Origin of the sequence: Sphingobacterium detergens (genome assembly GCF_003610355.1) — a bacterium.
Taxonomy (GTDB): Bacteria; Bacteroidota; Bacteroidia; order Sphingobacteriales; family Sphingobacteriaceae; genus Sphingobacterium; species Sphingobacterium detergens.
In genome coordinates this window covers 1,845,491-1,903,161 of record NZ_RAPY01000001.1, presented here as the reverse complement: position 1 = coordinate 1,903,161, position 57,671 = coordinate 1,845,491, and the positions used below count along the sequence as shown (strand labels likewise).

General features: G+C 40.5%; 61 protein-coding genes, 3 tRNA genes and 1 riboswitch (2 of these 65 running past the window's edge). Of the genes, 32 read left to right on the top strand and 32 right to left on the bottom strand.

The annotated features are described in order from the left end of the window. The 12 genes from DFQ12_RS08410 to DFQ12_RS08355 all read left to right on the top strand — a co-directional run. On the top strand, positions 1-1,950 hold the 3' portion of the coding sequence (locus DFQ12_RS08410; RefSeq protein ID WP_208642466.1) for a TonB-dependent receptor. Its footprint begins 489 nt before the window's first position; only the last 1,950 of its 2,439 coding nucleotides appear in the window; its start codon lies beyond the left edge, outside the window; its stop codon occupies positions 1,948-1,950. 114 nt (positions 1,951-2,064) lie between these two features. Next, positions 2,065-2,475, top strand: a complete 411-nt coding sequence (locus DFQ12_RS08405) for a hypothetical protein (RefSeq protein WP_147420357.1) — start codon at positions 2,065-2,067, stop codon at positions 2,473-2,475. Positions 2,476-2,634: 159 nt separating this feature from the next. Beyond that, positions 2,635-2,937: an urease subunit gamma gene (ureA, locus tag DFQ12_RS28375; RefSeq protein ID WP_077435612.1), complete on the top strand. Its 303-nt coding sequence runs from the start codon at positions 2,635-2,637 to the stop codon at positions 2,935-2,937. A gap of 18 nt (positions 2,938-2,955) precedes the next feature. Further along, the gene (locus DFQ12_RS28370) at positions 2,956-3,330 is read left to right on the top strand and encodes an urease subunit beta (RefSeq protein ID WP_120258494.1); all 375 of its coding nucleotides are present in this window, start codon (positions 2,956-2,958) and stop codon (positions 3,328-3,330) included. Then, positions 3,327-5,048, top strand: coding sequence for an urease subunit alpha (ureC, locus tag DFQ12_RS08390; protein ID WP_120258493.1), 1,722 nt, complete (start codon positions 3,327-3,329; stop codon positions 5,046-5,048). The genes DFQ12_RS28370 and ureC overlap by 4 nt, the downstream gene beginning before the upstream one ends. A gap of 156 nt (positions 5,049-5,204) precedes the next feature. Then, positions 5,205-5,789, top strand: coding sequence for a hypothetical protein (locus DFQ12_RS08385; protein WP_147420356.1), 585 nt, complete (start codon positions 5,205-5,207; stop codon positions 5,787-5,789). A 9-nt stretch (positions 5,790-5,798) separates the two neighbouring features. Next, positions 5,799-6,344, top strand: a complete 546-nt coding sequence (locus DFQ12_RS08380) for an urease accessory protein UreE (RefSeq protein WP_120258491.1) — start codon at positions 5,799-5,801, stop codon at positions 6,342-6,344. 13 nt (positions 6,345-6,357) lie between these two features. After that, on the top strand, positions 6,358-7,047 hold the full coding sequence (locus DFQ12_RS08375) for an urease accessory protein UreF (protein ID WP_120258490.1): 690 nt from the start codon (positions 6,358-6,360) through the stop codon (positions 7,045-7,047). Between the two features lie 11 nt (positions 7,048-7,058). Continuing rightward, entirely contained in the window at positions 7,059-7,697 is a 639-nt protein-coding gene (gene ureG / locus DFQ12_RS08370; RefSeq protein ID WP_077435600.1) for an urease accessory protein UreG, read from the top strand. Positions 7,698-7,699: 2 nt separating this feature from the next. Then, positions 7,700-8,491, top strand: coding sequence for an urease accessory protein UreD (locus DFQ12_RS08365; RefSeq protein ID WP_120258489.1), 792 nt, complete (start codon positions 7,700-7,702; stop codon positions 8,489-8,491). 43 nt (positions 8,492-8,534) lie between these two features. Beyond that, on the top strand, positions 8,535-9,425 hold the full coding sequence (locus tag DFQ12_RS08360; protein ID WP_120258488.1) for an urea transporter: 891 nt from the start codon (positions 8,535-8,537) through the stop codon (positions 9,423-9,425). 25 nt (positions 9,426-9,450) lie between these two features. Beyond that, positions 9,451-10,251, top strand: a complete 801-nt coding sequence (locus DFQ12_RS08355) for a DUF2490 domain-containing protein (protein ID WP_120258487.1) — start codon at positions 9,451-9,453, stop codon at positions 10,249-10,251. Here the strand turns inward: DFQ12_RS08355 and DFQ12_RS08350 are convergent. The 12 genes from DFQ12_RS08350 to DFQ12_RS08295 all read right to left on the bottom strand — a co-directional run bounded on the left by DFQ12_RS08350 (position 10,248) and on the right by DFQ12_RS08295 (position 21,156). Next, a complete protein-coding gene (locus DFQ12_RS08350; protein ID WP_120258486.1) occupies positions 10,248-11,135 on the bottom strand; it encodes a helix-turn-helix domain-containing protein in 888 nt (295 codons plus the stop codon). The genes DFQ12_RS08355 and DFQ12_RS08350 overlap by 4 nt on opposite strands. A gap of 373 nt (positions 11,136-11,508) precedes the next feature. Further along, positions 11,509-12,039, bottom strand: coding sequence for a DUF1572 family protein (locus DFQ12_RS08345; RefSeq protein WP_120258485.1), 531 nt, complete (start codon positions 12,037-12,039; stop codon positions 11,509-11,511). A 234-nt stretch (positions 12,040-12,273) separates the two neighbouring features. Next, positions 12,274-13,017 carry a GIN domain-containing protein gene (locus tag DFQ12_RS08340; protein ID WP_120258484.1) on the bottom strand — a complete coding sequence of 248 codons (744 nt, stop codon included), beginning with the start codon at positions 13,015-13,017 and terminating at the stop codon, positions 12,274-12,276. Between the two features lie 225 nt (positions 13,018-13,242). Continuing rightward, on the bottom strand, positions 13,243-13,896 hold the full coding sequence (gene tenA, locus DFQ12_RS08335; RefSeq protein WP_120258483.1) for a thiaminase II: 654 nt from the start codon (positions 13,894-13,896) through the stop codon (positions 13,243-13,245). Next, positions 13,880-14,722: a bifunctional hydroxymethylpyrimidine kinase/phosphomethylpyrimidine kinase gene (gene thiD / locus DFQ12_RS08330; protein ID WP_120258482.1), complete on the bottom strand. Its 843-nt coding sequence runs from the start codon at positions 14,720-14,722 to the stop codon at positions 13,880-13,882. The genes tenA and thiD overlap by 17 nt, the downstream gene beginning before the upstream one ends. Then, positions 14,719-15,351 (bottom strand): thiamine phosphate synthase, encoded by a 633-nt coding sequence (gene thiE / locus DFQ12_RS08325; RefSeq protein WP_120258481.1) that lies wholly within the window; start codon positions 15,349-15,351, stop codon positions 14,719-14,721. Before thiE ends, thiD begins: the two co-directional genes overlap by 4 nt. Beyond that, positions 15,341-16,144, bottom strand: a complete 804-nt coding sequence (gene thiM / locus DFQ12_RS08320; protein ID WP_120258480.1) for a hydroxyethylthiazole kinase — start codon at positions 16,142-16,144, stop codon at positions 15,341-15,343. Before thiM ends, thiE begins: the two co-directional genes overlap by 11 nt. A 79-nt stretch (positions 16,145-16,223) precedes the next feature. Next, a riboswitch (TPP riboswitch) is annotated at positions 16,224-16,316 on the bottom strand. 173 nt (positions 16,317-16,489) lie between these two features. Beyond that, positions 16,490-17,332, bottom strand: coding sequence for a VanW family protein (locus DFQ12_RS08315; RefSeq protein WP_120258479.1), 843 nt, complete (start codon positions 17,330-17,332; stop codon positions 16,490-16,492). 53 nt (positions 17,333-17,385) lie between these two features. Next, positions 17,386-18,549, bottom strand: a complete 1,164-nt coding sequence (locus DFQ12_RS08310) for a hypothetical protein (RefSeq protein WP_120258478.1) — start codon at positions 18,547-18,549, stop codon at positions 17,386-17,388. A gap of 133 nt (positions 18,550-18,682) precedes the next feature. Further along, positions 18,683-19,426 carry a dienelactone hydrolase family protein gene (locus tag DFQ12_RS08305; protein ID WP_120258477.1) on the bottom strand — a complete coding sequence of 248 codons (744 nt, stop codon included), beginning with the start codon at positions 19,424-19,426 and terminating at the stop codon, positions 18,683-18,685. Positions 19,427-19,527: 101 nt separating this feature from the next. Then, positions 19,528-20,376 carry an NAD(P)-dependent oxidoreductase gene (locus DFQ12_RS08300; RefSeq protein WP_120259274.1) on the bottom strand — a complete coding sequence of 283 codons (849 nt, stop codon included), beginning with the start codon at positions 20,374-20,376 and terminating at the stop codon, positions 19,528-19,530. A gap of 153 nt (positions 20,377-20,529) precedes the next feature. Further along, entirely contained in the window at positions 20,530-21,156 is a 627-nt protein-coding gene (locus DFQ12_RS08295) for a Crp/Fnr family transcriptional regulator (protein ID WP_120258476.1), read from the bottom strand. 408 nt (positions 21,157-21,564) lie between these two features. Between DFQ12_RS08295 and DFQ12_RS08290 the strand changes: the two genes are divergently transcribed. From DFQ12_RS08290 to DFQ12_RS08280, 3 genes are all read left to right on the top strand, one after another. Next, entirely contained in the window at positions 21,565-24,165 is a 2,601-nt protein-coding gene (locus tag DFQ12_RS08290; protein ID WP_120258475.1) for a TonB-dependent receptor, read from the top strand. A gap of 102 nt (positions 24,166-24,267) precedes the next feature. Beyond that, the gene (locus DFQ12_RS08285; RefSeq protein WP_120258474.1) at positions 24,268-24,651 is read left to right on the top strand and encodes a hypothetical protein; all 384 of its coding nucleotides are present in this window, start codon (positions 24,268-24,270) and stop codon (positions 24,649-24,651) included. 72 nt (positions 24,652-24,723) lie between these two features. Then, positions 24,724-25,920, top strand: a complete 1,197-nt coding sequence (locus DFQ12_RS08280) for a tetratricopeptide repeat protein (protein ID WP_120258473.1) — start codon at positions 24,724-24,726, stop codon at positions 25,918-25,920. Between the two features lie 166 nt (positions 25,921-26,086). Here the strand turns inward: DFQ12_RS08280 and DFQ12_RS08275 are convergent, their stop codons facing one another. Together DFQ12_RS08275 and DFQ12_RS08270 are read right to left on the bottom strand one after the other, a co-directional pair. After that, on the bottom strand, positions 26,087-26,968 hold the full coding sequence (locus DFQ12_RS08275; protein ID WP_120258472.1) for a prephenate dehydrogenase: 882 nt from the start codon (positions 26,966-26,968) through the stop codon (positions 26,087-26,089). Positions 26,969-27,051: 83 nt separating this feature from the next. After that, positions 27,052-28,212: a pyridoxal phosphate-dependent aminotransferase gene (locus tag DFQ12_RS08270; RefSeq protein WP_120258471.1), complete on the bottom strand. Its 1,161-nt coding sequence runs from the start codon at positions 28,210-28,212 to the stop codon at positions 27,052-27,054. A gap of 270 nt (positions 28,213-28,482) precedes the next feature. Here DFQ12_RS08270 and DFQ12_RS08265 point away from each other — a divergent pair, with 270 nt between their 5' ends. From DFQ12_RS08265 to DFQ12_RS08250, 4 genes are all read left to right on the top strand, one after another. Next, on the top strand, positions 28,483-30,306 hold the full coding sequence (locus tag DFQ12_RS08265) for an ABC transporter ATP-binding protein (protein ID WP_120258470.1): 1,824 nt from the start codon (positions 28,483-28,485) through the stop codon (positions 30,304-30,306). Between the two features lie 133 nt (positions 30,307-30,439). Then, a complete protein-coding gene (mqnE, locus tag DFQ12_RS08260; RefSeq protein WP_120258469.1) occupies positions 30,440-31,639 on the top strand; it encodes an aminofutalosine synthase MqnE in 1,200 nt (399 codons plus the stop codon). A gap of 17 nt (positions 31,640-31,656) precedes the next feature. Continuing rightward, a complete protein-coding gene (locus tag DFQ12_RS08255; RefSeq protein WP_120258468.1) occupies positions 31,657-32,283 on the top strand; it encodes a histidine phosphatase family protein in 627 nt (208 codons plus the stop codon). Continuing rightward, entirely contained in the window at positions 32,276-33,004 is a 729-nt protein-coding gene (locus tag DFQ12_RS08250) for a menaquinone biosynthetic enzyme MqnA/MqnD family protein (RefSeq protein ID WP_120258467.1), read from the top strand. The genes DFQ12_RS08255 and DFQ12_RS08250 overlap by 8 nt, the downstream gene beginning before the upstream one ends. 85 nt (positions 33,005-33,089) lie before the next feature. Here the strand turns inward: DFQ12_RS08250 and DFQ12_RS08245 are convergent, their stop codons facing one another. From DFQ12_RS08245 to DFQ12_RS08220, 6 genes are all read right to left on the bottom strand, one after another. Next, a complete protein-coding gene (locus tag DFQ12_RS08245; protein WP_120258466.1) occupies positions 33,090-34,394 on the bottom strand; it encodes a DEAD/DEAH box helicase in 1,305 nt (434 codons plus the stop codon). Positions 34,395-34,531: 137 nt separating this feature from the next. Beyond that, on the bottom strand, positions 34,532-35,539 hold the full coding sequence (gene asnA, locus DFQ12_RS08240) for an aspartate--ammonia ligase (protein ID WP_120259273.1): 1,008 nt from the start codon (positions 35,537-35,539) through the stop codon (positions 34,532-34,534). A gap of 291 nt (positions 35,540-35,830) precedes the next feature. After that, entirely contained in the window at positions 35,831-36,157 is a 327-nt protein-coding gene (locus DFQ12_RS08235) for a HesB/IscA family protein (protein WP_120258465.1), read from the bottom strand. 80 nt (positions 36,158-36,237) lie between these two features. After that, entirely contained in the window at positions 36,238-37,416 is a 1,179-nt protein-coding gene (locus DFQ12_RS08230; protein ID WP_120258464.1) for a cysteine desulfurase family protein, read from the bottom strand. Between the two features lie 26 nt (positions 37,417-37,442). Continuing rightward, entirely contained in the window at positions 37,443-37,868 is a 426-nt protein-coding gene (locus DFQ12_RS08225) for a DUF983 domain-containing protein (RefSeq protein ID WP_120258463.1), read from the bottom strand. Positions 37,869-37,870: 2 nt separating this feature from the next. Further along, positions 37,871-38,737, bottom strand: a complete 867-nt coding sequence (locus DFQ12_RS08220; RefSeq protein WP_120258462.1) for a helix-turn-helix domain-containing protein — start codon at positions 38,735-38,737, stop codon at positions 37,871-37,873. 147 nt (positions 38,738-38,884) lie between these two features. On the opposite strand from DFQ12_RS08220, the gene DFQ12_RS08215 reads away from it, so the two are divergent. After that, a complete protein-coding gene (locus DFQ12_RS08215) occupies positions 38,885-39,751 on the top strand; it encodes a mechanosensitive ion channel family protein (protein ID WP_120258461.1) in 867 nt (288 codons plus the stop codon). Here the strand turns inward: DFQ12_RS08215 and DFQ12_RS28080 are convergent. The 6 genes from DFQ12_RS28080 to DFQ12_RS08190 all read right to left on the bottom strand — a co-directional run bounded on the left by DFQ12_RS28080 (position 39,748) and on the right by DFQ12_RS08190 (position 45,325). Continuing rightward, entirely contained in the window at positions 39,748-39,900 is a 153-nt protein-coding gene (locus DFQ12_RS28080; RefSeq protein WP_167457211.1) for a hypothetical protein, read from the bottom strand. The genes DFQ12_RS08215 and DFQ12_RS28080 overlap by 4 nt on opposite strands. Beyond that, positions 39,897-40,871, bottom strand: a complete 975-nt coding sequence (locus tag DFQ12_RS08210) for a 2-hydroxyacid dehydrogenase (protein WP_120258460.1) — start codon at positions 40,869-40,871, stop codon at positions 39,897-39,899. The genes DFQ12_RS28080 and DFQ12_RS08210 overlap by 4 nt, the downstream gene beginning before the upstream one ends. A gap of 315 nt (positions 40,872-41,186) precedes the next feature. Beyond that, positions 41,187-42,629, bottom strand: a complete 1,443-nt coding sequence (locus DFQ12_RS08205) for a serine hydrolase domain-containing protein (protein ID WP_167457210.1) — start codon at positions 42,627-42,629, stop codon at positions 41,187-41,189. 31 nt (positions 42,630-42,660) lie between these two features. Beyond that, positions 42,661-43,401: a LytR/AlgR family response regulator transcription factor gene (locus DFQ12_RS08200; RefSeq protein ID WP_120258458.1), complete on the bottom strand. Its 741-nt coding sequence runs from the start codon at positions 43,399-43,401 to the stop codon at positions 42,661-42,663. Beyond that, entirely contained in the window at positions 43,394-44,440 is a 1,047-nt protein-coding gene (locus tag DFQ12_RS08195; RefSeq protein ID WP_120258457.1) for a sensor histidine kinase, read from the bottom strand. The genes DFQ12_RS08200 and DFQ12_RS08195 overlap by 8 nt, the downstream gene beginning before the upstream one ends. A gap of 3 nt (positions 44,441-44,443) precedes the next feature. After that, positions 44,444-45,325: a LiaF transmembrane domain-containing protein gene (locus tag DFQ12_RS08190; RefSeq protein ID WP_244211696.1), complete on the bottom strand. Its 882-nt coding sequence runs from the start codon at positions 45,323-45,325 to the stop codon at positions 44,444-44,446. A gap of 264 nt (positions 45,326-45,589) precedes the next feature. Here DFQ12_RS08190 and DFQ12_RS08185 point away from each other — a divergent pair, with 264 nt between their 5' ends. Continuing rightward, positions 45,590-45,925 (top strand): DUF3276 family protein, encoded by a 336-nt coding sequence (locus tag DFQ12_RS08185; protein ID WP_104382695.1) that lies wholly within the window; start codon positions 45,590-45,592, stop codon positions 45,923-45,925. Between the two features lie 116 nt (positions 45,926-46,041). Here the strand turns inward: DFQ12_RS08185 and DFQ12_RS08180 are convergent, their stop codons facing one another. Further along, on the bottom strand, positions 46,042-46,869 hold the full coding sequence (locus DFQ12_RS08180; protein WP_120258456.1) for an alpha/beta fold hydrolase: 828 nt from the start codon (positions 46,867-46,869) through the stop codon (positions 46,042-46,044). Positions 46,870-47,055: 186 nt separating this feature from the next. On the opposite strand from DFQ12_RS08180, the gene DFQ12_RS08175 reads away from it, so the two are divergent. The 5 genes from DFQ12_RS08175 to obgE all read left to right on the top strand — a co-directional run bounded on the left by DFQ12_RS08175 (position 47,056) and on the right by obgE (position 49,161). Beyond that, positions 47,056-47,129, top strand: a tRNA-Arg gene (locus DFQ12_RS08175). A gap of 31 nt (positions 47,130-47,160) precedes the next feature. Further along, positions 47,161-47,234, top strand: a tRNA-Arg gene (locus tag DFQ12_RS08170). Between the two features lie 172 nt (positions 47,235-47,406). Then, positions 47,407-47,480: transfer RNA gene (locus tag DFQ12_RS08165), tRNA-Arg, on the top strand. A gap of 74 nt (positions 47,481-47,554) precedes the next feature. Continuing rightward, complete coding sequence (locus tag DFQ12_RS08160) at positions 47,555-48,124, top strand: adenylate kinase (RefSeq protein ID WP_120258455.1); 570 nt, start codon at positions 47,555-47,557, stop codon at positions 48,122-48,124. 38 nt (positions 48,125-48,162) lie between these two features. Continuing rightward, positions 48,163-49,161 (top strand): GTPase ObgE, encoded by a 999-nt coding sequence (obgE, locus tag DFQ12_RS08155; RefSeq protein ID WP_120258454.1) that lies wholly within the window; start codon positions 48,163-48,165, stop codon positions 49,159-49,161. A gap of 77 nt (positions 49,162-49,238) precedes the next feature. Here the strand turns inward: obgE and DFQ12_RS27920 are convergent, their stop codons facing one another. Then, a complete protein-coding gene (locus tag DFQ12_RS27920; protein WP_147420355.1) occupies positions 49,239-49,481 on the bottom strand; it encodes a hypothetical protein in 243 nt (80 codons plus the stop codon). A 17-nt stretch (positions 49,482-49,498) separates the two neighbouring features. Here DFQ12_RS27920 and DFQ12_RS08150 point away from each other — a divergent pair, with 17 nt between their 5' ends. The 4 genes from DFQ12_RS08150 (at position 49,499) to eno (ending at position 53,001) form a co-directional block, all read left to right on the top strand. Then, positions 49,499-49,852, top strand: a complete 354-nt coding sequence (locus DFQ12_RS08150; RefSeq protein WP_120258453.1) for a TM2 domain-containing protein — start codon at positions 49,499-49,501, stop codon at positions 49,850-49,852. Beyond that, on the top strand, positions 49,852-50,163 hold the full coding sequence (locus tag DFQ12_RS08145; RefSeq protein ID WP_120258452.1) for a DUF2752 domain-containing protein: 312 nt from the start codon (positions 49,852-49,854) through the stop codon (positions 50,161-50,163). The genes DFQ12_RS08150 and DFQ12_RS08145 overlap by 1 nt, the downstream gene beginning before the upstream one ends. Before the next feature lie 229 nt (positions 50,164-50,392). Beyond that, a complete protein-coding gene (gene carA / locus DFQ12_RS08140) occupies positions 50,393-51,493 on the top strand; it encodes a glutamine-hydrolyzing carbamoyl-phosphate synthase small subunit (RefSeq protein WP_077435518.1) in 1,101 nt (366 codons plus the stop codon). A gap of 212 nt (positions 51,494-51,705) precedes the next feature. Further along, entirely contained in the window at positions 51,706-53,001 is a 1,296-nt protein-coding gene (gene eno, locus DFQ12_RS08135; protein WP_120258451.1) for a phosphopyruvate hydratase, read from the top strand. A 98-nt stretch (positions 53,002-53,099) separates the two neighbouring features. Here eno and DFQ12_RS08130 read toward each other — a convergent pair whose 3' ends face one another. From DFQ12_RS08130 to DFQ12_RS08115, 4 genes are all read right to left on the bottom strand, one after another. Continuing rightward, positions 53,100-53,339, bottom strand: a complete 240-nt coding sequence (locus tag DFQ12_RS08130) for a hypothetical protein (RefSeq protein ID WP_147420354.1) — start codon at positions 53,337-53,339, stop codon at positions 53,100-53,102. A 103-nt stretch (positions 53,340-53,442) separates the two neighbouring features. Next, entirely contained in the window at positions 53,443-54,330 is an 888-nt protein-coding gene (locus tag DFQ12_RS08125) for a DUF72 domain-containing protein (protein ID WP_120258449.1), read from the bottom strand. 1 nt (position 54,331) lies between these two features. Beyond that, a complete protein-coding gene (locus DFQ12_RS08120) occupies positions 54,332-55,522 on the bottom strand; it encodes an MFS transporter (RefSeq protein WP_120258448.1) in 1,191 nt (396 codons plus the stop codon). A 3-nt stretch (positions 55,523-55,525) separates the two neighbouring features. Further along, on the bottom strand, positions 55,526-56,167 hold the full coding sequence (locus DFQ12_RS08115) for a YceH family protein (protein WP_120259271.1): 642 nt from the start codon (positions 56,165-56,167) through the stop codon (positions 55,526-55,528). A gap of 174 nt (positions 56,168-56,341) precedes the next feature. Here DFQ12_RS08115 and DFQ12_RS08110 point away from each other — a divergent pair, with 174 nt between their 5' ends. Both DFQ12_RS08110 and DFQ12_RS08105 read left to right on the top strand, forming a co-directional pair. Then, on the top strand, positions 56,342-57,268 hold the full coding sequence (locus DFQ12_RS08110) for a histone deacetylase family protein (RefSeq protein WP_120258447.1): 927 nt from the start codon (positions 56,342-56,344) through the stop codon (positions 57,266-57,268). Between the two features lie 9 nt (positions 57,269-57,277). Then, positions 57,278-57,671, top strand: the 5' end (the start) of a protein-coding gene (locus DFQ12_RS08105) for a nucleoid-associated protein (protein WP_120258446.1). 665 nt of this gene lie beyond the right edge of the window; 394 of the gene's 1,059 nt are visible here — the first part of the coding sequence; it begins with the start codon at positions 57,278-57,280; its stop codon lies off the right edge, out of view.

Below are 57,671 nucleotides of genomic sequence, written 5' to 3'. Positions count from 1 at the left end.
GGTGCACTGGTGCAGGACCTTGCAGGTGTCACTGAGGCTTCATCTTATGATGATGTGGTGATCCGTGGTTTTAAAAGCGGTTATGAAACTGGAGTCCGTTTGGTGAACGGTCTACGTTCGGGCTATGGTTACGGCAATAGTTATTATAATTCCCCATTAACAATCAATCTCGAAAACCTTGAGGTGCTGAAAGGCCCTGGAGCTTCTCTATTTGGCGACATTGTACCCGGTGGTACCATCAATATGACGACGAAAAAGCCTTTGGAAGATTTTAAAGGTCATGTCAGTTTTGCTGCCGGAAGTTTTGAAACGATGCGCACCACAGTAGATCTGGGTGGTCCATTGGATAGTGCAAAACGAATTCTCTATCGCTTTAATGCAGGCTATGAAGATACCAAAACCTTTCGCGATGTGAATCGTCAAAAACGGATGATGCTGGCACCTTCATTTACATTTAAGCCCGCTGCAGGGACAACCGTGGACATCGATGTGGTATACAATCAATTCAACGGTTATCTGGATCGGGGAATGGGGATAAAGGAGAATAACTTTTATGCTCTGCCACGTTCGTTTACGTTAAGTCAGCCTTCTGATTTCTATAATTCCAAGACTTTTTCATTTAGTGGACGATTGGCGCAACGGCTGGCAGAAAATGTGAGCCTGAACCTGAGCTATATGAAATCCATCTATCAGGAAGATGTCAACGAACACCGTACGCTAAATACTTTTGCGGATGCTCCACATAACACCATCATGAATATGCGTTTCTTTGACCGTCATGGCCGTGATTATACCGACAACGTCGTCGGATATATCAAATGGGATTTGCTAGGAGATAAAATTGACCACCATATCGTTGCGGGGATCGACTTCGCACAGTATCGTGGTGACAAAGAAAATCAGTTACGGGAAGCCAGACAGCAAACAGTGGATGGCAAAGTGGTGCCATTGACTTTTGACCTGAACAACCCGACCTATACCACACACGATCTGACCAACTACGTTTGGCGTACACAGGTCGCTTATCCTTTTTTGAGTCCCTATAAAACGACCGGTAAATACATACAGGATCAGATCAGTATCGCGGACCGTCTGAAATTAATTGTGGGGTTGAGGCATGAACATTATTCTTCGGAAACTATTGATGGACAGGATCGCTTCCATGCTACACAAAATGCTTTGTTGCCCCGTTTCGGTCTGACCTATGGAATCAACAAGCAGATTAATTACTTCGCAAGCTACTCGCAGGGTTTTGTACCGGTAGGCGCTAATTTTATCCAGAACTATAAAGACTATGGTGCAGATAAGCCTTTTGAAGCTGAACGCAGTTTTCAAATTGAAACAGGGCTGAAAACGGGGTTTTTTAAGGATCAGCTACAAATGGATCTTTCCTTATTTCAGATCGAGCGTAGAAATATGCTGATTGCGACTGGAACAATCAATGACTCGGGATTACCGGAGTATAGACAATCTGGAAAAGCATTGTCGCGGGGAGTGGAGTTGGATGTCCGCGGGCAGCTGACCAAAGAATTCCAGGTGATGGCAAATTATACTTTTAACCATACCGAAGTGAAGGCCTCTTCTGTTGCTTCTGAAGTCGGGCAGGCACTACCGGGAGCACCTAAAAATATGGCCAGCGCCTGGTTAAAATATGTATTCTCCAATACTTCCTTAAAAGGACTAGGCTTTGGTGCTGGTGTTTATTATGTTGATAGCAAACGCATGGACAATAGCATTGGGAAGGATAGCGAAGGAAATGCCCTTTGGGGACAATGGCCTTCTTATACGACAGTTAATGCGGCGGCTTATTATCATATCGGTGCCATGAAAATGGCGCTTAACCTAAACAATGTATTTGATAAATACTATTTTTTAGGGGGATTTGACTATACACGTGCCTTCGCAGGGGCACCAAGAAACATTATGGTTTCAATTGGTTATTCATTTTAATTAAAAAAAACAATCAAAGCAGGTTTTTCGACAAATTTAGACTATTTAATTCAAGATTTGTACTAGTGAAGTGGCCTGCTTTGGTTGTAAATTTGAACAACAAATAATAGGATTGTGAATACAATGATTAAGCATAGTTTAGTTTTTTTAGTTTTTCTTTTGAGCGTCCTGCTCCTGAAAGGAATGACTATTTCTGAACAGCTTAAAATTCATAATTCCTCGGGTACCTCTCTCGGTTTGTCCAGCACCCATAAACAAATTGACAAAGGTGCTGATCAACCCGAACGGGAAAATGTAGTTGCCGCTGTACACGATCATGACCTTTATGATGTCAGTGAACAGGTCGACTTAAAAGATGAATGGAGTAAGCTCCTCGGTTGGACTGTATTGTATATTTGTCTTTTTATATTTTGCTATCCTGTATGTCTCAACATGCGGAATAACAGAACACCTTACATGGATCGATTGGTCCTACCACCAAAATACATTCTTTTCCAAAGTTTAAAGATCCCATTTCAGGGATAATCCTTTCCTTTTCTTACAACGCTGAGAACTGAAACGCTATGCCGTAAGCATTTGCTATGGGCTTCGTCTATCAGGTTTTTTGAACGATTTTTTAAAGTCGTCAGGGTTTGTACTGACTTGTTTTCGACTGAAATAACAACAATTTAAATAATATTTTATATGCATTTATTACCTAGAGAGACAGAGAAGCTATTGCTTCATCTTGCCGGTGAACTAGCGAAAAAACGTAGAGCTAGAGGACTTAAACTAAATTATCCGGAGTCTATTGCATTGATCAGTAGTGAGCTTCTGGAAGCTGCACGTGATGGCCGTACTGTGGCTGATTTAATGCAGTATGGCGCGACATTATTGACACGTGAGGATGTCATGGAAGGTGTACCTGAAATGATTCACGACGTGCAGATTGAGGCGACTTTTCCGGATGGTACCAAATTGGTGACCGTTCATAATCCCATTCGATAATTGTTAAAAATAGAATTTATGATTCCAGGAGAATTTTTTATAGCGGATGGCCATGTCATCTGTAATGAAGGTAGAGAAGTTACGACGATTACCGTAACAAACACAGGAGACAGACCAATTCAGGTAGGTTCACATTTTCACTTCTTTGAAGTGAACAAGATGATGGAATTTGACCGTGCAAAAGCTTTTGGCAAGCGATTGAATATTATCGCGAGTACAGCGGTGCGTTTTGAGCCGGGGGAATCCAAAGATATAGAATTGGTTCCTTATGCAGGTGCCAGAAGAATCTACGGGCATAACGACTTGGTAAACGGTGATACCGAAACCGAAGTCGCGAAAGAAAATGCAATGAAAAAAGTGAAAGAACAAGGCTTTAAAAACAAAGTATCATGAGTTTAAAAGTTAACAAAGTAAATTATAGCGCCATCTTTGGTCCGACAAGTGGCGATAAAATCCGTTTAGGCGATACCGATATCATTATCGAAGTTGAAAAGGACTACGCTTATTATGGCGATGAAGCAAAATTTGGTGGTGGTAAGACCGTGCGTGACGGTATGTGTCAATCTTCGGTTCACACACGTGATGAAGGTACCTTGGACATGGTGATCACAGATGCTATCGTGATTGATCACTGGGGAATTGTGAAAGGTGATATCGGTATAAAGGATGGTAAGATTGTCGGTGTCGGCCGTGCTGGAAATCCGGACACAATGGATAACATTACGCCAAATATGATTATTGGTGCTTCTACCGAAGTGCATGGCGGATCTGGCTATATCTTAACACCAGGTGGTATAGATACCCATATTCACTATATCAGTCCTACACAGGTCGAAACAGCCTTATATAGTGGTATTACCACCATGATCGGGGGTGGTACCGGTCCAGCGGACGGAACAAACGCAACCACCGTAACACCAGGAAAATGGAATATCCGTCGTATGATGCAAGCGGTGGAAGATCTACCGATGAACTTTGGCTTCTTTGGAAAAGGAAATGTGGGAACTGAACAACCCATTGTTGAACAGATTGAAGCCGGAGCTTTGGGGGTTAAAATTCACGAAGACTGGGGAGCAACACCCGCAACAATTGATAGAGCATTAACGGTAGCTGATAAATACGATGTACAGGTTGCTATTCACACCGATACATTAAATGAAGCGGGTTTCTTAGAAGATACGATTCAGGCAATCAACGGTCGTGTAATCCATACCTTCCATACGGAAGGTGCCGGTGGTGGTCACGCTCCGGATATTATCAAATCGGCAATGTATCCAAATGTATTGCCAGCTTCCACAAATCCGACACGTCCATTTACAAAAAATACGATTGATGAGCACTTGGATATGTTGATGGTTTGTCACCACTTGAGCAAGGAGATACCTGAGGATGTGGCTTTTGCCGATTCACGCATCCGTCCGGAGACAATCGCTGCTGAGGATGTATTGCAAGATCGTGGTGTATTCAGCATCATGAGCTCAGATTCGCAGGCAATGGGTCGTGTGGGTGAGGTTATCACACGGACTTGGCAGACAGCGGACAAAATGAGAAAACAAGTAGGTCCGCTACCTGAAGACGAAGGAAAAAACAACGATAACTTCCGTGCACGTCGTTATGTCGCAAAATATACAATCAACCCAGCGATTGCACATGGTATCTCAAAATACGTAGGTTCTATCGAACCGGGTAAAATCGCGGATATGGTCATCTGGCGACCAGCCTTGTTTGGTGCTAAACCGGAAATGATTATCAAAGGTGGTATGATCATCGCGTCCAAAATGGGAGATGCAAACGCATCCATTCCTACACCACAACCGATTATCTTACGTACAATGTTTGGCGGATTGGGAAAAGCTGTTCATAATACCTGTTTCAACTTTGTTTCCAAAATTTCATTCGAAAACGGCATTAAAGAGGAATATGGCTTAGCAAAAGGCTTGCTTCCTGTAGAAAACTGTAGAAATATCTCCAAAAAAGATATGATCCACAACGATGCTACACCCGAAATTATCGTTAATCCGGAGAACTATGAAGTAAGTCTGGATGGAGAAATTTTGCGTTCTCAGCCGATTGATACCGTTTCTTTAGGACAGTTGTATTTCTTGTTTTAATCTGAATGGAGACTACCATGGCTTGATCTTGCATCAGGCCATTATAAATGAAAAACACATTAATAAAGCGGTCATGAGCCAAACGTAGCGCTAATGATCAATGAGCAGAGGAAGGCTCATGACCGCTTTATTGCCCTTAAAAACAACGAGATATCAATGAAAAATTTAAAAATATTTTTGGGATGTTGTCTGACAATAGCATGCTTTTCGATACAATCGGCTTCTGCTCAAAAAGGCGGAATCATGCTATATGGTTCGCTCAATTACCATGAAACCACCGCTGGACACCAATTTAGTGCAGCACCAGTGGGTGTAGGCTATTTTTTTAATGACAACATGAATGTGGGGATAAATTATGGGTTCAACAATGCCTATACGAAGGCGCTTGACTTTACGGATCATTCCCATGAAGTTGGTCCATTCTACAGCAACACATGGCCGTTAGGAGAACATTTTATGTTGATCGGTCAAGTGGATGCACATTACATCTGGGGTGACCAGCATGTTGTTAATGCATCCGGAGGCATGGTGGATGGAAGCTACAATGGTTTCCTGTTCAGAGTGTATCCGTTGGTGGGTATTGACCTCGGAAAAGGCTGGGCTTTGAAAGCAAAAGTCGCGGAGCTCTCTTACAAGAAGAAGCATGGCAAGGATGCTGTTATTCCAAATGATCACGAAGTGATTACAGGAATCAATGGCTCAACTGTGGGATTGGGATTGTCAAAAAATCTATTTTTTTAAAGCACGAAAATGATTATCACAGAAATCACAAGGAATATCAATCGCGAGCAGACCAATAAGCGTCATGATCTGCTGTCGATTGAATGGTATGAATCCACCAAACGTATTCAACGTCTTCGTACAGCGGAGGGGATGGATATCGCTGTAAAATTATTGGGCAATACTTCCTGCTTGCAGGACGGCGATATCTTGTATGAAGATGAAGAAAAAGTAGTTGTGGTTACCATCAAACCCTGTGAGGTTATCAAAGTGATGGCAATTGATTTCCTTCAGATTGCTTTTGTCAGCAGTGAAATCGGAAACAAACATTTGCCTCTATTCGTAGAGGCAAATGAATTGCTGATGCCTTACGAACGCTCCATGTACGAGTGGTTGACCAAAAATGGATTTGATCCTGTGTGTTGTATGCACCAGCTGCTGAACCCACTCCACGCAAACGTAGACCCAAAGCATCATCAAAAGTTGAAATTTTCGACAAAAAATATTCCTCTGTTCATTCAGGAGCAAGAGGATACTGGTATTGCGTCGACGGTCGCATCAACAAATAATGAATAAATAATTTATGTCAATGAAAAATACTTTTCTGGGCAAGTTGCTCCATCTCGCAGATCCGACGCTACCGATCGGTGGATTTACCCATTCAAATGGGCTGGAAACCTATGTGCAACAGGGCTTAGTCTGTGATAAAGCAACTACTGACAAATATGTGCGCCATAATTTATGGTACAATCTAAAGTATAACGATGCTGCCCTGATGAAATTGGCCTACGAGGCCACCACATCCGAGGATTTAAATGCATTGATCGCTTTGGATCAGGAGTGTACAGCATTGAAGAGTCCAAAGGAGATTCGGGAAGCCAGTAAAAAACTGGGCGTACGCATTTACAAAATATTTAGCCGTTATCAACAACAGGATTTTGTTGTTGCCTGGGGCAAATTGATTCAGAAAAAGGAAGTGGATAGTCACTATTGCTTGATGTATGGTATGCTGGCTTCGTTATTGGAAATTCCTTTGGAAGAAGCATTACATGGCTTTTATTACAATGCGGCCATCACCATGGTGACGAATGCCGTGAAACTCGTGCCGCTCGGACAGCTCGATGGTCAGGATGTTCTTTTTGGCCTACACGATGATATACTTGGGCTCTGTCACGAGACTTTAGCAGTTGAACGAAATTTAGTGGGGCTGTGCAATATCGGATTTGATATCCGCTGCATGCAACACGAACGATTATATTCTAGAGTTTATATCTCTTAAAATCAAATAAAATGGAAAATAGAAAATATGTTAAGATCGGTGTCGGCGGCCCTGTGGGTTCCGGTAAAACAGCGTTATTGGAAAGATTGAGCAGACGTCTGGCAAATGAGTTAGATCTGGCGGTTATTACAAATGATATCTACACCAAAGAAGATGCAGAGTATATGGCGAAAAATAGCTTATTACCTCGCGAACGTATTATCGGTGTTGAAACAGGAGGTTGTCCACATACCGCGATACGTGAAGACGCGAGTATGAATCTGGAAGCTGTAGACGAGCTGGCTAGCCGTTTTCCTGATCTGGAACTTATTTTGATCGAAAGTGGGGGCGACAACCTAACTTCAACCTATAGCCCAGATTTGGCAGATATCACCATTTTTGTAATTGATGTCGCTGAGGGTGAAAAAATGCCACGTAAAGGTGGTCCTGCGATTACACGTTCGGATCTGTTATTAATCAACAAGAAAGACTTGGCGCCTTATGTGGGTGCGAGCCTGGAGGTCATGGAACATGATGCCCGTATGATGCGCAAAGGTGCTCCATTTTTGTTCTCCAATTTGAAAACTGGCGACGGTCTGGAAGAGATTGTGGGCTGGATCAAGAAATATGCATTGCTTCAAGATATTGAAGAACCTAATTTACTTCGTTAATTATGATTTGTTCTTTAGCCGTCAAAATAGCACATCGTGAAGGGAAATCCTTTATGAAGGATGCTTATGTCACTCAACCTTTTCGCATTGTCCCTGTTGGTCAATATCAAAAAGACAATGCGGCTTATTTGATGATCATGAGTTCCTCACCGGGATTATTGGATGGTGATGATCATCAGATCAAAATTGATATTGCGCCGGGAGCAAAATTACAGTTGCAGACGCAGGCTTATCAGCGTCTGTTTCATATGAAGGGGCATTCTTCGCAAACAATGCAGGTGACTCTGGGTGAAGATTCCGTGTTTTCCTATGTTCCTCACCCCGTAGTACCTCAACATTCCTCTCATTTTTTGAGTCACAACATTATCCATCTTGCTTCCAATTGTCATCTACTACTGAGTGAAATCGTGACCTGTGGAAGGAAAATGTCAGGGGAGGAATTTCAGTACAATCATTTTCAGAATCTGACGGAATGTTATGTGAATGATCGACTGGTTGTAAAAGATAATGTGCTGTTACAACCGGATCGTATGCCCATTCAGGGATTGGGCATTCTGGAAGGTTATACACACCAAGGGACGCTGATCTATCTGAATAGTGCTGGGGTAAGTCCAGATGAATGGATCGAAGCATTCTATGAAAAATATGGGGAAACCAAGGATGTTGCCTTTGGTATCAGTGCTTTGCAACATGATGGTTTTATGGTGCGTGTGCTGGGGTATGGTGCCGAGCAACTTTACCTTCTTTTTAAAGAGATGCAAAGTGCTTTATGGGAAAAATTATTCCTGAATTAAATAACGGGGACTGAATACAATTTTTAAATAACAAATTATTCTAATGAAAAATAACATCCTGGCTTTTGTTAAAGCTGTTTTTAAGGGATTTGGACAGATTATGTTACAAGGTAACATCTGGACCGGAGTCCTGTTTATTGGGGCTATTATTTATGATTCCGCACTCATGGGATTTGCTGGGATACTGGCGAATCTTGTCGGGGTAATAACAGCGAAATTGATGAAGTTTGACGAGGACCATATCAATGATGGGCTCTTTGGATTTAATGCCACATTATATGGGATTGCGCTGGTCTTTTATTTTCAGACTAATATCTGGGTATGGGCTGCTTTGATCATCGGTTCTGCATTGACTACGATTTTAATGGGTTTTGCACTGAAGAAAAATATTCCTGTATTTACGTTTCCATTTATCATGATCACCTGGATTGCGCTATATGTATTGAGTATTCCAGAATTGGCTCTACGGACCGTTCCAGAGCACTTTGTGGATATTCAGGAAATGGACGATTTCCTTATTGAGGGACATGCCTTTGGTCAGGTTATTTTTCAGGGTAGCTTAGTTGCGGGATTAATCTTTTTCATTGGTGTTTTTATCAGCAAGCCAATCGCAGCGTTATATGCTTCTGCAGCTGTAATTATTAGTGTTTATATCTCGCATCATGGGCATGAATCAACCGATATGACCAACAACGGGATCTTTAGCTTCAACGCAGTTTTATGTGGGATTGCTTTGAGCGGGCAACGCGTTAGAGATGGTATTTATGTACTCATTGCGGTTATTATAGCAACCTATTTTGACCATTTCCTGATCCATAATGGTTGGACGACGCTAACGTTTCCTTTTGTGGTCGCGATGTGGGCAATGGAGCCTGTCAAACGATTGGACAATTGGTTGGTGGCTAAATTTTCTGCGACAGCGGAGACTTCCTAGTCTTTTTTTACTAAAATTTTATCTGATGTTGAAATTTCGTTTAATAAATCTATTCCCAATAATACTCTTATTGGGAATTCATATAAACACCGTATATGGGCAGGTAAGTCCGCCAGGGCTTGGTAAAGCCAAAACGGCCTCCTGGTCGGTGTTGGGCCTGCGACGCAAGTTGGACAGTGCCGGAACTAAGGAAGCACTGACCTATATCGGCCTGGGAACCAAAAGTACACCCGACGACTCCAATCCTTTTCATAAGCAGGCCATCTGGGTGTTGAATCATGAGGTCTATCACAAATTTGCACCAAATCAGCAATATAGCTATGCGCTGAGCTACAGGCGTCAAAATGTATATGATGAAAAAGCGCCCTACCACAATGAAGGAGTTGAACAGGAATTCCGATTGTATGGACGTTATGCTTATACTTTTAAGCTGGCTGAGCGTTGGAAATGGAAAAATACACTGCGGCAGGAGTTCCGGAAATTTTTTACTGCTGACTTTCATAAAGCAGAAGAGAATTTTCAATTTAGAACCCGGCTGAAGTCGCAGTTGAATTTCAAAATATCCTATAAAAATAAGCAGGAACTGGCGCTGAGTGCCGAAGGTCTTTTTGCGATCAGCAAACTGAACGAACCGGATGCTTGGTCGAGCTTTGGTTACAAGGAAACACGTTTGGGCTTTTACTACATGACAGATATCCCAAAGACGCCTTTACGACTGGATGTAGGCTACATGAATGATCTGATCAAAGGCTATGATCAAGTGGATTTTGGCGTGCATTATCTGGCGGTTGACCTCATTTGGAACCTGCCTTACCATAAACATTAGTCTGCCATAAACTTATGTTTTCGATAATCACTGGGTGAATACCCGGTGATTTTTTTAAATAGCCTGGTGAAATAGGAGGGCGATTGGAACTTCAATTCGAAAGCTATCCCCGCAATATCTCTCGTAGCGTCCTGCAAGAGGATCTGGCTATGCAAGATGCTGATTTCTGTAATCCATTGCTTGGGTGGTTTATTGGTGGCCTCCTTCACACATTTGTTCAGGTAGTTTTCGGAGATATGCAATAGATTGGCGTAAAACAATACATTTTTATGGTCAATATGGAACTTTTGGACATATTCCCGAAAGCGAAATGCAATATCCAACTGTCTGCTCATCGGTGCCTTGGTTTCAATATCCGATTTTATGACCTTCAATAAGATGCACTGCATCATCGAGATGCATACTTCCATCACGCGACCTTCAGTAAATAACTCTTCCTCCAAAAGAATCAGCATTTGCTGAATCCAATGGGCAACGTGCGGCTTTAATGTTGTGAAGGGATGGGAATTGAAAAATTTGATGTCATTGATCCCAAGTTCGATATCAGTGACAATTTCATTTTCATAAACCACGAAAAAACCTTCAACATCATCCGATATCGCCAATGTTGCGGTGATATTGCCTTGCTTTATATTGATAACTTGGTGTTCAGTCAGTGTATAGGAGGCCGATTCCAGGTGTTGAGTTAGGGAACCTTTTGTTACAAAAATTAGAAAATTAAAGGTAGTACGATAGGGAATGACCGGCATTAAAATGCTTCGAAGATAATTTTCGATTCGATAAACCTGGATTTTACTTTCATTAAATAGATTATGCTCAGAAACATCAGGTAAGAATAACTTTTTATACTCGTAATTGTTGATGATCTTAATCGAATTTTTCATCGGTATAAATTTGTTTTTCAATTGTGATGAAGCTATCAGATTTATTCACTCCCAGTGTGATTAAATAAATCATGATGGTTTCATCTTTAAATAATTATAAATTACCTGTCTACGCTCAAGTAGATTAATGAGCTCCCTGCACTTGCTATTTGTTTTGCAACCCTAAACAAGCTAATTCCTATGGGATTGAATCGTAAAGGAATTAGTAACGGTAGATCACACAAATATAATCAATTCTTTGCTAAAGAACACTTAAAACAGTACCTTCCATGTAACGTTTTAAACGGATTTGTAGTATACGATTGCAATTTAAAAATTTAGGCGGAATGACTACCCAATCAACAATTGGGCAGCTACAACCAATAGTTACAAGTTATACTTTTTTGCTTTGACCAAATTTTTCTTGGTTAAAATCTGCAGATTTTCCTTTTGGAATGGACAGTGATGTCCATTGCTCATCCTGGCACATTTTTCCGATGTAAACGATCTGCCCTACGTGATAAGGGTAGTGAGCAAGTTGGCGGTGGATCGCCGCCAGTACGGTATGTCCTTCTCCGCGGATCAAGATTGTTTTGGTCAGGTCTTGCTCATTTAAAGATTCTAGTACTTGAAATAAACAATCCCAACCTTCGTTCCACTGTGCGATCAGTTGCGCTCTGCTCATTTCGGTATTTTCGAATTCCATATCGCGGTCTCTTCCCTCTTTTTCACCGTCCGAATGTAGAAAGTCTGTCCAACGCGAAAGCATGTTCCCATGGAGGTGTTTCACAATGAGGGCAATACTGTTGCTGGAAGGGTTGAATTGCCAGAACAATTGCTCATCACTCAATTGAGCGAAGGTCTTGTCTCCCAAAGATTTGAATTCATGAAATTGCTTGAGGCTACTTGCTAAAAAATTATCCATTGGATTGTGTGTTATGTGTGCTTGTGTTTCTTAGCACAAGATACGAAAATATCAGATGATATCCGGTGAATTGGCTCCTGTTAACAGGTTGTTGGAGGGGTAGCTAGTTCAGTTTCTGACCGATGAGGGGTAGGCTGGAGAAGCAAAAAAAGGTGGCACTGGGGAAGGCGCCACCTTTAGCTAACTAAACATTAAACATAAATAAACAGTCTTTTTTAAAGACCTAAACTAAAATTACATAACGACTCGGCCACTTGTCGATTTGTCAACTTGGACATTTCGTGGCTGATTTTTTAAGGAGATCTTTGCGGAGGTAGAAACTTTACCGTGTAGATTATCCTTAACACTTAAGGTAACACCGGCTGATGTGCTGGCATTGACCTCCGCATTGGTTGTTGTAAAAGCGGCCATGTCAACTGAAGTAGAGGAGTTGGCATTTAAATCCAGATTCGTCGCACTTCCTGCAATTTCCTGTCTTGACGAACTTGTTGAATTTACCGTTAGATTTTTTGCACTTACATCAGCCGTTAACCTACTCGAGGAACTTGTCGAAAGTGAAATATCATCGGCAATTAATTTTTTAAGTGTAATTCTGGCCGATGAAGAAACATTGACAGATATTTTGTTTGCCTTGATGGTTTCGTTGCTGTAGATTGATCCACTGGAAGAAGCCGAAAAACTTGTCGGAATTTTACTCGAATATACCGTTACACGGTTGTTTCTTGCATTTCTGATCTGTGAATTCCGTTTATATTGCACATGTAATATGCCATTTTTAACATTTGTCTCTATCAGCGACAGATGCTCCGCATTGTCAGCTTCAACAACAACTTCATTGCGATTGGATTGAACGTAATCTACACGTAGCGATGTCGCTGCCGAAATGCCATCCGGAGCAGAAATCTTGCGGGTTTCACGTTCTTGGGCCTGAGCCACATATAAAAATGAAATAAAGGCGATGGTTAAAATTCTTTTCATGGTTTTGTTTATTAGTAGTTTTTAATTCTATGCTATTATAATTTTTATTTTCATTTCTAAAAACAGCCTCATTTCCTTCCTTACATATATAATAGTGGTGCCAAAATTTAAAAACCATGTAAATCGCTGATAAACATCTTTTTTTACTTTTAGACGTTTTCTCCTATTGCCCATTTTTGAACAATTAGTGTTCGCTATCGAACAATTTAACTGTTGTTTTTGTGGCTACCACATTCTCTTTTCGTAAGCTGCTTGCCAGAAATGATATTCCAATCGGGAAGCTGTTATAAATACTTGTCGCATTTTCTCCCGATTTGTTGCAGTAGTTTGTTCAGAAATTTGATCGACGTAGTTTTTGGCTTTGTTCACGCCATCAGCGAAGTCCTCACCACTATAGGTATCGATCCATTTGGAATAGGGGTTTTGGTCGCCACTGGTGATAGAAACGATGTGGTCGCCAACTTCTTTATAAATCCAAAAGCAGGGTAAAGTTGCAGCCATTGCGACTTCAATAGGTTCAAAGGCAGTTACACTTTTTAAAAAATGCACGTAATGGTGGCAAACGGGCTCTATCTTGTTGTCGTCTTCCGGATCCAGACCAAATTCTTTAAAATAGTTTTCATGGAGCGCTTTTTCGACGATAAGTGCATTGCGTCCAAATTCAAAATAATCCAGGGCTTGTTGATTGTCGGCACTCTTTGCACCGATAAAAGCTAAAACACGTCCAAATTCCTCCAGATAGAAAGCATCCTGGCGCATATAGAATTGAAATTTTTCCAGCGGTAGACTGCCATTACTCAGTTCGGAAATAAAAGGCATGGCTAAGATATCAGCATAAATTGGTCTTATAGCATCCCAGGCTTTATCGCTCCATTTCATGAAAAATAAGTTTAGAAGGGTTGTGGAAATGATTAAGTGGCCCATTTCCTTTGCCAATAACGAGATCTTTGCTTCCCTTAATTGCCTCGTGGACATAATCTAAAGCAGTAGCGACAGCCTCAGCAAGGGGGAATTGCTGCGCTAACTGGCTCGCTATTGCTGAAGAAAGAGAGCATCCGGATCCATGTGTATTTTTGCTGTCAATTTTTTGGGATTTAAATACCAATGGTGATGCATGTTGCTGAAAGAGGAGGGAGGTGAGCTCGCTTGTCTGGAGGTGTCCGCCTTTAATAAGGACTGACTGACATCCTTTTTCAAGAAGTTCAATACCCGCTTTTTCCATTTCTTGGACCTTAGCTATGGTTCTTCCGACAAGTACACTGACTTCATCCAGGTTGGGAGTGATAATTGTGGCTTGTGGAAAAAGCAAGTCCATACATGCCTGTATTGTGTCATCATGGATCAATTTGTGACCACTTGTTGACACCATCACGGGATCAAATACGATTGTTCCACGGTAATCTTTCAAATAGCTGCTGATCAGTTCGACAAGTTCAATCGTGTGAACCATCCCGATTTTGATCGCATCCGGATAAATATCATCGAAGATCGCATCAAGTTGCTCACGAACAGCTTGGGTCGGTATCTCGTAAATATTCCGCACCCCCTGTGTGTTTTGCACTGGTAATGCCGTTAAGACGTTCATGGCATAACATCCAAGGGCTGATATAGTTTTCGTATCGGCTTGGATACCGGCTCCGCCACTGCCATCAAACCCCGCTATGCTCAGTACAGTGGGCACTGTATATTTTTTCGTTATGTTCATGTTAATAATTCCTTTAATTGAAAGCTACGCTCTCTTGGATTTTTACTTTGGCAAATTGCCGATACGACCGCAATGGAATTTGCACCAGACAACCATGCACTTGCGCTGTTATCCCGGTTCATGCCTCCGATAGCGATCAAGGGCTTTTCGGTTAAATTCCGTAGCTCACCCAGTCCATTGATTCCCCAGGTAGTAATGGTGTCTGTTTTTGTTTTTGTTGGAAAAATTGGACTGACACCAAGATGGTCTACTGCAGCCATCTGTTTGCTATTAAGTTGTGTTCGATCTTCAAGCGACCAGCCAATTTGAAGACGCTTTCCATATTTTTCCCTTATTTCTATAGGTTGACGATCGTTTTGTCCGACATGTACCCCCCATGCCTCGATTTCAATCGCAATATCCACGGCATCATTGATGATCAACGGGATTCCGTAACGATCGGTAATCTGTTTTAGCTTCTTGGCTTTTTTCAGAAACCCCGTTGGCGTTTCGTTCTTTTCGCGTAACTGAATAACATCTACACCACCGATTATGGCTTCTTCGGCAACGTGGAGCCAAGATTGTGGGTAGCAGTCCTGTTCGGAGATAACCAGATACAAGGGGTAAGGAAATAGGGGATTAATTGCCATAATGCTTCAAGTTGAGATGCATCCGGATACGCTCTGCATTCAGTTGATAGAGCTCATCATAGAGATTCATCTGTAAGGACCCCGGACCAGAGGATCGGGCTGTTGCTAGTTCACCTGCTAAGCTCAAAAGGGAGACACCGGCGGTCGCTGCTTCAAAAGGATGGTCTGTGACTGCTAAAAATGCACCGATGAGTGCAGTTGCGCTACAACCAAGTCCGGTAACCTGGGTCATCAAGGGGTGTCCATTGTGCACCTCTGCGGTATGCTGTTCGGACAGGATATAGTCTACCTTTCCGGAGATGCATATGATAGATCCTAATTGTTCTTGTAATGCTTTACCAAAGCCAATCGCGGCCTTGCTGTCTGCGGTGCTGTCCACTCCTTTGGTATTGACCTCGTTGAAATTGTAAAGGCTCATGATCTCTGATGCATTTCCCCGTATCACAGTTGGCTTTAACTCCAGGAGATTTGCCAATAAGTCATTGCGAAAAGCAGATATTCCCGCACCCACAGGATCCAATACCCAAGGGCGGCCAATGTTATTGGCGTGTTCAGCTGCTACAAGCATGGACTCGGCAGTAAGTTCACTCAATGTGCCGATGTTAAGTACCAACGACTGGGCAAGATCAACAACCTCGCGTACTTCGGATGGACTGTGAACCATGACTGGGGAAGCTCCAAGAGCAAGGAGCGCATTGGCGGTGCTATTCATCACTACCAAATTCGTGATATTATGTACAAGTGGTTTTTGTCGTTTGACCTGTGCTAACAGATCGATAATTAAGTCTTCCATTCCTTTTTGTTCGCTATGTTTGTTGTTGGCTTTGACAGGAAGAAATGAGACAGATGGGCTGTCCGGTATATTGTAATATACGTAAGCGGTTGCTTTTCCCTACGCCGGTATAAACCGAATCAGGTTCGAAGGGACTATCTCAATTCTATACAGAATACCCCCAAAGCCATATCAAATTTAGACAAAAAAAAGGACTTTTTATAGTCCATGTTTTATTCGGTCCCGGAATAGTAAAAATGACTGCGAGCGATTTGACCGACATTTTCAGTATTAGTAGGGAAATAGATTGAGCCGATAACTCGTAGAGGATGATGTCAAAATGATCTCGTGTAACTAAGCTGCTTGTTAAGAATTTATATTGTCTTCAGCTGGCAATTCCGTGTAGTCAGGTGGGGTATAAGTGACGCGGGCAAAATTTTTCGTCAGGAGTTCAGTATCAATAACCTTTCCACCCTGAAATTTTAGGAATTTTTCCCGCCAAATTTCATTTTTTCGATAGAATTGATCTCCTATTTTAAGGAATTGATGCTCTTTTTCAATGACGTGATAGGCAAAATCGAGCTCCTGATCGATCCTCAGTTCACCTTCAAGACATTTTTCGGTAAACCAGAGATTGATCTGAAACGTATAGGGGGTATTGTTGGTAAACTGATAGTCGCGATAATTGTAAAATACCGTTGCACCACTTCCGAAAGGTAATACACGCCCATCATCGGGAAACGGATCAAAAGAATGGTGATAACGCTCTGTGACTGTCAGTGGGCTATGGATAACAAGCCAATGGATCAGGTTGGAGATCTGGCAGATTCCACCACCGATACCTGCCCGTGCTTCGCCAAAAGACAATTCCATCCCTGGAAGATAGCCTTTCTTTTTTGTGGGCTGACCGACCAGTTTACAGAATGAAAAGGTTTCGCCTGGCTGGATCAGTACACCATTGATCTGCTTTGCTGCAATCTTTAGATTGGTCACTTTATTGATCTGCAGTTGCATATTGTTTTCTCCCAACTTCTTTAATAAAACAGACTGGTGTTTTTTGATGCGGTACTGTAACGCTGTTGTAGACTTGGTTTTTGTGTACTTTTTATTATCCAGTAACCAAATGGCTTTTCTTTGTGTCCTTCTTGCCCAGACAGCAAGAAAATACAGTAAAGGGTGGCGTTGACTTATTAATTTCCGTTTTTTCACTAATGACGAATAATTGTTTATTGTTTCCTTCTATTTCAATTTGCGCGTTTGAATTATTGAGAATTAGGGGAACTTTTCTTTTTTTGTATTGTTTTAGAAGTGATTTTATTCTGTTTATCAAATACAGTGCTCTCGTATTGATAATCGCCCTGTTCTTTTGAGACTATTTTCAATTCCAATGTACCATCACGATAAAACAGGTAGGTGCTTTCGTTGCCTTGCACAGCTATTTTGGATTCGGCAGTGAGCTTCCCTGTTGGGTCAAATACCTGCCACGAAGAGAAATTGTCTGCTTTTTGGGTATCATAATAATACAGTGTACGTTTTTCGATAGCGTCATTTAGCCCTGAAACTTCCTCAATAAGCTGCCCATTTTCATTGTAACGGTGGTCGACCCAATGCATCCGTTGGTAAACGAAATGAATGGACTCCTCCCGGATCAATTGATATTGATCATTTAAATGCTGGATGGAGACGGACCGCCGCTCAGGATCGGTAATGAGAATAGCATGCGGTAAGTATTGATAAATTGTACTAGAGGACCATTTGCTGTTTTGAAGCTGTTGTATCGAATCGATTAATCCCCATTTGTTGTAAAAATATTTGGTGTAATAGTTGACCCCATTAGCCAAATTGTTTGCCGAGAGTTCTTTGCCTTGCTGATAAACGGTTGTTATAATGCCGCTGGGTTTTTCGAGGTTCTCCCCTGTAAAGGTCTGCGAAATATAAGTTCCGTCATATTTGCCTTTTTTCTGAGCGGAGTAGATCGGAAGATTGGATCGGGAGATGATTGCCTTAGCGTATTGCTTGGATGGTTTAAACGGGATAGCTTCGATGGAATCGAAGAATAGTTTCCCATCGTATTTAAGCGCTTTTTGAGGCGTACTTGTCTGCTTATTATTTGTCAATATTGGCTTTGCGGCCTGCAGATAGCTTTGACTGTCATAGATCACTTTCGGTCCGCTCTGACCATCAAACAGGATCATGGCATTTCGTTGTTTGAGGGTTGGTACATCAACTGTCCACTTACGCTTGTTGACAAAAAAAGTAAATTTTTGGGCATCTGTTTTTGAGACCACGAGTTTGGTGGTACTATAGGGAATCTGTCTAATAATTTCATTTGCCTTTTGATCATGGAGACGCATCGCGAAATCTGTTGATTTATCGGATTCATTGGTAACGAACAGGATCGCTTGGGTAGGCGCTCCGATTTCCATAGATTTTATCGTTTGAGATCGTGCTACAGTCGTACAGAAAAGGAGTGCCAACAACTGGAAAATGATCGATTGGGGCTTTATTGATCTGGAATGACAGTTCATTTAAATAGGGGAAACTTTGGCTTTATATGTTTTAGTTTAGTACTTCTTTTAGGAATAGTAAAGTATGCTCCCAAGCACGTTTGGCCATGACAGGGTTATATTCTGGGGATTCCGGATTGGTAAAGGTATGGCCGGAATTGGCGTAGGTAATGATCTGCCAGTCCGCTTTTCCTTCATTAAGTTCCTTAACCAATCCATCATAATCTTCTTTTGATACACTTTTGTCAGCGGCAGGATGCTCAATCAATACTTTCACATTGATCGCTGCATTAGGTCTATCTGCCGATTTGGAGAGCCCACCATGAATACTGACCACAGCTGCGACAGGAAAACCAGCGCGTGCTGTTTCCAGTGCTCCGGTTCCGCCAAAGCAGTAACCGATTACTGCAATTTTTTCGGGATCAGCTCCAGAGTCCTTCAATTGTTTTAACGCAGCCGCAATGCGCTGCTGATAGGCCTTGTAGTCTGTTTTATAATGACCGGCGATTTTCGAAGCCGCTGTGTTGTCTGTAGGGATATTTCCTTCACCATAGATATCGGCAATGAAAGCAATATAGCCTTCTTTTTCAAGTTGCAAAGCGGCTTGTTTTGCCTCGTTATCTATGCCTTTCCAAGCGGGTAAAATAAGGACTGCAGGCCCTTTTTTATTAGCATTGGACGTGATAAGCCCATTTAATTGCTGTGTTCCGTCTTTATAGGATACCTGTTTTAACTCCTGTGCTTTCATGCTCATGGTAACGATAGTTAATAGGAAAAATGTCAAAGCTGTTTTCATCTGTTCTTAAATTTTTTAGCCGTCAGATGGCCTGTGTGATTAAAGATAATACCGCTGTTTCCGGTGAAAGTCCTTCGTGTGCTTGATAAACAAATTTAGGCTCAGGATGGTTTTATTGATTCAATAATTCCGATCACATCCAATTGTCCCAAACCGCTGTCATGCGCCTTTTGATAGGTGTCGAGCAAGGTGCCAAGTAGGGGATAGGAGGCTCCCGCCTGTTGTGCCAACCGGATATCTTTTAACATCAGATCCAGCGCAAATGCTGCGGTATAATTTCCTTCAACGAGCAAAGGAGTTTTTACTTTTGTTGCTCCGCTACCACTGGCACTATCGTTGATAATCTCTAGCATTTCACTGCGTTCAATCCCTAATTGATCGGAGAATAAGATGGTTTCGGCCAAACCTTGATAGATGATTGATAGAAAATAATTGATGGCTAGTTTGGCGGCAATACCTTTGCCATTTTCACCAAGGTGTTTAATGGATTTTCCCATCTTCTCAAGGTAAGGTCTGGCACGTTCAAGGTCGGTCTGTTCTCCGCCGACCATAATGATCAATGTACCTTCGGCAGCAGGTTTGGTACTTCCAGCGACCGGAGCATCCAGAAATGCGGCACCTTTCGCTTTTAGCTTATTGGCAAGATTGATACTCACATCTTGAGCGATAGTACTCATATCCACAAATAATTTTCCGCTGATAGGCTGTTCAAGAATTTTACCGTAAACCTCCTCGACGGCGGCATCGTTTGTCAGCATGGTGAAAACCACATCACTGGACTCGATCAGATCCGTGACTTCGCTATAAACAGTTGATTGTGCTGCAAAGTCTGTCGTTCTGGCGATGTTTCTGTTGTAAACGGCAAGCGGAAATCCTGCTTTTTCAAGGTTTTTTGCCATGGGATTCCCCATATTTCCTAATCCTATAAATCCTATGTTTTCTGTTTTCATATTAAATTGTGTCATGTGAATCGAACATTCAGCTCACAATAAAGGTACAAATGTTTTTGGATCTATAGGGCGTAAAGCTAGGACAACAATAGGAGGTATTTAAATTCGATAGTATAAGCTCCATATCCGTTTGATATGAATTTATTTCTGCTGTTAAATCAATACTCTGATCTCATTCCTGAGCAGTACAATCTTATCTTCATTTTCCAATTTTTTTAAGATCCGGGAGACGACAACACGGGAAGTGTTCAGATCGGATGCAATATCTTGATGGGTGAGGGTTAGAATCCGGTCGTTGGTAAGATTTACTTTAGCTTTTAGGTAATTGAGGATACGTTCTTCCATATTGGAGAATGCAAGATTATCTACAGCCTGGAGCATTTCATTCATCCGGCTGGCATAACTCGATATAATGAAATTCCGCCAGGAAGGGTACTTTCCCATCCATTCATTGACCTGTTCATTGGGGATCATGGCTACGGTTGTATCCTTTTCAGCCCGAGCCCGAATTTCACTTTTTTTATTTCCCAGACAACAGGCGATAGACATAGTACAGGTCTGTCCCTGTTCAAGATAATAGAGTAAGAGTTCTCCTCTGGCTTCATCCTCGCGGACGACTTTGATCGCTCCCGCTAACAATAAGGGCATTGCGCTGATGTATTGATCGGTATCGATGATGAGATCGCCTTCACGGAAAGTTTTGATGCGAGCATTCTTTATAATTTCTTCAATCAATGCAGGTTCAAGAACACCTGCGTAAGCTTGTTCAATGGACAACATAGTTTTTTATTTGTACTTAAATATAGCCATTTTGATCTTAAGGGATGCTGTGTTTGATTAAAAAACGCTAAGACCTTATGCTCCGCTGTAATAATAAAGGATGTCTCAGGTAGATATCCGGATAAAAAACGAAAATAAAAGAATGTGTTGACTTATTCAAAGGAGACAAAATTTTATTCTGACTACTTTTGATATATTTCCATTAAAACAATGTTTTTGTTGTATTCCTATTAACGGGCTTAATTTTGACTTGCTGTTTTGATTTTAAAATCAAGCTTAATCTATGGAAGATTAAAATTTGAAGTTAATATAAACGGACTGTTTACAGTTGTGCTAGTGTTAAAATTAGTTAAAAAGACAATCAATTCCTAATTTTGCGGCACAAAAAACAAAACAATCACATCTAAGATGAAAAAGTCTTTACTTTTTTTTGCACTTGTTTTTGCTAGCTATGGCGCGGTTCATGCACAAACGGCAAATACTAGTTCGGTTTCAGGAGTTGTAAAAGAGGCTACTGGACAAACAGTTAAAGGAGCAACCATTAAAATCACCCACATCCCAAGTGGACAAGTTGTAAGCGGCTCAGCTGATGCTCAAGGAAAATTTCAAATTTCAAATCTTCAAGAGGGAGGTCCCTACAAAGTTGAAGTGACCTACATTGGTGAAAAACCAGTTGTCATTGAAAACATCATGTTGAAATCGGGCGAATCGTTGAATATTAATCCGACGTTTTCGGAGGGTACTTCAACGGATTTAGATGAGGTTGTTGTTGTTGGTCATGGTGTTATTGATATTGCCGCTGGTAGAAAAACGCCTATCGCAGTTTCAACGATTAATAGACTTGAAATTGAAGAAAAAGTAGGTGCGCAAGATATCACGTCAACTTTGGCGAATACGCCATCAGTTTACATTACAGGGCAGGCGAAAGGTTTTGGTGAATCTTCAATGACTACACGTGGTTTTGACCAATCCAATACAGCATTTTTATTGAATGGTCAGCCGGTGAATGGAATGGATAATGGCCGTGTATATTGGTCTAACTGGTCTGGCCTTACAGATATTGCTTCTTTGGTACAGATCCAACGTGGTTTGGGTTCTTCCAAACTAGCGATTTCATCTGTAGGGGGAACAATCAACTTTGTAACCAAGTCCACAGATATGAAAGAAGGCGGTTTTGTGCGGACGACAGTCGGTAATGATATGTTGATGAAAGGAACTGTAGGCTATAGTACTGGAATGATGAAAAACGGTTTTGCTGTTTCAGCAATGTTTACGCATTGGTCCGGTGATGGATATGTGAATGGTACGCAAGGGCAGGGACAAAATTATTTCTTGTCTGTGGGTTATAAAGCGAGCGATAAGCATAACTTTAACTTAATGGTTACTGGTGCTCCACAATGGCATAATCAAGGTTTCACTTCAACATTGGACAACTACTTGAAAAATGGAAGAAGATACAATAGTAATGTCGAGACAGTTAATGGTACCGAAGTTAACTACCGTAAAAATTACTACCATAAACCGGTAGCCAATTTCAACTGGGACTGGACTATTGATGATAAATCTTCATTATCTACCGTTGTTTATGCTTCAGTAGCGAGTGGTGGTGGTCAAACCAAGAGAACAGATAAATTCAATAAAGGCCCTTACCTAGCAGCTGATGTAAACAATCACCAGTGGTATGGTATCGTTTCTAACTATAACCGTAAATTAAATGAGAATTTAAATTTCAATGTTGGATTCGATTTGCGTGATTATAAAGGTGAGCACTATCGTCAGGTAACGGATATGTTGGGTCAGTCATCAATTGCCAACGTAGGTAACGTAAACTTGGGCAATAATGTCTTTATTACAGAAACTTATTCAACCAATCCATGGAAGGCATTTTCAAGCCAACCGAAATCAACAGAAAATAGATTAGCATGGGATTATGAGCAAATGATCCGTTACGGCGGCTTATTTGGTCAATTGGAATATGCTAAAAATGGTTTTACAGCGTTTTTCCAAGGATCAGTTTCGCAACAGCAAAATAGCCGTAGAGAATATTATTTAGAGAAACCCGAGAACTCAAAATCGGAAAATGTTAATAATTTTGGATATAACACCAAAGGAGGTGTAAGCTATACCTTAGGCAAACATAGTCTTTTTGCTAATGCTGGTTACTATTCACGTCAGCCTTATCAGAACAATATCTTCATGAACTATAGAAATGACGTGAACCCTTATGCGGAGAACGAGAAGATCTTAGGTCTTGAATTAGGGTATAAATTTATGTCAAGATATATTGATGTGAATGTGAATGCTTATAAGACAACATGGGAAAATAGAGTGACTGGTAACTCAAGAAACGCTTCAAAAGCAGATGTTGCAAAGTATAATCCAACCAATGATCCGAACATCTTAGTAGAGGGAGATTATCTTTATTTCTCAAATTATGGTGTAAAACAAAACCACAAAGGGGTAGAGTTGGATTTTGCTGCTCGTCCGTTCAGAGGATTTACTGTTAAAGGTTTTGCGTCTATCGGTGATTGGAAATATGATGGCGAATCAGTTTCAATTGTCCGTAACGAAAACCGGGTAGAATTGGCAACCGAAAAGGTCGATTTAACTGGTGGTCAAGTTGGGGATGCTGCGCAAACAACCTATGGTTTAGGTGCCAAGTATTTTATCACAAGAGGTTTATCTGTTGATGGAGACTGGAGATCTTACGATCGTTTGTATTCTTCAAGACAAGCTGGTCAGGGCAAAGTATTAGAATTGCCTTCCTACCAACTTGTTGATGCAGGTGTTTCTTATAAAATAGATATCAGTGATAAAAACGCAATAAGTTTTAGATTTAACATCAATAACTTATTGAACAAGTTCTATATTTCTGAGGCGACTACAAATATTTTTGAAAACACGAAGGCCGGCGAGACGAATGAATATTGGAATGGAATCAATACCTCTAACACAGTATTGATCGGTCTAGGAAGAACCTGGAACGCTTCAGTGAAATTCACATTCTAATAAGATACCCTATTTAGTATTAAAAAGACTCACATTATTGTGGGTCTTTTTTTGTTTTTTAATAAAAACTTAATACTTTTAGGTGATCTAACTGCCAACCTGATGTTGCATAAATTAATTTGTCTGGAAAATTTACAGATAGGTACCGTTTATTTTTCCGCTTTTGTGGTAAACCTGGATGGTGGAAATACCGGTTTTGCTTTATTTATTAACCAAGAAAATGACCCGATTTTTATTTTTCGAAAAGAGAAGAAAAATGAAGTGTCTTTTCATGTCAATGAAGACCAGTTTTTTTGGATTGTAAGAAATAGTCAGTTCACAGCCGGTGAACGCCAAAGCTTTTTCGCGGAGTTTGTTGAGTTCTTACGTTTAATGGAAGATAAGGTTTCTAATTATGTCTTTAAACGTGAAAAGCTAGTCAGATTTACGAATTCGAGGGATATCGTTCGGTACAAATATCTCTATTTGACCGGTGAACTGAATTAAATCGTTTCTATTTAAGTAGGAAAGCGAGGCGGTTAAATTTCTTTTGTATTGAAATTTAGCTTAGTTTTGGGTATGAAGCTAATGATATCAAATCTATCTGTTACCCTTCGGGGCGATGCTGTTACAGCAGCGGATTTTAAACTTCCCTCACCTGTATTGCTTGCTAAATTTTCTTTTTTGCCAATTTCGTCTTTTTTTCCAACGGATATCATTCCCTTTTCCCCGGATGAGTTTGATCACATCCAACAAGAAGACATCAAGCTCCTGTTAAACGGCTTTTCGATGGGGATTATTGCTGATAACGATCCTGTGCAAGTCCTGGAGGAGGTCATCGCGTTGTCAAACAGTGCGCTGGCATACAGTTACCTTGGACTCTATTATTTTAAGATAAAAGCCTACGAAGAAGCAATCGCTGTTTATAGTAGGGCAATTGAATACTTTAAAGAGGAACCTTATTTTTACGCAAGCCGATGCTTGGTCTATCGCTTGATTGGCGAAGATGAGGGCGCATTTTATGATTACCAGATTGCCAAAAGATTGGATTTTAATTATCACAGTGTATTGGAATGGCAGGAAAATCAGGCCGAATTGAGCTATTTTGAAGCCGAAAATCTGGTTATTCAAGAGCTGGAATCTACACCCAAAGAACTCAGTATGGACGAGCTGAATTCATTAGGACTTGAATACGTCCATTGTTATGATTATCTGAAGGCGATCGAATTGTATACCTCGGCCATCAATAAAAATACAACAGGAGATAGTAACCTCTTTGTTTTCAGAGGAAGTCTCTATCTAAAATTGACCTGCTTTGAGTTGGCTTTAAATGATTTTAATCAGGCGATCGAGCTGGATGAAAATCAAACTGCTGCCTATGTATTCCGTGCTAAGGTGTTTGAATCTTACCGCTATTCCGAAAAAGCACTTAACGATTATGCGAAAGCGGAAGAAAATGACAGCAACTCATCTATTGTGTATGAAGAACGGGCTTCCTTATTGGAACGTCTGGGCTGTCTACCTGAGGCATTGTCTGATTTCGACCGTTTGGTCGAACTGAATCCTGATGACTTTTATGTGTATTCTTTGCGGGCAGATCTCAAGGAAAAACTGGAGGACATGCATGGCGCATTGGTAGATTATTCCACAGCTATTGACTTGAATCCTTATTATTCGGACTTATATTCTTATCGTGCTGCTATCAAAGAAAAGCTCGGTGATGCAGTGGGGGCTAAGCTCGATTTAGATAAGTTTAATGAATTGGAAGACGAATAAAACCATAAAAAGAAAAGCTTCCCCAGGAGAATTGAATAGAGACTGCGGGGAGCATGAATACAATTAAATAGAAACGGAGCTATACGAATTTGGATAGCCCCGTTTCTATTTTTAGTTAAGCTCCCACGGGAGCCTGTGATTGTTCTACGTTAACCCAGTTCAGACCCTACTTAATGATACGTTTAATTTTATTGGAACGTTTGATGAGTTTGTGCAACTTGTCATAATCTTCGCTGGCGATTGAATCATGCAAGGATTGCAATTGTTTGATATGTTCTTCCAAGACTTCCAGTACATTTTCACGATTCTGTTTGAAGATAGGTGTCCACATATCGGGTGAACTTTTAGCCAAACGGACTGTAGATTCAAAACCTGATCCTGCCAGCTCAAATATACGTCCCTGCGATTTCTCCTTTTCCAATACTGTCAATGCTAGTGCGAATGAAGTAAGGTGGGAGATATGCGAAACATAGGCTGTATGCACATCGTGTTCGTCCGCATTCATGAAGCAGGTGCGCATCTCCAGTTGATCTGTGATCGCATCAGTAACTTCGAATGCATCTTCATCCGTTCTAAAGGCCTCAACATAAACCATCATCTTCCCCTTGAATAAACCTGCTACCGCAGCTTCGGGACCAGAATATTCTGTACCGGCCATCGGGTGAGCTGCAATATAACGACCTCTATTGGAGTGATCTTTGATTTTGTTTAGTATGTTTGTCTTAGTAGATCCCATGTCAATAACGACCTGGTCTGTCACCTGATCAAGGATCTGAGGAACAACCTGCAAAATCGCATCAACGGGAATAGTCAATATCAGTACCTTACAGGTTTTTATTGCTTCTTCCAAAGTCATTGCTTCGTCGATAAAGCCTATCTGCTTGGCTTTGTCAAGATTTTTTTCGCTTTTATCTACACCAATGATCTTACTGCAGAATTTTGTTTCTTTTAAGCGGATGGCAACTGAGCCGCCAATTAAGCCTACGCCTACGATGGCAATATTCATATGTGAATAATTATTTATTCGTGTTTGTCTTTCAAAGCCCATATGAGATATCCGGATTATATTTATTTGTCTGCTGTAACCGCGGATACTTCATTTGATTGAAATGTTAATTTTGAAAAATGTGTCTAGAAATTATCCTTAATACGTTGGATGGATTCTTCAAGAACTTCTACTGTCGCACAGAGACTGATGCGGATATACTGATTCCCTCCATCTCCAAAAATCCCTCCCGGTGTGATAAACACGCGTGCTTTGTCCAAGACAGCATCGCTAAGCGCATAACCATCCTTATAGGAATTCGGGATTTGAGCCCATACAAATAAACCAACTTGATCTTTTTGGTATGAACAGCCCAGTAAGTTCATGATTTCATAGACTTTAAGACGTCTATCTGCATAAATTTTATTAAGATCCTTATACCATGAAGCTTCCAGTTGTAAGGCTTTTGCCGCCGCCAATTGAACAGGCAAAAACATCCCGGAATCCATATTGCTTTTAAAACGTAACACCTGGTTAATACGCTCTTCGCTACCAACCAATGCTCCGACTCTCCAACCAGCCATATTGGATGATTTGCTCAATGAATTTAGTTCTATCGCGACCTCTTTTGCGCCTTCCACGCTCATGATACTACGTGGTTTGTCCGTCAGGATAAAACTATAGGGATTGTCATGACAGATAAGAATATTGAATTCCTTTGCAAATTCAATCAGTTCTTTATAAAAAGCATCCGATGCAGACGCTCCCGTAGGCATGTGCGGATAATTGATCCACATTAACTTGACGTTTGACAGATCCTGTTTCCGAAGTTCATCAAAGTCAATCAGCCAATTTTTTTCCTGCGTAAGCTTATAGGTGATCGACTCCGCTCCACTCAACCTTACGGCCGCAGCATAGGCCGGGTAGCCGGGATTGGGGATTAAAGCCTTGTCTCCTTCTTGTAGGTAGGTCATGCAAATATGAACGATACCTTCTTTCGATCCAATCAGTGGTAAGATTTCCGTGTTGGGATTAAAAGTGGCCTGATAATAGCGTTGATACCAATCGGCAACAGCCTGTCTTAAAGCTGGAGCTCCTTTGTAATTTTGATAGCCATGTACATTTGGAAGTTGGGCATTCGTATTCAATGTCGCTATTACCTCCGGGTGAGGGGGTAAGTCAGGACTTCCAATTCCTAGATTGATTACACGTGCACCCTGTTTGTTAAGCTCATCTATTTCCCTTAGTTTTTTCGAGAAGTAGTATTCTTCAGTTTGCTGCAATCTTTTGGCAACGTCTATTTGCATTTTATTTTTAATAATTTTGGTATTTGAATGAAGCTAAATTAGGGAATTATCTATAAAAAGTAGCTATTTTTGTCTTTTTTTCAAATGAATAGCACGTTCATCGTTTCACACTGACCCTTGGGAATTTTATTGAATAGAACTGTATGAGTGCTTTTCTTGATTAATTTGTTATTTTTGTTCAATTTCCTCGCTTAATAGAATTTTAATGGAAGAGGAGAGGTCGACAAATTATTTTTTTGTATCAAATTAATTTGTCTTAGTTCAAAATAAATGAAAACATATTTTAGGCTCTTATCATTTGCTAAACCCATTGAGAAATTTGCGATTCCGTATGTAATCTGCACCTTGATTACGGTTGTTTTTAGCACTTTAAATTTAGCATTACTCGCTCCATTACTCCACACACTTTTTAATTCCGGTAAATCTGTCACTGAAGTTGTAAAACCCGAGACTTATACGGATATTTTGGCTTGGTTTAATTACTATGCGAATGTAGCAAATAACCAGCTTGGTGCTTATGGGGCATTAAAGTACGTTTGTATTGTTATCGTAATCTCCGTATTTATCAGTAATCTTTTCCGTTATTTCTGCCAGCGGATTATGGAAAATTTTCGTATTCACACCTTGTTGAAACTGCGCAGGGCAGTCTTTGACAATGTGATGGATCTGCATGTCGGTTATTTTACGGGACAGCGGAAAGGAGATATCGTTTCCAAGGTTGCTTCCGATGTACAGGTTGTACAGTATTCCGTTACGGGTACTTTACAGGTCGTATTCAAAGAACCTTTGCAGCTGATCGCCTATATTGTGATGTTGTTTAATATCTCGGCCAAGCTGACTTTCTTTTCTTTGTTGGTTATTCCGATTTCAGCATTTTTTATAGCACGAATTGTAAAAAATTTAAAAAGCCAGGCGCGTTCAGCTCAGGAATCCTATGGAAATATGATATCCTATCTGGATGAAGCATTATCCGGTATCAAAATCATCAAAGCCTTTAATGCAGTCTCTTTTATCAAAAATAGATTTCATAATGAGAACGAACGATATGCCAATATTGGTCGGGCAATGGCGAAGAGACAACAATTGGGTTCTCCTGTTTCGGAGCTGCTTGGGGTGATGATGGTCGCTATTATTTTGTTGTATGGCGGGCATTTGGTGCTATCTGGAGATAAAAGTTTGACAGCGCCAGCGTTTATCGCTTACATAGCCATTTTCTCGCAGGTTATGCGCCCTGCAAAAGCATTGACAGATGCTTTTAGTGGTATTCATAATGGTCTTGCAGCAGGAGAACGGGTGTTGGAATTAGTTGATGAACGCAGTGAGGTGACCGACAAACCGAATGCGAAAAAGGTCGAAAGCTTTGAGCAACGTATTGTTTTCAAAGATGTAAATTTCGCTTATACAAAAGATAAGAAGATTCTTCAGGGGATAGACCTTGAGATTGAAAAAGGAAAAGTAGTAGCTTTGGTTGGCCCTTCAGGTGGCGGGAAATCAACATTGGTGGATCTCATCCCACGATTTATGGATGTCACTGACGGACAGATCCTTTTTGACGGTATAGATCTAAGGGATCTGGATCAAGATTCTTTACGGAGTATGATCGGGGTGGTCAATCAGGAATCCATTTTATTTAATGATACTATTTTCAATAATATCGCATTTGCCAATCTAGCCGCTAGTCAGGAAGAAATCGAAGCAGCAGCAAAAATAGCCAATGCACATGAGTTTATTCTAAAGACAGATCAGGGGTACCAAACCAATATTGGTGATCGTGGCGGTAAATTGTCGGGTGGGCAGCGTCAGCGGATCTGTATTGCACGGGCGGTATTGAAAAACCCACCGATTATGCTGCTCGATGAGGCCACTTCGGCCCTGGATACCGAATCCGAAAAACTAGTACAAGATTCCCTCTATAAATTGATGGATAATCGGACGACAGTCGTGATTGCGCATCGTTTGAGCACCATTCAAAATGCCGATAAGATTGTGGTCATCGAAGCTGGGAAAATTGTTGAAACAGGTAGCCATAGTGAATTGCTACAGCATAATGGCTTATATAAGAAGTTAATTGAGATGCAGCAATTTACCGACTAAGCATGTCGTTTTAGGAAAGTTTTATTTGTCTTTCGAGGACTAAACATGACGCAATCCTGAATGAGTGTTATCACATTTTATTATAACTTTTGTCGCCTTTTAGGTACATTTGTTTAAGATAGGAGATACATTAATGAACGCAATAGATAAATTAAATTTCTTGATCAATGATAAACATTTAGACGTTGAATTAAGAAATATAGCCGAGAAAGTTTTGCGAGAGGAGCGTATCACTTTTGATGAAGGAGTTCTTTTATACGAAAAAGGTGAATTAGGCTATCTTGGTGTTCTCGCCAATTATATCCGTGAGAAACGTCATGGAGATCACACCTTCTTTAACCGTAATTTTCACATTGAGCCTACGAATGTCTGTGTATATGACTGCAAATTCTGTTCCTATTCCAGACTGATCAAAGAGCGCGCCGAAGGTTGGGAAATGGAAGTCGATGGCATGATGGATATCGTGAAGAAATATGACAATGAAGCCGTTACCGAAGTGCATATTACAGGTGGGGTTGTGCCAAAGCAAAATCTCGAATTTTATGCAGACTTCTTTAAAAGATGTAAAGCACATCGACCCGAATTACATATTAAGGGACTCACGCCAGTAGAATATTATTATATTTTCAAGAAAGCAAAGTTGAGCCACTATGACGGACTGAAATATTTGCAGTCTTGTGGACTCGACTCAATGCCCGGTGGTGGCGCTGAAATCTTTCATCCGGAAATCCGAGAGCAGATTGCGCATGATAAGTGTACAGCTGAGCAATGGTTAGATATTCACGAGCAAGCTCATCGTCTGGGTATGCATACAAATGCGACGATGTTATACGGTCATATTGAACAATTTTGGCATCGGGTAGACCATATGGAACGTTTGCGACAACTTCAGGATAAAACGGGCGGCTTCCAGACTTTTATTCCATTGAAATTTCGGAATAAAGAGAACCAGATGTCACATATCCCTGAGGTTTCTGTTATCGAAGATTTAAGAAATTATGCGATCGCACGGATCTATATGGATAATTTTGATCATATCAAAGCCTATTGGGCAATGATATCAAGAGATACAGCGCAATTGTCCCTGGCTTTTGGTGTGGATGATATTGATGGTACTTTGGACGATACGACCAAAATATACAGTATGGCTGGTGCGGAAGAGCAAAAACCGGGAATGACAACTCAAGAGGTTGTGGAATTGATTAAAAAGGTAGGCCGTCATCCCATTGAACGCGACACATTGTATAACGTGGTGACTGACTATAATGATGTTGTCTTTGAAGAGGATACCAAAAAGAAAAATTATTACGCACTACCTGTTGTGAACCCATAAACTAGATCATATTCATTTTGAAAAAGACATTTTATTTTATACGACACGGACAGACTGATCTAAATCTAAAAGGCATAGTGCAGGGGAGAGGAGTTGATTCTCCATTAAATGAAACAGGCATGGCCCAGGCTCAGGCTTTCTTTGAACGGTACAATACAGTGCCTTTTGACAAGGTATACTCCTCGACTTTATTACGGACCCATCAGACGGTACAAGGCTTTATTGACCAGAATTTGCCCTGGGAACAGCTTGTCGGGTTGGATGAAATTAGCTGGGGAATCTACGAAGGGAAAGAGCAGACTCCTGAATTGTTGTCTGGTTTTGAACAATTGGTCGCTGCATGGCGCAACGGAGAATTGGATGTCAGTATTGAAAATGGAGAGTCTCCCAACGCATTAATGGAACGCCAACAGGTTGCATTGGATCATATGCTGGCCCAAGCAAATGAAGAAAATATCCTTGTTTGCATGCATGGTCGTGCCCTACGCATCATGCTTTGCCTGATGACTGGTATTGATGCCCGATATATGGATGATTTTCCTCACACAAATACTGCTTTATATAAATTGCTGTACAATAATGGTCAATTTGAAATTATAGACCATTATAATACAGACCACTTAGAAGCATTGATGAATGAATAAAATTAGAGTTTCAGCCGTATCATATACAAACACATATCCGTTTTTGAACGGAATACGCAAATCAAAGGTAATGGATCAGATTGATCTCAGTGTCGATTATCCAAGTGCCTGCGCACAAAAAGTAATAGATGACGAGGCAGATATGGGAATTATCCCGACTGCCGCACTACTCAGTCTTCCTGAATATTATATCAATACGGATTTTTGTATTGGAACTGAAGGTGCTGTTGATTCGGTGTTTATTTTTTCCAATAAGCCCATTACAGAAGTGGAGACCCTTAGACTGGATAAGCAATCGCGTACTTCTAATGGCCTTGCCCGTGTGCTGTTAAAGAATTACTGGAAACGCGAGGTTCAGCTGATTACAGACGACAGTGTGGAGCCGGATGCTTATGTCCTGATCGGTGACCGTACTTTCGGTAAAAAGAATACTGTACCCTATGTCTATGACTTGGGGAAGGAATGGTTTGATTTTACAGGGTTGCCGTTTGCGTTTGCCCTGTGGGTAAGCAATAAAAAGTTGCCTGAATCATTTGTGAAAGATTTCAATGATGCCCTCGCTTATGGTGTAGCCCATGCGACCGATGTCATTGCGGGACTGCCCGAATTTGAAGGGTTTGACTATACAAAATATTTAACGGCACATCTTGATTTTCATCTAACAGATCAAAAACGGGAAGCTGTACAACGTTATCTGGGCTATTTAAAAGATTTGGATTAATCAAATAAAGCGCAATGCGCTACAAAAAAAGAGGTTTGTTTAACAAACCTCTTTTTTTATATGTAAATATACCTTGTTATGCTTTCTATGTTCTTCCGACTTTTACTTTCCGGCCTTTGACTTTCTGACCGTTAGCGGCATTGATGATCGCTAAAGCCAGTTTACGTTTGACAGCAACATAAGCAATTTTGTCTTTGACTTCGATAATTCCGATATCGTCTTTTTCGATGCCATCCAGATTTAACAGAAAGCCAACAATGTCAATTTTGTTGACCTTATCCTTCCTTCCCGCGCTAACATAGAGTGTAGCGAAAGGCGAATTTTCGGGCAGGTCATAGAAGTCCGGGAACTCCTCTTCTGCCGTATCTTCCAAAATGTAAGGATAATTTTCTTCAGGTTTTAAGATGACATATACGTCACCTTTTGCCTGCATACGCGCTGTTCGTCCATTGCGGTGTGTAAAATCATCTTCTTTATGTGGAAGCTGATAGTGAATGATTGCATCCACTTCAGGAATATCCAATCCCCGAGCAGCAAGGTCTGTCGTAATCAAGACATTGTTGGAGTGGTTCCTGAATTTTAGCAGTGCCAATTCTCGGTCCTGCTGCTCCAGACCACCATGAAAGATGTCATGAATGATATTACGATTGTCCAATAGGTCGCTGATATGGTCGACAGCATCACGATGGTTGCAAAAAATAATCATTTTTTTTGTACCGATCTTGCAGATAAGTTTTAAAAGCGCTTCTAGTTTCTTTTGACTGGTGGCAACTACTTTTTTTATCGTGATCCGCGGGATATTGTTTGCATCTTTTAGGAAATCAACAGTAACGGGATCCTGAATCTGCGTAAAAGCCGGAATGGTCTCCATTGTTGTTGCAGAGGTCAATATGCGTGACTTAATTTTTGGCATGTGCCGAATGATAAAATCCATTTGCTGATGAAAGCCAAGTTCCAGGGACTTGTCAAATTCATCCAGTATGAGGGTATGGATTTGGGTCGGATCAAAATTTCCCTCTTCAAGATGCTGTTTTATTCGACCGGGGGTACCAATAAGAATAGATGGAGCATCTTTGAATGCGTTTTTTTCGATACGTGTGCTATGTCCGCCATAAGCGCAGGTCACTTTGTATCCTGTTGTCAGTTTCCGGATGACTTGCTCGATCTGTAAGGCGAGTTCACGGGTAGGGACTAAAACCAGAACCTGTACTTCACGCGGGATATCTTTTAGCTGTTGTAGTATTAATAATGAAAAGGCTAAGGTTTTTCCTGATCCTGTAGGGGAGAGCAAGATGAGATCTTTGTCTTGTTGGTAGGTGTCCAATACCTTTTGTTGCATTTCATTCAGGGATGAAATACCTAATTTGTTTAAAATAGCTTCTAGCTGCATAGCACAAAAGTACTAATTAAAACGAAAAGGTAACCCACCTCTTTCAGATGGATTACCTTTGTCAGATTTTTATAGTGGACTTTATAGCAAAGAATGCTTTTTAATGATCCAATGTATTATACTTTAATGGTATTGTTTTAGAGTATATCAATACCTTCTTCGCGCAAAGCTTGTTTTTTATCTTCTTCCCAGATACTGACCTGCACTTCGCCGATATGCTGTTTCTTAAGCATAAACATACAGACACGAGACTGACCGATACCACCGCCCATAGATTCAGGTAATTCATCGTTAAGAAGCATGCTGTGAAATGTCAGTTTGGACTTTTCGCTGCAATTTCTGATTTCCATCTGATGGGCTAACGCTGTTTTGTCGACACGGATACCCATGGATGAAAGTTCGAATGCTGAATTTAAAATTGGATTCCAAACAAGGATATCACCATTTAAACCATTGTAGCCAGCTTCATTTGTAGTACTCCAATCGTCGTAATCTGCCGCTCGACCATCATGTGCTACTCCATTGCTGAGTGCACCACCGATACCGTACAGAAATACCGCACCGTGTTCTTTTGTGATGGCATTTTCTCGTTCTTTGGCACTTAAGTCGGGGTATTTTTGCAATAACTCTTCCGAGGAGATAAATGTAATGGTCTCCGGAAGGATCGCTTTTATCTGTGGGTATTTACGCTCCACCTGTAATTCTGTAAATCGAAGTGATTCGTATATATTGAGTACCGTATCTTTTAGGAGAACCAAATTACGCTGATCTTTTCCGATTACTTTTTCCCAGTCCCATTGATCCACATAAATGGAATGTATAGGCGTGTAATCTTCGTCCGGACGAAGGGCTTTCATGTCTGTGACAATACCTTCACCCGGTAACATTTCAAGCTCTTTTAAGCGTACTCTTTTCCATTTTGCCAATGAATGAACCACGACTGCCCGTTTTTCATTTAAAGATTTGATCGGAAAGGAAACAGGGCGCTCGATGCCATTCAGATCATCGTTTAATCCTGTGCCGTCCAAGACCACCAGTGGCGACGAAATTGGAATCAGATTTAACTTGTTTTTTAATTCTTGGACAAATGTATCTTTAACGAAGCTGATAGCAACTTCGGTATTTAAAAGTTTTCTTCCCTCCATATGAGTCAATTGAAAAGCTATGTACGGATCGTTGTACATAGCATCATTTTTCTTATTCAGTTATTTGATACAAAAATATGAAAATATCATTTGCTAATATGTTTTGTTGTTATTTTTGATATTTATCTATTAAAATGTTGAAAAAATATAAATATTACAAGAAAAAGCGAATAGGTCAATATGTAATTATTAAACTATTAATTTGTCGGTGCAACTAAACGCGCCCGACAGAACAAAAAAAGCCCTGAAATAATTTTCAGGGCTTTTTTTGTTCTATGGAATGGGATCCGGTTATACCGAGAAGCTCTCGCCACAGGCACATGTACGGCTTGCATTTGGATTATGAAATTCAAATCCTTTTCCGTCCAACCCATCGGAGTAATCAAGTTCTGTTCCCGCTAAATAGAGGAATGATTTGATATCCAAACAGATTTTAACTCCTTTATCTTCGAAAAACTGGTCTCCCTTTTTTTCCTCATTATCGAAATTCAGTTTATAGCTTAAGCCTGAGCAACCACCACTTTCTACAGCAACACGCACAAAGTAATTGCCGTCATATTGCTCATCCTTCATGATTGCCTCGATACGAGTTTTTGCTTTATCAGTAACTGTAATCATAGTTGTATCTTTGTCTACAACAAAGATACATACAATCTCGCTATATTTCGCCTGCTCTTAAGTTTTTAGAATGTCATAAATTAACTGATCAAACCGGCCTTATAAAGTTGCCATATGGGTGATTGCTCTCTTATTTTTTGTACAGCTTCTTTAATCAATTGTGCGCATTGTATGATTTCTTCACCTGTGGTCAATATACTTAGGCTAAATCTGATTGCCGAAAGCGCATCTTCTTTGGTTATACCCATGGCGAGCAGTACATGTGAGGGTTCCCTTGATCCGGTAACACAGGCGGAGCCCGAAGACAGGGCCAAGCTAGGGCAAGCGGTCATAATCTCGCTTGCGAGCACATGTTTGAAACTGATATAGCTTGTCGTAGGTAATCGGGGAGTATTTTGCCCATGTATAATAATTTCAGGAATATCAGCTAGCTCGGCTTCCAATAGATCCCGATATGCTCGAACGTTGCTATAGGCTTGTGGGCTTAGCATGGAGATCGCCTTTCCAAAGCCGACGATGGCCGGAACATTGTAGGTGCCACCCCGAAAACCATTCTCCTGACCACCCCCTAAAATTAATGAAGTAAGCTGAATGGGCTTTGATTTGCGACGGATATAAAGTGCACCAATTCCTTTTGGACCATGAATTTTATGTGCACTTAGGCATAAAAGATCAATAGGAAGTCGCTGGAGGTCGATCGCAACTTTTCCGATGGCTTGTGTGGCGTCGCAAAAAAGTAGAATATCTTCTTTATGGCAGATGGAGGCCACCTGTTCAATCTCAGTCAGTACGCCAGTCTCATTATTCGCCGCCATCAGACAGATTAATATGGTTTTGGCGGTAATGGCATTTTTAAGATCATCCAAGGCTATGTGCCCCTGACTGTCAACAGGAAGATAGGTGATTTGAGCCCCTTGTTTGGTCAGTTGTTCACAGCAGCTTAATACTGCTTTATGCTCTGTAGTGGCTGTAATGATATGATTTCCTTGAGACCGGTATTTATCAAATACACCCTGCAGTACGGTATTGATGCTTTCGGTAGCTCCGGAATTGAAAAAAATTTCCCTTGGTGTACAATTTAAAGCTGCGGCGACTTGCGCTCTGCTCTGTTGAACCGCTGCATTTGCTGCTCTACCCATCTGGTGATAAACACTGGATGCATTTGCATAATTTTGGATGAAATAAGGGGTCATCTCCTGCCATACTTCATCCAAAATTCGGGTGGTTGCATTATTGTCCAAATATATGGTATCCTTCATCAGCATAAAGATAAGGATAATGGTGTTTATGCAGAAGCTTTCACATCAACTTCCTTCTTTTTGACATTGGGATCATAGCGTAGTCCCGGTGTCAACCAATACATCAAAATCACGCGTGAATATCTGTAATTGAAGGGAGACATCAACACAACGCTTAATATAGCAACAGTTGCATAAAGAATGAAGGATGAGTCATTTCCGGTAAGGATGTAAGTTGCCATACAGGCCGTCACCATCTCTGCGATGGCAAATGCATAGGTGACATACATGGCACCATAGAAATAACCCGGTTCGCGCTCATAACGGAGACCGCAATATTCACAATGACTATTCATCTTTTGAACCTTTAGACCATAGGCAGGGCCTTTATATACATGGCCGACTCTACATCTTGGACATTTTGCTTGCCATGCAGCTTTGAATTCCGATAATTCGTATTTAACTTCTTCCATAGTTATAGTTGTTTTCTGAACTCCTCGGGTGTGAGATCAGTGGATTTTTTAAAAAATTTGGTGAAATAAGAGTTGTCCTTAAATTGCAATTCATTTGCAATTTCAGTGATATTTAAATTTCGATTAATTAACAGTCGCTTTGCTTCCAGGACAATCCGGTTGCGGATGATCTCTCCAGCGGACTGGCCGATATAGGATTTACAGATCGCATTCAAGTGATTTGGGGTGATAAATAGTTGATCCGCATATACACTCGGTAATTTGGTAGATTTAAACTGTTGTTCAACCAATTGTTGAAAGCTATTGAATATTTTATGATTATAGGGGTTGCTTCCGTCTTTTTGTTCTTTTTCAGAACAAATGGAGACATATAGTAGAAATTGGAGCAGCAGTGTACGGATATAATCTTCGGATAGACCGCTGGACTTAGCCGATAAGATCTCGTCCAGAATATTCGTCGCCTGAGCGCGGCAAGGCCCCTCCAGTTCAAAAATTAAGTGCTCAATTTTACCTTGTAAAAAACTGAAACGCTCCAGATAATCTGTACGTAATAAAAACGATTGGAAATAGTCCACCGAAAAATTGACGACATAGCCCCCCTCATCGCCAACAAAATTCCAGGTATGCACTTGACCAGGTACCATGAAGTAGATTTGAAAGGGTTTAATTTTATAATGATTGAAATCGATGATGTGATCACCTGAACCTTTCGTAAATAATACAAAATGAAAAAAATTGTGCTTGTGAGGAAACACCATATTACTGTGCTTGATGACGTAATCACTTAAGTCATCAATATGGATAGTTGTTTTATTGTTGAGGTCGAGACTGCAACTATCTATAATGGGAATGGTGTTTTTTCTATTCATATTACAAAGTTAGCTCAAATATTCTTTTTATAGTGGTGTTAATTTGGTCTTTTGTGGTACTTTTCAACGATTTTAATATTTTGAATACTAAGTGGGGATGTTGGAACAATCCTTGTTCCAAAAAGCGTTGAAATATATTTAATAAACATGGAAAGTAATTTAAATAGTCTAGGGACTAGATTTGGACGATTGACCGATATCGTCATTGATTCAATACCAAGTATTATAGGTGGTATTATTTTATTGATTATTGGTAAATATGTTATCGATCTGGTTAACCGATTATTGCACAAGCGTTTTGAGAAGAGAAATGTTGATCCTTCAATACGTGCATTTATCTCGAGTATTGTGAGGATTGTGATGTGGGTGATGTTGCTATTGACCGTTGCCAGTCAGATTGGTATACAGACCACCTCCTTTATAGCGGCATTGTCTGCCTTTGGTTTGGCTGTAGGTATGGCACTTCAGGGAAGTCTAAGTAACTTTGCCGGTGGGGTGTTGATCCTGATGTTTAGACCTTTTGAGGTCGGTGACTATATCTCAAGTGCGAATGGTACGGCCGGAACTGTCGAGCGCATTGATATATTATATTCAACATTGATTGGTGACGATGGCGTACGGATCTTTAGTCCGAATGGTCCATTAGCTAATTCGGTGATCAAGAATTATACAAAAATCGTTCAACGGATGTTTGAATACACGGTGAGCATATCTTATGACAAAAATATAAAAGATGCAAAAGAGATCATTCTCAGAGTGCTTCGCTCCAATGAAAATGTGCTAACAACACCTGAACCGACGGTGTTTGTCAAAGAGTTGGGAAACAGCGCAATTGTATTGACGGTGCGCGCATGGACCAAACGGGAACATTACTGGCCAGCAAGAAATTCTATGCAGGAAAAAATTATGTTGGAATTAGAACGAAACGATATGAGTGTAGCTCCGAATCCAACACAGATTAGTATTGTCCCTAATGCAAATGATCAGGGAAGTCCGGCCAAAGCAGACGCTTAATCATCTGCCAGGGCACGAATAAGTATAAAGTACCGGTAGGCTAATATAGCCTGCTGGTACTTTTTTAGTTTAAGGGGATCCTGCTTCCCATATTTGGGAAGGATGGCTTTATTGAGCTTATTCAGGAACTGAAAGAAATATCGTTTCATTTATAGACTTCTGGATTGATAGTTTGTGGCATCTTTTCACCTTTGATCGCTGCCAATAAATTGCTTGCTGCCATTAGAGCCATATTGTCTCTGGTTTCCACAGTTGCGGATCCGATATGAGGTAGAATGCAGACATTTTCAAGATTCAGTAGTGGGTTATCTGCAGCCATGGGTTCAGGGTTTGTGACATCGAGTCCCGCTCCCCATAATTCTCCTGTGCGTAAAGCATTGGCGAGGTCTTCCTCCTGCACTAATCCGCCACGTGCCGTGTTGACCAGAATCGCGGAGTTTTTCATGCGCTTAAATGTATCCCGATTAAACCTATTGGATGTCTCCGCTGTGAGTGCAGCGTGAATGGAAAGCACATCACTTTGGGTTAGCAGATCATCAAAATTAACATATCTCGCTCCCAAGATCCGTTCGGCTTCCAAGTTCCGCCCACGGTTATAATAAATGATTTCCATATTATAGGCGGCCCTTGCTTTGCGGGCAAATTCAAGACCGATCCGTCCAAGCCCATAGATACCCAATGTTTTATTGTTGAGTTCGATACCCAGATGCGCTGTAGGGTCGAAACCTTTCCATTGGCCTTGCAAAATCTGCTTGTGGTTGAAGAAAGCTTTCCTGGAAACGGCCAACATCAATAGAAAAGCAACATCAGCTGTAGCGCCAGAAAGAACTCCTGGTGTATTGCTCACAGGGATACTATATTTCGTTGCTGCAGGGATGTCAACGTTATCATAACCTACACTCATAAGGGATAACGCTTTAAGATTGGGGCAGTTTTGGAAAAATTCTTCGTCAAACTTTTGCATACCACCATTTAATACATAATCGACCTGTTGTCCTGCCTGGATAAGTTCGGTAGGGGATAGTGGGGTAGCAGAGTCATGTATTACTACCTCATGTCCGGCAGCCGTTAATAGGTCAATACCTTTTTGTGGGATTCGTTTCGTGATAAATATCTTCATGTAAATGTAACGCTGTCGTGGAGCCTGTTGTAAAATAAAATTATGAGTGCCCAGTTTATTTGGGCTGTTAATCAAAGTTAATGGTTAACAGCTTGTGTAACAACAAAAAATTAACCCTTTTTATAACAACAAAAAAAGCTATATCGTTGTTTCGATATAGCTCTGATAATAGTATTTTGCTTTCTTTTTGAAGAGCTTTTTTATTGATTCGTATGCTTTCTTTACGGTACCAATGCGCTTACTACACGCGGTTTATTTGCCTGAAACAACCTGCAGTGAATTTTCATCGCGGTTGCTGTAAAAGGCACGAAGATCTTATTTTGTGTGAAGTAGATTGTCCAAAATGCTTTTCCCTTTATCATCGACAGAGATTGCAGTATTGGACAAGATGATAACAGCACTTTTTTTATCAGGAGACAAGGCGAGGTAGGAACTGCTTCCTGCTGTGCCACCATTGTGCCAATAAAAAGTAAGATCATCAAGTAGGTTCATGTGCCATGCCAATCCCAAGTCCGTATCAGGAGGGAGAAAGAAAGTAAATAATTTCGTGTTGGCCATCGCATTCTCTAGTGGGCTCTGTGGCATCTTAAACTGTGCATTTACAAATTTAAGCAGATCTTCCACGGTTGATTTTAATCCACCAGCAGCACTAAAAGTGTCAAAAGACCAAGGAGTTACTTCTTGCCCTTCTTTATTGTATACTTTAAAAGTATCTTTTCTTTTAGGGTCTAATACCTGAAAGGTATTATTCATATCGAGTGGTTTGAAGATGATTTCACGAACAATCTGTTCATAAGGCTTTTTGTAGATACTACAGATGATATCACCTAATATGGCATAACCCAAGTTGCTGTACTCGTATTCCTCGCCCGGTGTTTTTTTGTTTTTGAAACTGGATAAATAACTATAGAGTGCTTTTTTATCGTATCCTTTGTAAGGATCGTTTTCATTATATCCCTTTACTTTATCAAAATTGTCGGGAAGTCGTGGAAATCCCGAAGTATGGTTGGCTAACATTTGAAAAGTTATCTTCGCCAGGTCCGCATTCTTTTTCAGTGTATCTGGAAGGAATAATGATATAGGTTGGTCCAAGGTAATTGTTCCTTCCTCAACAAGATTTGATAATAGGATCGCTGTAAAGACTTTGCTGAGTGAACCAATTTCATAGGGCGAGGTTTTTGTCGGTAATGTTTGGTTACCTTTTGCAGTCTCGCCGTAAAAATAGGTTTTCGACTGCCCATTTTTAATAATACCTATCGCAAGCGACTGTGTGTTTTGTTGTTTTAAGTAAGAATTGGCAACAGAATCGATGAAAAAATCCTCTTTGTCGACAGCTTTTGAAGTGACCGTCGTCTCAATAGGTTTCTCAGCGATATTTTTGTCCGCTGTAGGTTCGTTCAGCTGACTAAAGTGTAGGGTGTTAAACTTGAGTGTCGAATCTGTCGCAAACAACACTTCATAAGCCTGATTATCAAAATCCAGACGATAGGTTGCTGTACCTTTTTCGAAATTAGTGATATCCGAACTTTTGATCCTTCCCAAAGGGTAGATCTGCCGCAGCATCTGTGTAAACTTTGGAAGACTATATTGTTGTTTATAGGAGTCGCTCGCTAGATTATAGGCAGAGTCTGTCATCTGGGAATTGATGAAAAATTCCAATCGATTGTAAACTCCTTTGTTGATCTGTTCCGCTTGATTTGTCTGAGCAAAGGAGTAAGATGTGATGCCCAACAATATTGCTGTAAAAAAATGTTTCATAACCATTGTTAGGCACAAATCTACGGAATGTTTAAATTCCAATCAATTGTTTTAATCGGGCATAGCCTGATTTACTGATATTGAGCTTCTCACCAGAGATCAGTGCAGCAATATAAGAGTCCTTTTCATAGGGCTCCAATTTAGCTAATTGATCAACTTTGATGATAAACGAACGATGGATACGTACAAACTGATTTGGATCTAGGGATTTTTCAAAAAATGCCATGGTCTTATTTTTGAGGTACATGCCATCTTTGGTATGAATTTTTACGTAGTCATCATAAGACTCCAGGTATTTGACTGTATCTATAGGGATTATTTTGATTTGTGTACCTGTTTTGACAACGATACGGTCGATCTTTGTTTCGTCTTGTGCAGCGAGGACCTCATAGTTAGGTTGGGCTTTCTTTTCGGGTGCAGAATAGCTGGATCTAAACTTTTCCAATGCTTTTTTGAAACGTGTCGGGGAGACCGGTTTTAGCAGATAATCCAGTGCATTCTTTTCAAAGGCCTTTAACGCATATTCGTCAAATGCTGTGGTGAAAATAACGGCAGGAGGGTTGTCCACCAGCTCGAGCATTTCAAAACCAGTCAATTTAGGCATTTGGACATCCAAAAAAACCAGATCAGGTTCATGTATCTGGATCGCTTTAACGCCTTCAAAACCATCTCCACACTCAGCCATAATGGTTACATCAGCTTCATTTTTTAAATAGCCCGCAATAATGGAGCGTGCTAAGGGTTCATCATCAATGATAACGACTTTAATCATATTGAGGTATTTTTAGGGTGCTAGTAAATATATTGTCCTGAATCTGGGTCTCCATAAGATCATTTCTTCCATATAAAAGATATAATCTGCGTTGAATACTGGAAAGGCCAAATCCGGTACCTTTTTTAGGACTCGATTGCTCCTCGACATCAAATGGATTGGTAATTTGAATCAGAAGTTGTCCCTCATTTGAGGTGCATTTAATTTGTATTTCGACTTGGTCGGTTATATTGTACAATCCATGCTTAATGGCATTCTCTACCAGAGGCTGGATGATCATTGCTGGCAATTTATTACTAAATATTTCCTCCGAGGAGGAGATGGAAGTATTCAGACGATGACCAAAGCGTACCTTTTCAATATCAAGATAAAGTTGTAGATGGTCCAGTTCTTCTTCCAGTGTGATAATCTGATTGTTTTCCTTTCTCATTGTACCCCGTAAAAAATCAGATAGTTGAAATGTCATATTACGTGCTTCATCCGGATTCGCGCCAATTAGAGCGATGATCGAATTTAAGCTGTTAAATAAAAAGTGTGGCTGCAGCTGCTGCCGTAGATTATAGAGTTCCGCCTCGCGAAGCAGATTTTCGGACTCTTGTTTCCGTTTGATGTTATTGATATTATCTTCCTGGATATTCCAGACAATATTGATAATAGCAACAGAAGTGAGGATAAGGAAGTTAACGATACCACGAAATGGTAGTGTTAAATCCAGTAGCGTGATAAAGTTGGGCTGAATAAAATAGCTCATTAAAAAACGGCTCAACCCTGTACTGATCGTGGCCATAATCAAGCCTATAATCAGCACCTTCCATATCTCGCGGGGTTGTGGTGTGTAGAAATTTAACGCAGAGGACATGCCATAGCAGCAAAACATCATCACAGCACTATTGATCAATGAATCTTTAAATGCCAGTTCGGAATCAAATCCTGAACGTAGCATCAGTAAATATTGTAATGCAAGATATCCGATAAATACGGATATACAAATAATGCCTATTAATCGACTTTTAACACTGAGGGACAGTTTGTTTTTCATCTATTAAGCATTCTTTATCGTTAAATTGCCCAATATACATGTACCAGTGATATAGATCTTTTTGTCGGTGTCAGGGTTGTATATCGTCTGAAATCTTCGGTCATCGACAGATCCTAAAATGGATGCTACATTGCTGAATACTGTCCAATGTGGTGGGATAATAATACGTGCGCTGCCAAATAACTGAAATGTATCGATGACAATAGGCTGTTGGATATCTGCCTTTGTTAGATCCAATTCAATACTTCCGAAGACGTTGGTCAAATTTCCACCTCTAAATTGCTTGGAATAAATGACTTTCTTTTGGCCTGCAAAAATCGTATTCAGATTAAGGCTGTCCTCAAAAGACTGATGAAATGAACTATTCTCTTTGTTGCCAAAAGCCTGCGCGTTAGGCGAGGCTTGTTGGCTTGATCCGTATTGTTCGTTAAAAGGTTTTGCCTCGGCATCGGGTGCTGTGGCGTCCGCCGGAGTATCTGTTGGACTATTGACACGTTTATCCCAATCGTAAGGATTCTGTGGCGGATTAGGGTAGGTAGGCGGAACCATCGGCGGTTTCCGTTTACTCATGATAAAATAAATCCCAAGCGAAATGATGATAATAGGGACGGTTACTGATCCAAAGTCCGTACGCATCATTCGGGAAATCAGGCTGGCACCACCGATAATCAATAAGATGATTGCCGATTTTTTCTGAAATTGAGAGTTTACGCCAATCACTAAACCAATAATGATCAATATTGTCGGCCAGCTAAATAACCAGTCCGGAAACCAGTCTCCTAAATTCAGGTTATTCAATAATAAGAATATACCTACGATGATGACAATGGCCCCCACGATATTGCGGCTGTTATTGCTGTTTGGTATGATAGGTTCTTTTTCCATAATGTTTTTACTATTTATGACTCAAAGATAGAGGCACAAATAAACTATGCATATTCGCTTTAGGTAATACAACTTATATTTTCGGTAAATGTACTGATTTCGTCGGTAAAAAATCTTGTTGTTTAATTTTTATCGGCTATCGATGGAATGAATATGCCATTTTTACGGTTTATTGTCTTTTTTTTTAATATTATTTGGTGTATTAAAATGAATTATTATATATTTATCAAAGATTAAGATTACTTTAAACTTAAATAACAACCAATGGGAGATTTTGAAAACAAAGAGCGTGAAGAGGTTTTTTCAAAAAAGGTGAGAGCAGGTAAGCGAACTTATTTTTTTGATGTAAAAGCAACTCGATCGAACGATTACTACATTACTATCACAGAAAGCAAGAAGCGCTTTGAGGATGGCCAGTTTATTAAGCATAAGATTTTCTTATACAAAGAAGATTTTGAGAAGTTTGCGGAGGGTTTGACAGATGTTGTAAATTACATTAAGTCTAACCAGGAAGTAATCGAAAAACGTTATGAGCCTAACTTTGACGATGCGTACGCTGAAGAAGCCGATAGTCGTTCAAAAGATGATTTTTCGTTCTAACGTATCCAGGATGAAATCTCAATGAAAAAAAGAAATAAAGCCACTCGCGTGGCTTTTTTTATATTCGGACTTTCCTTAGTTCTTATTTTTATGATCGCTTCACTGTAACGCGGTCTTTATATACTGGCTAAAAATTCATTCAATACCCTATTGAACTTTTCGGGTTCTTCAAGATTGGGTAGATGCCCGGATTCTTCAAACTCCATAAACCTAACATCAGGGATATTTTCGATAAGAATGCTGGTCTGCTCTTCGCTCATCAATTTATCATGTTTACCTTTAATGACCAATGTAGGGATAATAATCGTTTTCAAGGAATGTGTAGTATCTGTACGGGAAGCCAAGGCAAGCTGGGTTGCGCATATACTGGAAAGCTCATTTCTGCGGATACAGCTCTTGATGAGTTCGACGGCCTCAGGGTTTTCCCGGATTGTTTTTTCATAAAACACATTTTCCGTAAAGCCGATGGCAAATGGTCTTCGACCATATTTAAGCAATGCTTGTATGGAATCAAATCGTTTTTGTTTGCCTTTATTGTCATCCGCAAGGGAGTTGGTGTCACATAAAATCAATCCGGCGAGCTGCTGACCGATCAGTTCATAGGTGCGCAAGGCGATATAGCCACCCATGGAGATACCGCAGAGCACAACATGATTGAGATCCAATTTCCGGATAAATTCAACAAGATCTTTTGCAAACACATCGACAGAAAAGAAACCATGTCCATTTGTACTGAGTCCATGCCCTCTGACATCCAGGGCAATCCCAGTGTATTCCTCGTCAAGATGTAACAATTGTTGTTTCCAGGTGTTCTTATTGAAAGGAAACCCATGAATAAATAACACGGTTTTAGGGGCAGGGTATGTTGTACTGGGACGGATATAATAGGAGATGCTGATATCTCCAATGCGGATTTTGCTGAGTTTTAATTCTCTTTTGCTCATGAATAATAACATTTGTCAGTGTCTGAAAAAAAAAGTTGATATTTTAAATATAATATTATCAACGAGATAAACGAAATGTTGTTTCATAAAGTTAAAAAAAGAGAAAAAATGTTTGTTAAATCGATAAATATAACGATATTTGCATCACCAAAACGGAAAAGGATACGGATTTGTTTTGGTTGCCCAGCGCACCTAGCTCAATTGGATAGAGCATCTGACTACGAATCAGAAGGTTAGGGGTTCGACTCCCTTGGCGCGCACAATATACAGTCCCTGTATTATTAAAAAGAGGCATTCCTAGCTCAATTGGATAGAGCGTCTGACTACGGATCAGAAGGTTAGGGGTTCGACTCCCTTGGAGTGCACAAAAAGCCAATCTCGAAGATTGGCTTTTTTTATAAAAGAAGGTGAAGTAAGCGTAGAGTGTTGAGGGGGATGGAAACTTCTTTTTGAAAAAAAGTTTGTAAAAAAATGAATTCTGACTATATTTGCGTCACCAAAACAAATGGGACAGAGTTCTAAACGTAATGGTTTACTGCGCTCCTAGCTCAATTGGATAGAGCATCTGACTACGGATCAGAAGGTTAGGGGTTCGACTCCCTTGGAGCGCACGACTGAAAAGCCTAGTCATCATCTGTGATTAGGCTTTTATTTTTTAACTCGTTTTAATTTCTTAAATAAAACTATGCTAAACCTTGTAATATTTGGCCCTCCGGGTGCAGGTAAGGGAACTCAATCTGCAAAGCTTATTGAAAAATATCAATTGATTCATATTTCAACTGGTGATATTTTTAGAGCACATATTAAAGGTCAAACGCCACTTGGTCAACAAGTAAGCCAGATTATTGCTGAGGGAAATTTAGTGCCAGATTCGATTACGATAGCAATGCTGGAAGAGGAAGTGAAAAAGAATCCTGAAGCAAAAGGATTTATTTTTGACGGATTTCCGCGTACCGTTGCCCAAGCTGAGGCATTGGATGCTTTTTTGGAAGGTGTCAACACGTCAATCTCAGTTGTAATCGCACTAGATGTAAATGAAGACGAACTGAAAGCGCGTATCGCTAAACGTAGAGAGATCTCTGGCCGTTCAGATGACGATGCTGATAAATTGGTAAAACGCATTGATGAGTATTTTACAAAAACAATTCATGTGTTACCTTATTACGAAGCGCAAGGTAAATTATCCAAGGTAGATGGGATCGGTGATATCGATACAATCTTTAAAAACCTAACGGATATTATCGATAATTATTAATTGAAATAAATACTTTTTTAGACTGTAATACATTGTAAATGGCGCAAGGATCGAATTTTGTTGATTATGTGAAAGTGTGTTGTCGTTCGGGACATGGTGGGGCAGGTTCGGCTCATTTGCATCGTGACAAGCACACAGCTACAGGAGGACCTGATGGTGGTGATGGCGGTCGTGGAGGACATATTATCCTGAAAGGAACGACTAATATTTGGACATTACTTCATTTGAAGTACCGTAAGCATATCATCGCTTCCAATGGTGAATCAGGTGGTAGTTCGCTACGGACAGGTGCCACTGGTCATGATGAAATATTGGAGGTGCCACTGGGTACCATTGCCAAGGACGCAGAGACTGGAGAGGTGTTGTTTGATATTACCGAAGATGGTGAGACCAAGATCCTGGTTCCAGGAGGAAAGGGTGGTTTAGGTAACTGGCATTTTAAGTCGCCTACGAAACAAACCCCTCGATTTTCGCAACCAGGGATGCCAGGCAAAGAGCAATGGATGATTCTCGAGCTTAAGGTACTAGCAGACGTTGGTCTGGTAGGTTTTCCGAATGCAGGTAAATCAACCTTGTTGTCCGTAGTCTCAGCCGCAAAACCTGAAATTGCCAATTATCCATTTACCACATTGGTGCCTAATCTCGGTATGGTGAGTTATCGCGATAACCGCTCGTTTGTGATGGCCGATATTCCGGGGATCATTGAGGGTGCTTCGGAAGGGAAGGGGCTTGGTTATCGTTTCTTAAGACACATTGAACGCAATTCAGTATTGTTATTTATGGTGCCTGCTGATACAGACCGCACCATAGCAGAAGAGTATGGTATTTTACTGAATGAATTGACAGCATATAATCCCGAATTAGCAGATAAACCCAAGTTATTGGCGATTACAAAGTCTGATATGCTTGATGATGAACTTGAGAAGGAAATGGAACAGCAGCTTCCTGAGGGGCTTCCGCATATTTTCATCTCATCCGTCAGTGGTAAAAATATTCTGCCATTGAAAGATATGATCTGGAAAGCAATAAACTCTTAATAGCTAGCAAAATATATAAAAACGCTTCATTTATGAAGCGTTTTTTTTTGATATCACTTTTGATATTATTTTCCGACTTAAGTGTCAACCTCATTGAACTTTTCGCTCTTCCCCAGGTATCCTGTTGTAGCCCCGTTGCAAAGCATGTGAATTGAAGTTGAATTTGGAAAGTCTCCCATTGGGAGTGTTATTGTAGACCATGAGAGAATAGAGGGGCAGTTTACGTTGCTGTACTCTTTGATATATTGTAATGGCTTTTCTGTGTTGACTGTGGTATCGTGAAAAAAATATATTTTTTCAGAGTTTTTTGCTAATTTCATTGACAAATTAATCTAAAATGAAAACAGAAGACGAAAAATATTGTGTGGAATGTGGTCAGGTAATTAATGTCAAAGCTGAGGTCTGTCCTCTCTGTGGCGCGAAACAACCTATATTCTACGCGAACCAACCTTTCCAGCAGAATCGCAGTATACAGGATGATCGCTGGTTGCCCGCTTTATTATTTTGTTTGTTTCTTGGCCCCTTCGGTGGACATCGTTTCTATTTGGGACAGATCGGAACAGCGGTTCTCCAGTTGGTTACTCTGGGTGGATGTGGGATCTGGTCGCTTATAGATCTGATCATGATCATTGTTGGGAAATACAAGGATAAAGATGGTCAATACATCAAAAGTCCGGTAAACAATAATTAATGGCTTGGCTTGTGCTGAAATACCTGCGAGTGCACTGGATTTACACCATTGTCATAGGGTATTTTGGCACTGCTATCGCATTGTATATGCTGTCGGATATTCATATCCTCATTCCTTGTCTCTGGAAGGCAATTACCGGATATGAATGTCCCGGTTGCGGAATGACAACTGCTTTTATCGCCTTGTTACAGATGAAATGGGAGGATGCCTGGTCTGCAAATCCAATGATTTTTGGACTTGTTCCTGTATTGATCTTTTTGATTTTAAGAGACTTTCATCGATTTATACATAGGCAAACAGGCTCCATGTAAAATAATTGAAAAATGTTTTTCACTTTTAACTGATATGTCGTAACTTTGTCTCCCGTGAAAATTAAAGTAGAGTCTTTATTGGTAGGTGCCTTAGGAAACGGTTTGTCAATCGTGGTAATGCATTGTTAATTAATATTTTAGCCCATTTGAGGGCTTTTTTTATATCCAATAGGGAAGGCTTTAGGATTCAGAACAGAAGAGATACACATTTTATAATATTACATCGATAATGACCAACTACAGCAAATTGCCTGCAATTTTAGTTTTAGAAGATGGTACAGTTTATCACGGTAAAGCCGCTGGTAAAATTGGTACGACTACTGGTGAAATCTGTTTCAATACAGGAACAACCGGTTATCAAGAGATTTTTACAGATCCATCTTATTTTGGACAAATCATGGTCACAACCAATGCACATATTGGTAACTATGGTATTGATGAGGATGACACCGAATCAAATCAAATTCAGATTGCGGGCTTGGTTTGTAAAAACTACAACATCAACTATAGCCGTAAAATGGCTGATGAGTCTATTCAAAGCTATTTTGAAGAAGGAAATTTGGTGGGTATTTCCGATGTGGATACACGTTCATTGGTAAGACATATCCGTGATAAAGGAGCCATGAATGCAATCATTTCTTCGGAAACGCTAGACGTTGAAGAGTTAAAGAGCCAGTTGGCAAAAGTTCCTTCGATGGATGGTCTTGAATTGTCTTCTAAGGTAACAACTACTGAGCCTTATTTCTTTGGAAATGAAAATGCATCTTTACGTGTTGCAGTATTGGATTTGGGTATCAAGAAAAATATCCTGCGCAACTTTGAGGCCCGTGACGTTTATACAAAGGTTTTCCCGGCTAAGACAACATTTGAGGAAATGGAAAAATGGAATCCTGATGGTTACTTTATTTCTAATGGCCCCGGTGATCCTGCACCAATGGATTACGCTATCGAAACCGTAAAATCTATTTTGAATGCAAACAAGCCAATGTTTGGGATCTGTTTAGGTCATCAGATTTTAGCGCTAGCTAATGGCATCCGCACAAGCAAATTGCATAACGGACACCGTGGTATCAATCACCCAGTCAAAAATATTATCGCTAACCGTTGTGAAATTACTTCACAAAACCATGGTTTTGGTGTTGTAGCTGAAGATATCCAAAATTCGGAAAATGTGGAGATAACGCACGTCAATTTGAACGACCAATCTATCGAAGGGATCCGTATCAAAGGGCAAAAAGCGTTCTCAGTTCAATATCACCCTGAATCATCCCCAGGTCCACACGATTCACGTTACCTGTTTGATGATTTCGTTGCAATGATCAAAAACTAAGCAAACATAGCATAGCATAAAAAACCCTCCCTATCGTGGAGGGTTTTTTATGCTATTTGCAGAACCAATTATTCAGATTGGTCATATTTTATTCACAATAAATGACGGATTAAATACATTTTTTGTTATATTTGGTTGTGAAAAATGTCTGTAGATAAGAGTGTGTCTTATTTACACTAAGTAATGAAAATAAATTATAGTCTAATAAAGAGATGAGTTTAATTATCGATGTTCATGCGCGTCAAATTTTGGATTCGCGCGGTAACCCTACAATCGAAGTAGATGTTACTACACAAAATGGTTTTGTTGGTCGTGCAGCTGTTCCTTCAGGTGCTTCAACAGGTGTTCACGAAGCAGTAGAATTGCGTGATGGCGACAAGTCAAAATACTTAGGTAAAGGTGTTTTGAAAGCTGTTGAAAATGTAAATACCAAAATAGCGAAAGCTTTGGAAGGCGTAGATGTTTTCGAGCAAAATGCCATCGATAAAATCATGATTGATTTAGACGGTAGTGAAAATAAAGGTAATTTAGGTGCAAACGCTATCCTTGGTGTTTCTTTGGCGGTAGCAAAAGCAGCTGCACAAGAGTCACGTCAACCTTTATACCGTTATATTGGCGGTGTTAATGCGAATACGTTGCCTATTCCAATGATGAACATCATCAACGGTGGATCTCACTCCGATGCGCCTATCGCATTCCAAGAGTTTATGATCATGCCTGTAGGTGCTCCTTCTTTTTCTGAAGCATTACGTTGGGGAACAGAAGTATTCCATACATTGAAAAAAATCTTACACGATAGAGGTCTTTCTACTGCAGTAGGTGATGAAGGTGGATTTGCACCAACATTTGACGGAACTGAAGATGCAATCGAGACAGTATTGAAAGCAATTGAAATCGCTGGTTACAAACCAGGTCAAGACATCTGTTTAGCATTAGATTGTGCTTCTTCTGAATTCTACAAAGATGGCAAATATGATTATGCTAAATTTGAAGGTGATAAAGGTGCAGTGCGTTCTAGCGAAGAACAAGCAAGCTATTTAGCTGAATTAACAGCGAAATACCCTATTATCTCTATCGAAGATGGTATGGCTGAAGATGACTGGGCTGGCTGGAAAACATTGACTGACAAAATTGGCGATCACATTCAATTGGTAGGTGATGATCTTTTCGTAACAAATACAAAACGTCTTCAACAAGGTATCGATACCCATACTGCAAATTCTATTTTAGTCAAAGTAAACCAAATCGGTTCATTGACTGAAACAATCAATGCAGTGACTTTAGCGCAAAATTCTGGTTACACTTCAGTAATGTCTCACCGTTCAGGTGAAACAGAAGATGCGACGATCGCTGACTTGGCGGTTGCGTTGAACTGTGGTCAAATCAAAACAGGTTCAGCTTCTCGTTCTGACCGTATGGCTAAATACAATCAGTTGTTGCGTATCGAAGAAGAATTAGGTGGTAATGCTCGCTTCATCGGCAAAAACTTTAAATATGCAAAAAAATAGGTTTACCCTATTATGCTAAAAAAATAAGGCCTAATCTACAGATTAGGCCTTATTTTTTTAGCATAGTTTTATCATGGAAAGAGCATAAGAATTACAGTTTAACGGATGGTATCCCTTCTACTTCGATCATGATCATGATTGTATTTATATATTCTGTTCCATTTCATGAGTACCTCATTTTTGAACCATAGCTGATACTCTTCATTGTATGCATTTTCATAGGTTATCAATTCCATTATCGAGTTATCATTCAGGCGGTCTGCACCAGCGATTCTATATTGCTTCCCCATGGTATTGATCACTTCTTCTTTACTCATGCCTAGTTGTATCTTTTTCATGTTTGAATCGGTTTTCATTATGGCTTGCTGGACACTACATGAGAAGAAGACCACTAGGATAAATGAAAATGCTATAAATATTTTTGTCATAGATTTATATGAATTAAAATAAGGTATTACCTGTTGCTTTATTTGGATATTTAAGATTCAAATCAAATGTTTCATTCATTTTCTTAATAAAGTGGGTTGCTAGTAAGGGGGATTCAATTTCAACATTCTGATGGATGAAAAAATACAGTTTCTGTAATCCATTATCTCGCCAGAGTTTTAATACTTCTATCCAATTATCCAGACGTGCATAATCCGATGCATGGTTGGCACCGACATAACGGATAAAGGCGACAGGCGTAGTCAGACGCATATGCAACATATCTCTTCTGCCTGCCGTATCCACCAATACATTGGTCACACCGGTCTCCTCCAATAAGCTGTAGAGTTCATTCGTTACTTCGGCTTTTGAGAACCAGTCCTTATTTCGAACTTCCAATGCTAAGGGAACATCTTTTGGCCAGTCGTGCAAGAATAATTTTAACCGCGCCATATCCTTTGGGCTGTAGTTGTCGTGCATTTGTAGAAAGACCATGCCTAATTTTTCATCAAATCGAACCACAGCATCTGTAAACAACTTGACTTTATCCGTTGCGTTAAGCAATCGGCTAAAATGACTGATAGACTGGGGAACTTTTGGAAAGAATTTAAAATCTGCCGGAGTTTTCTTTTTCCAGGTTTCTACCTGCTCCAGGCTCGGTGAATTATAGAACGTGGCATTCAGTTCAATGCTGTTAAACTGATTGGCATAGTAAACAAGCTCGTCCTTTGTTCCTCTGGGATAAAAACCCTTTAAATCCTGTTTGTTCCATTTTGCACAGCCGACATATACTTCAAAAGGTTCTTTATTTTTGAAATGTTGTAGGAGGGTTAAAGTCTCCTGAGACGTAGAAGGTAGTGTGAAGTCCACTTCTTCTGGATGATCTACTTGGCCAAATTTCATATTAGTTTTTTCTTAGTTTATGATCAAATAATAAGTGTGCGAGCAATGCCGATAGGGTGTATGTTGTTCCAACTGCAATAACCCCCGGCCATTGGAAATGCTGCCATGCTTGTGCCGCAAAAAAGGTGCCTGTTGAACCGCCGATAAAATAGCTGACCATATAAACGGTGTTCAGACGATTGTTCGCGCCAAGATTGAGCGCGTAGAAATCACTCTGATTTAGGATGTGCATCGACTGTAATCCAAGGTCAATGAGGATCACCCCAATGATTAGTCCCCAGTAATAATGACCGAATAGCGCAAAAAGCAGCCAGCTAAAGACCATCAATAATATCGCGTAGCGGATAATTTTCGCGGTACCCATGTATACGGTCATTCGGTTGACAAAAGCAGCTGCAAGGGCACCGCAGGCGCCCACAAGGCCAAATGCACCAGCGGTAGCTGGCCCGTCAAAAAATGGTGGCCCTTCGATATGGAAAACGAGGGTTGTAAAGAAGGCAGAAAACGCCCCAAATCCCATCGCACCACGAAATGCCGCCAATTGCAGGACAGGTTGTTTCTTGGCAAAGTTCCACACCGAAAGCATCAATTCTTTATAAGTACCCTTAAAATTAGGGCTAACTTCGGGTAATTTGATGGCGATAGCCATTGCTGTGATGACCATGATCACCGTAGCGATCCAATACATTTCGCGCCAGCCAAAGTAGGAACCGACAAATCCGCTAACTACGCGTGATAATAGAATACCGATCAATAATCCTGACATGACCATACCTATTGCAGCTGCCTGTTTCCCTTTTGGGGCAAGCTCTGCCGCCATGGGTACAAAAACTTGTGGAATCACGGATGTAAAGCCGATCAAAAAACTAAAGATGAGGATGGCTGTGATAGACTGGGAAAGTGCCATTCCGGCCAAAGAGAGAATAATGAATATAAAATCAATTAAGATCATTTTCTTTCTCTTAAACATATCGCCCAAGGGAACAATCAATAAAAGCCCACAGGCATAACCAATTTGTGTTAACATGGCCGAATTGCTCACTGTGGCTTCGCTAACACGCAGGTCTTTAGCAATCAGCCCCAATAATGGCTGATTATAATAATTATTGGCGACAACCAGACCTGTGGCAATGGTCATCAGCCATAAGGTGGCTTGGGATAATTCTGTTTTGGAATCAGTTGTATTCGTCATCGATTAATGTAGTTCGTCCCACAATTCTTGAAACTTCTGTTTTAATTCAGCGACTTCCTGTTCGAGTTGTCCGATACGTTCCAAAAGCGCCGGATCTGCTGCCCCGCTTGCTGCACTGCTGCTATTTTCAAAAGCTTCCATATTTATTTCACCCAACAGGTGGATATAACGTACCTCTTTGTGTCCGGCTTGTTTAGGAAGAGATTTCAGATAGCCCTCCTGAGCAAGTTTCTCCAATTGTTCATTAATTTCACCTAAGGAGTCAAATTCGTATAATCTTCCGGCATTTGAATTGATTTCACCGGCTGTCATTGGTCCACGCAGAAGTAATAGGCAAATAATAGTCAGTTCGGATGGTACAAGGGGAAACTGTATGGCAAAATTGTGCTTATACTTGGTTACCCTGGATCCACCACCGATAACGGTTGAAATCAACCCTCTCTTTTTTAGGATATCTAGCGTATTGACGATGTCCTCTTCGCTGTATTGAACAACAGGTTTACGTGAAGTTTTTTGATTACATGCAGCCTGTAAGCTGTTGACCGTCATGGGATAATATTCGGGGGTCACCTTTGATTTTTCAATCAGGGAACCCAGGACACGCTGCTCCATTGCAGACAATTGAGGCAAATTAGTCGTTTCCATGTTATTTTTAATGTATCTATTTATGATCGAATATAAGTTTAATGTCAAACGGCGTCCGACATCAACTTGAGGATTTGTTCTTACCCAAAGATGCCCTTTTTCCGATACAACTCCAAAATATCGGATTGATATTGTTGGATAAAATAGGATTGCTTTAGTTTTTCTTATCTTCGCATGAATAAAATAAGATTTAAAGTGCTCAAGATAGCTTTTCATCCCGAATTTATCCATCCCGTCAAGGAAGGACATCGTTTTCCGATGTTAAAGTACGAGTTGATCCCCCTGCAGTTGAAGCATGAAGGATTGGCCAATGAAGCTAATTTTTTCAGGCCCGAGCTGGCCAGTTTTGAAACCTGTTGTTTGGTACATGATCCGGTTTATGTGACAAAACTGTTTGATTTGACCTTAGATGCAAAAATGGTGCGTAGGATCGGATTCCCCTTGAGTAAAAGCTTGGTCGACCGCGAACGCTATATTTTGGATGGAACTGTTCTGGCTGCAGGTTATGCCTTGAAATATGGTATAGCTTTCACGATTGCAGGTGGAACGCATCACGCGGGTTATGATTTTGGTGAAGGCTTCTGCCTGATGAACGACCAAGCGACCGCTGCGGGTTATCTATTACAACAGAAACTTGCAAATCGAATCCTCATCATTGATCTCGATGTGCATCAGGGGAATGGAACAGCGCATATCTTTGAAGGACATCAACAAGTGTTTACCTTTTCGATGCATGGGGAAAAGAATTATCCCTTTATCAAGCAGCGTTCTCACTTGGATATCGGTCTTGCTGAAAATATAACAGATAAAGAATATCTGGAAATTTTGAAAGACAATCTAGTGGATTTATTTGTACGTATCCGCCCTGACTTTGTTTTTTACCAGGCAGGTGTAGATATACTGGGGACTGATAAACTGGGTAAATTGAATTTAAGTCCAGCGACCTGTGCGCGAAGGGATGAACTTGTATTGGGACTGTGCCATCAGCAGCACATTCCTGTTCAGGTAAGTATGGGGGGCGGTTATTCTCCGCAGATCAAAGATATTGTCAATGCACATTGCCAAACATTTAAAATAGCAATAGATTTATATAATTTATAAAATAAGAATATGTTTTTTCACCAAGACGCAACTTTTGAAGCATTATCCATACATCGTGTAGGAAACAAAGCACAGGACGAATTTTATATCCTGTCTGACGCCCCAGTATCTTTTGAAGGCGATGAAGTATTACCTGGACTTTTGATGCAGTACTTTATGAGCCCCTTTGCAAAAGTGAACGAAGTATATCGTCTATATCATCCTAATGAAGAACTGGATCTGAATGAAGTATTTTATTTTGTGCGCCAATACTTTAAGGAACAATTGCCTTTTCACGATTTTTCCCAGCAGATTTCGAAGCATCTGTATGAGGTGTCCAGCCACCCTAAGATTAAAGCAGGAGAGGTGTATGTGGTGGCGCTAAAAAATGTGCAGATTGAAGGCGAGGAACACGATGCTATTG

Coding starts and splice junctions, on each gene's coding strand:
- DFQ12_RS08285 (WP_120258474.1), top strand. CDS start 24,268: ATGTTGCATAAATTAATTTGTCTGGAAAATTTACAGATAGGTACCGTT.
- DFQ12_RS08250 (WP_120258467.1), top strand. CDS start 32,276: ATGAATAAAATTAGAGTTTCAGCCGTATCATATACAAACACATATCCG.
- DFQ12_RS08180 (WP_120258456.1), bottom strand. CDS start 46,869: ATGAGCAAAAGAGAATTAAAACTCAGCAAAATCCGCATTGGAGATATC.
- thiD (WP_120258482.1), bottom strand. CDS start 14,722: ATGAACATAACGAAAAAATATACAGTGCCCACTGTACTGAGCATAGCG.
- DFQ12_RS08290 (WP_120258475.1), top strand. CDS start 21,565: ATGAAAAAGTCTTTACTTTTTTTTGCACTTGTTTTTGCTAGCTATGGC.
- DFQ12_RS08205 (WP_167457210.1), bottom strand. CDS start 42,629: ATGAAACATTTTTTTACAGCAATATTGTTGGGCATCACATCTTACTCC.
- obgE (WP_120258454.1), top strand. CDS start 48,163: ATGGCGCAAGGATCGAATTTTGTTGATTATGTGAAAGTGTGTTGTCGT.
- tenA (WP_120258483.1), bottom strand. CDS start 13,896: ATGAAATGGAGCGATAAAGCCTGGGATGCTATAAGACCAATTTATGCT.
- ureC (WP_120258493.1), top strand. CDS start 3,327: ATGAGTTTAAAAGTTAACAAAGTAAATTATAGCGCCATCTTTGGTCCG.
- DFQ12_RS08115 (WP_120259271.1), bottom strand. CDS start 56,167: ATGGAAACGACTAATTTGCCTCAATTGTCTGCAATGGAGCAGCGTGTC.
- carA (WP_077435518.1), top strand. CDS start 50,393: ATGACCAACTACAGCAAATTGCCTGCAATTTTAGTTTTAGAAGATGGT.
- DFQ12_RS08280 (WP_120258473.1), top strand. CDS start 24,724: ATGAAGCTAATGATATCAAATCTATCTGTTACCCTTCGGGGCGATGCT.
- DFQ12_RS08145 (WP_120258452.1), top strand. CDS start 49,852: ATGGCTTGGCTTGTGCTGAAATACCTGCGAGTGCACTGGATTTACACC.
- DFQ12_RS08215 (WP_120258461.1), top strand. CDS start 38,885: ATGGAAAGTAATTTAAATAGTCTAGGGACTAGATTTGGACGATTGACC.
- DFQ12_RS08185 (WP_104382695.1), top strand. CDS start 45,590: ATGGGAGATTTTGAAAACAAAGAGCGTGAAGAGGTTTTTTCAAAAAAG.
- DFQ12_RS08225 (WP_120258463.1), bottom strand. CDS start 37,868: ATGGAAGAAGTTAAATACGAATTATCGGAATTCAAAGCTGCATGGCAA.
- DFQ12_RS08295 (WP_120258476.1), bottom strand. CDS start 21,156: ATGTTGTCCATTGAACAAGCTTACGCAGGTGTTCTTGAACCTGCATTG.
- DFQ12_RS08130 (WP_147420354.1), bottom strand. CDS start 53,339: ATGAAAAAGATACAACTAGGCATGAGTAAAGAAGAAGTGATCAATACC.
- DFQ12_RS08195 (WP_120258457.1), bottom strand. CDS start 44,440: ATGAAAAACAAACTGTCCCTCAGTGTTAAAAGTCGATTAATAGGCATT.
- DFQ12_RS08345 (WP_120258485.1), bottom strand. CDS start 12,039: ATGGATAATTTTTTAGCAAGTAGCCTCAAGCAATTTCATGAATTCAAA.
- thiE (WP_120258481.1), bottom strand. CDS start 15,351: ATGGCAATTAATCCCCTATTTCCTTACCCCTTGTATCTGGTTATCTCC.
- DFQ12_RS08150 (WP_120258453.1), top strand. CDS start 49,499: ATGAAAACAGAAGACGAAAAATATTGTGTGGAATGTGGTCAGGTAATT.
- DFQ12_RS08265 (WP_120258470.1), top strand. CDS start 28,483: ATGAAAACATATTTTAGGCTCTTATCATTTGCTAAACCCATTGAGAAA.
- DFQ12_RS08275 (WP_120258472.1), bottom strand. CDS start 26,968: ATGGGCTTTGAAAGACAAACACGAATAAATAATTATTCACATATGAAT.
- DFQ12_RS08355 (WP_120258487.1), top strand. CDS start 9,451: ATGTTGAAATTTCGTTTAATAAATCTATTCCCAATAATACTCTTATTG.
- DFQ12_RS08380 (WP_120258491.1), top strand. CDS start 5,799: ATGATTATCACAGAAATCACAAGGAATATCAATCGCGAGCAGACCAAT.
- DFQ12_RS28370 (WP_120258494.1), top strand. CDS start 2,956: ATGATTCCAGGAGAATTTTTTATAGCGGATGGCCATGTCATCTGTAAT.
- DFQ12_RS08360 (WP_120258488.1), top strand. CDS start 8,535: ATGAAAAATAACATCCTGGCTTTTGTTAAAGCTGTTTTTAAGGGATTT.
- DFQ12_RS08220 (WP_120258462.1), bottom strand. CDS start 38,737: ATGAATAGAAAAAACACCATTCCCATTATAGATAGTTGCAGTCTCGAC.
- DFQ12_RS08200 (WP_120258458.1), bottom strand. CDS start 43,401: ATGATTAAAGTCGTTATCATTGATGATGAACCCTTAGCACGCTCCATT.
- DFQ12_RS08235 (WP_120258465.1), bottom strand. CDS start 36,157: ATGATTACAGTTACTGATAAAGCAAAAACTCGTATCGAGGCAATCATG.
- DFQ12_RS28080 (WP_167457211.1), bottom strand. CDS start 39,900: ATGAAACGATATTTCTTTCAGTTCCTGAATAAGCTCAATAAAGCCATC.
- eno (WP_120258451.1), top strand. CDS start 51,706: ATGAGTTTAATTATCGATGTTCATGCGCGTCAAATTTTGGATTCGCGC.
- DFQ12_RS08230 (WP_120258464.1), bottom strand. CDS start 37,416: ATGAAGGATACCATATATTTGGACAATAATGCAACCACCCGAATTTTG.
- DFQ12_RS08245 (WP_120258466.1), bottom strand. CDS start 34,394: ATGCAGCTAGAAGCTATTTTAAACAAATTAGGTATTTCATCCCTGAAT.
- DFQ12_RS08160 (WP_120258455.1), top strand. CDS start 47,555: ATGCTAAACCTTGTAATATTTGGCCCTCCGGGTGCAGGTAAGGGAACT.
- mqnE (WP_120258469.1), top strand. CDS start 30,440: ATGAACGCAATAGATAAATTAAATTTCTTGATCAATGATAAACATTTA.
- DFQ12_RS08210 (WP_120258460.1), bottom strand. CDS start 40,871: ATGAAGATATTTATCACGAAACGAATCCCACAAAAAGGTATTGACCTA.
- DFQ12_RS08300 (WP_120259274.1), bottom strand. CDS start 20,376: ATGAAAACAGAAAACATAGGATTTATAGGATTAGGAAATATGGGGAAT.
- asnA (WP_120259273.1), bottom strand. CDS start 35,539: ATGGAGGGAAGAAAACTTTTAAATACCGAAGTTGCTATCAGCTTCGTT.
- DFQ12_RS08350 (WP_120258486.1), bottom strand. CDS start 11,135: ATGAAAAATTCGATTAAGATCATCAACAATTACGAGTATAAAAAGTTA.
- DFQ12_RS08340 (WP_120258484.1), bottom strand. CDS start 13,017: ATGAAAAGAATTTTAACCATCGCCTTTATTTCATTTTTATATGTGGCT.
- DFQ12_RS08305 (WP_120258477.1), bottom strand. CDS start 19,426: ATGAAAACAGCTTTGACATTTTTCCTATTAACTATCGTTACCATGAGC.
- ureG (WP_077435600.1), top strand. CDS start 7,059: ATGGAAAATAGAAAATATGTTAAGATCGGTGTCGGCGGCCCTGTGGGT.
- DFQ12_RS08125 (WP_120258449.1), bottom strand. CDS start 54,330: ATGAAATTTGGCCAAGTAGATCATCCAGAAGAAGTGGACTTCACACTA.
- DFQ12_RS08110 (WP_120258447.1), top strand. CDS start 56,342: ATGAATAAAATAAGATTTAAAGTGCTCAAGATAGCTTTTCATCCCGAA.
- DFQ12_RS08190 (WP_244211696.1), bottom strand. CDS start 45,325: ATGGAAAAAGAACCTATCATACCAAACAGCAATAACAGCCGCAATATC.
- DFQ12_RS08385 (WP_147420356.1), top strand. CDS start 5,205: ATGAAAAATTTAAAAATATTTTTGGGATGTTGTCTGACAATAGCATGC.
- DFQ12_RS08310 (WP_120258478.1), bottom strand. CDS start 18,549: ATGGAAATCGGAGCGCCTACCCAAGCGATCCTGTTCGTTACCAATGAA.
- DFQ12_RS08375 (WP_120258490.1), top strand. CDS start 6,358: ATGAAAAATACTTTTCTGGGCAAGTTGCTCCATCTCGCAGATCCGACG.
- DFQ12_RS08365 (WP_120258489.1), top strand. CDS start 7,700: ATGATTTGTTCTTTAGCCGTCAAAATAGCACATCGTGAAGGGAAATCC.
- thiM (WP_120258480.1), bottom strand. CDS start 16,144: ATGGAAGACTTAATTATCGATCTGTTAGCACAGGTCAAACGACAAAAA.
- DFQ12_RS08120 (WP_120258448.1), bottom strand. CDS start 55,522: ATGACGAATACAACTGATTCCAAAACAGAATTATCCCAAGCCACCTTA.
- ureA (WP_077435612.1), top strand. CDS start 2,635: ATGCATTTATTACCTAGAGAGACAGAGAAGCTATTGCTTCATCTTGCC.
- DFQ12_RS27920 (WP_147420355.1), bottom strand. CDS start 49,481: ATGAAATTAGCAAAAAACTCTGAAAAAATATATTTTTTTCACGATACC.
- DFQ12_RS08270 (WP_120258471.1), bottom strand. CDS start 28,212: ATGCAAATAGACGTTGCCAAAAGATTGCAGCAAACTGAAGAATACTAC.